Origin of the sequence: Bacillus sp. FSL R7-0672 (genome assembly GCF_038601465.1) — a bacterium.
GTDB classification, from domain to species: Bacteria; Bacillota; Bacilli; order Bacillales; family Bacillaceae; genus Bacillus; species Bacillus pumilus.
The window spans coordinates 634,055-691,725 of sequence record NZ_CP152010.1 but is presented as its reverse complement, the minus strand read 5'-3'; the positions used below and the strand labels follow the sequence as shown (position 1 = coordinate 691,725).

Sequence of the window (57,671 nt, the reverse complement as noted above, 5' to 3'; positions counted from 1 at the left end):
CGGTATACGTATCATTGAGTGAACCCACTTCAAACAGCTCTGACATGCTGCTATCAAGGGAAGCGGCAAAACGCTGAATCCATTGGAAGTTTGAAGTGGACCCAGTAAACAAACCGACCTTCCCCGTATAATCTTCTTGCACATACCCCGCATCTTCCAGCGCCTTATAGGCGTACTCATGCAGGAGGCGTATTTGAGGATCCATCATTTCTGCCTGACCTGGCGAATAACCGAAGAAGGATGCATCAAATAAATCAGGTCCATCAATGACACCCTTTGCCCTCACATAATCAGATCGCTCGAAGGTTTGACGGTCAATACCAGCTTCAAGCAGTTCTTCATCGGAAAAGAAGGAAATTGATTCTTCTCCATTCTTCAAATTTCGCCAAAATGCCTCAACATTTTTCGCACCTGGGAATTTACCAGCCATTCCAATAATGGCAATCGGCTCATTGGCTTTTCTTGTCTTTTGTTTCACAGGCTGCGCGCCTGCCGCTGCCTGCTCTGAATCGCCGCTTAAATATGCGGCAAGCTCTCTAATCGTTGGACGGCGGAACATTTCGACCATTGGAATGCTTTGATTCAATTGCTTAGCGAGCTGTTGATTGACGTGGATCAAATTGAGTGAATGCCCGCCAATATCAAAGAATTTGTCATGGACACTTACCTCTTCTAAGCCGAGGACCTTTTTCCAAATGTCTTGAATGACTTTCTCCGTATCAGAAAGATGGTCCGAGCCCGCCTGTTTTTTCGTTTGCTGCGCCTGTTTCAAAGCAGGTAAAGCTCGTTTATCTAGTTTGCCATTGGCAGTCAGCGGCATATCGTCCAATTGAACAAAGTGAGTTGGGATCATATAATCCGGCAGTTGATCAGCCAACGCTTGTTTTATTGCCTCTTGATCAAGTATGGCTGTCGTGACAACATATGCGGCCAAACATGGTGTACCAGAAACATCTGGCTTTACAACAACAGCTGCTGCTTTTATTCCTGGCTGTTCATTCAACCAAAATTCAATCTCACCAGTTTCAATCCGGTAGCCTCTCAGCTTCACTTGATCATCATTTCGACCTAAAAATTGAATGAGCCCATTAGGGAGAATGCGGGCTGCATCACCTGTTTTATAAATTTTTTCACCCGGCTGGAAAGGATGGTCGACAAACCTTTCTTCGGTCAGTTCTGGGCGATTCAAATAGCCTTTTGCGACACCTTTTCCGCCAATATATAATTCACCGACGGCTCCTTCCGGCATGAGATTCATATGTCTGTCAAACAGAAGAATATCTGTATGCTGTGCAGGCTTTCCAATCGGTACATACACGTCTTGATCAAGGTCCTGGTCATATCGATGAATCATGCAGCCAACGACCGTTTCAGTTGGTCCATATTCATTCACAATTTCAATTGGCTGCGGGAAGGACTGCTGAATGGATTTCGCTAAAGATGTTTCCAGCTGTTCTCCGCCTAAAATGAAACATTTCATTTGGCTGTCTGGGAAAGACAAATGCTTAATAAACTGTAAATGAGATGGTGTCAGTTTCATCACATGTACGCGATTGTCTTTTATGATGTCTTCGACAAGCAGCTGCCGGTTTTCATGGTGATAAATCATGATGGTATTTCCTGAAATGAGCGGCGTGAAAATAGAAGTAACCGTCAGGTCAAAGGACAGTGAAGTATACATAGCAAAATGCCTTGTTTCTCCTCGAACATATACTTGCTTTGCCCAATCAATATAGTTGGCTAAGCCAAGATGTTGAATGAGTACACCTTTAGGTCTTCCTGTCGTACCTGATGTATAAATGCAGTAGGCTGTTTGGTCTGAGGTGATGGCTTCTGCCAAGTTGTCTGATGGTCCGGTGTATAGATCCGGCTGTGTGATATCAATTTTTTCTCCATGATAGGCATAGGTGAGCCCTTTCATTGGATGGGTTAAGAGCCATTCTACTCCGCTGTCTTCTAATAGATATTCTATTCGTTCCTGCGGATATTCAGGATCAATCGGCACGTAAGCACCGCCAGCTTTTAAGATCGCTAAGCATGCTATCACCATTTCAATGGAATGCTCTGCTAAAATGCCGACACGCTGCTCCTGTTTGACCCCTTTGTTTTGTAAATAATGTGCGAGCTGGTTCACTCTCTTATTGAGTTGTTCATATGTAACCGTCGTATCGCCAAACTCAACTGCGGCTGCCGCTGGCGTTCGCTCTACTTGTTCTTCAAATAGGTCAATCACGGTTGGCTCATTGCTAGATGTTGCTCCGCCATATTGCTTGAAGACCGCTAACTGCTTTTCTTTCTCTTTTTCTGATAGCAGCTGTAGTTGAGCAGCAGGTTTGTGCGGATGTGCACATGCATCAGACAGGAGATGAAGAAAATGCTGACACCACTTTTCGATTTGTTCAGCTGAAAAGCTGACGGGGTTATACACCAATGAAAAGTGCAGCTGATCATCAAACGCCTGAACACTAAGCGTGAGATCGAATTCTGTCTGCTCAGTCATCTCAAATCCACGAATACGAATTGGCTGATCGTTTTTCGTGAGCATTTGATCTAGTGGATAGTTTTCAATGACGACGATTGAATCAAATAATGATTGCTCTGCAGTCATTCCCGCATATTTCTTTAAGTCAGATAGCGGGGTATGTTCATATTCATTTCTTACAGCGATCTCACGGCTCACTTCCTGCATCTGTTCAAGAATTGGCCGCTCTTGTTCGAATGAGACCCGCAGCGGTAATGTGTTAATGAACAATCCAGTCATCTTTTCAATATGAGGGACATCCGCATTTCTCCCTGATACTGTTGTCCCAAAGACAATATCATCTTGGTTCGCATACTTAGATAGCAAAACTCCCCACAGCGTATACATCACAGATGCCAGCGTCACGTCATATTGATTCGTGAATTTGCTCAAGCTCTCCGCAATGGAAGTATCCACTTGATGTTCATATTGATGAAACACTTCTGAATTTTCATGTGCGCCGCTTGACTTCGGAAGCAGTTCTGCATAACTCCAACCGTTGAAAACATTTTTCCAATAGGCGGCTTGTGCTTCTGTCTGTTGAAGGTTTTTCTGCTGCCATTTGACAAAGGATTGGTAGGACGGTCTTTGTTCCAAAAGAGGTTTGTCCCCATTCGATAAGCGCTCATATGCACTCATCCAATCGCTTAATACAATCCCAAGGCTCCATCCGTCTAATAAAATATGATGGAAGCTAATGAGAACCCAGCTGACTTCATCATTCACTTCACATAACGTCAGACGAAATGGGACTTCCTGCAGATCAAAGCATTCTTCTCGGTTCTGAGCCGTCACCTCCTCTTTCAGCACATGAAGAGGCTCCTTCGCTTTTGTCAAATCACGGTATCGAATGTCTGGCTGATGCTCCTTCAGCACAATTTGTACTGGTCTTGCGAGTTCCTGCCATCTGAACAATGTTCTAAGCATTTCATGCTGTTTGGTGACATTCGTCCATGATTGTTCAAAAATGTCTCGATCTATCGGTCCGTCTATTTCGATCAGCAGTTGTTCAAAATAAGCTGTTCCGTTCGGTTCCATTAAATGATGAAACAGCAGTCCCTCTTGGATCGTAGTGATAGCTAACATATTTTCAATGTTCTGTTTATCCAGCTTCTGCGGCTGTAAAGCCATGGGATCATCTCCTTTCTCTCTAAGAATGTTTCACGAAATAATGGCGTAAACCATAGTTAGCAATAACCTGCTGCTGAATTTGCGAAGTTCCTTCAATAATTTCAAGCACCTTCGCTTCACGATATAGTCTTGAAGCTGAGTTTTCCCGGCTAAATCCACTTCCGCCATGAATTTGGACATTTGTATTTGTAATGTCCACAGCGATTTTAGAGGTGAAATATTTTGCAATGGATGTTTCTGTGATTGCATCAGGATGATTCGCTTCTCTCATTTCCCCAGCCTTTAGGCATAAGGCTCTCGCTGCATGGAGCTGGGTCACCGCATCTCCGATCATGCCTTTGATCATTTGATGCTTGTACAATTTCTCATTAAATTGTGTTCTTTTACGTGAATACGTAACAAGAGAATCAACGGCTTCTTGTGCAATGGCAAGCCCTGCCCAAGCGACACTGTATCTTCCATGGTCTAATGCGAGTGACACCACGTGGTTAAATCCGCCCCCAACTGGTCCTAAGACACAGTCTTCATGCACCTGGACATGATCGAGGGTGATTTCCGCTAAATATGACGCTCGGTTGGCCATCATTCCTGTAATTCTCTCAATCTCTACACCCGGCTGATCTCGATCGACAAGGAATGCCGTGACTTGTTCACCGTCTCTTGCAATCACAATAAAGAAATCGGCAATCGCTCCAAAGGAAATCCACTTTTTCTTCCCATTTAATACATAGGATTGTCCTTCCTTTTGATAGCTTGTTTCAACATGATTGGCATCTGAACCAATATTCGGCTCTGACAAAGCAAAGGCACCGATTTTTTCTCCTTTAGCTAATTCAACGAGCCAGCCTTGTTTTTGATCTTCTGTTCCATAACGAAGAATGGCTTCTCCTACAAGTGAATTGACTGTCAATAATGTCCGTACATTACAGCAAGCTTTTCCCACTTGTTCCGTGAACTGTCCATATGCGATTGGATCAAGCCCCAGCCCTTGATAGGAAGACGGGATACCTGCTGCCAAGTAGCCTCGTTTCGCCATATCTCGAATCAACGACTCTGGCAAATGTTCCGTCTCATCGAATTCATTGGCAAACGGACGGATATGTTCATCGCAATACTGCCGTATTTCTTCAATGGCATTGATCGTTTGTTCAGCTGTTTTCATGAAGAGCCGCCCCCTGTTGCTTTCTCTCAATTAAGGCGACAATGCGATTGACGGTACTAAAATGAGCAATGTCGAGGTCTTCGTTATCTAATTGGAATTGAAAGTCATGTTCGATATAGTTCACTAGTTTCATCGCAAATAGAGAATTCACAAAGCCTTGTTCAAAAATATGATCATCATTTCCAAGCTCAATTTCCTCATCAAATACCACTAGGTTTTGCTCGATATAGGCTCTTACTTGTTCGTGTAGGTTCATGATTTAATCTCCTCGCTTTTCGCTTTTTTATTGTTTGGCCGGGTCTTTCTGATTTAATTCAATATTGACATCTACGTATTCTGGGAAAGGCTGAATCATGCTTAAATCATTCTCAAACAAGATATAGCCGTTCTCCCCCTTCTCGATTTCTTTGAAATTGGCAAACTTATATGTGATGTACATCATGCGGTTTCGGTCGGTTTGTTTAAAGTCAGCGACAAGCCGCTTTCCTCGCTTTTTCGCTTCTTGCAAAATCGTTGTAAGTAAGATGGTCCCGACACCACGAGACATGACGCGGCAAGACATCAGCAGCAGTTTGACATGCCATGTGTCACCTTTTTCTTCTATTAATGAGAGTCCAATTTTTCCATATGAACCGAATTTATCTTCAAGTTCACAGACAAGCAGTAAGTGAGAATCTGATTGACGGAAGAAATCAAGCTCTTCATAATCGTAGGTTTTCCCGCTCGCATTTAATTGATTGGTACGGACAGTCAATTCTTCAGCGCGCTGGAGGTCTTGTTCTCCTGCTTCTGATATCACGAATTTCATATGTAAAGACGCCAAGAATTTCTCAGGCGGCCCTTCATATTTCTCTTCTTCCTGCTGCCTTTTGTCCGCTTCTAAGTACATTCTTCTGCGTCGTCTAGCATCTTCTGTGATAAAGACTGGACGCAGGCGATCATCAGTGAGTAATGACAGATAATCCACTGCATCCCAGCACGTAATCTCTGGATGAACAGCCTTCACTTCTTCTCGTTCAAACGGCTGATCATCAATAAAGAGAATGGTATCTTTATGAATATTTAAGCGCTGACTGATTCTCTCTAATGAACTAGATTTGGCATTCCAATGAATCTCTGGATAGAGAAAGAAATGTTCGATTCCGAAGGCAGAAAGCTTTTCCTTCACGGCTGTTTCATCATTCCGGCTTGCTATAGAAAGAAGGATGCCGCGCTCATCTAACTCTGTTAGTACTTCCTTCATCGATGGTTTTAACGTCACTTCATCTGACTCAAGTAAAATTCCATCCCATAATGTATGATCTAAATCCCAGACAACACACTTGATTTGCTTAGCCATTGGTTATTCTCCTCTCACATGTCATATTGGAAAAAGCCCTTGCCTGATTTTTTGCCGTACTCGCCTGCATCAACCATTTTGACTAGCAGAGGACATGGACGGAACTTCGGATCTTTGTAGCTCTCGTATAAAACAAGCAATGAATTCAAAATCGTATCAAGCCCAATTAAGTCTCCCGTCGCAAGTGGTCCCATTTTATGACCGAAACCTCCGCGGAAAATTTTATCGACATCCGCTGGCGTGGCGACTTGATCTTGCACCGCCCAAATCGCTTCATTGATTGTCAGCATCAGCACACGGTTGGAAACAAATCCCGGAAAATCATGCACCACAACTGGTGTTTTATCAAACGATTTCAAGAAACCTTTTGCCGTTTCTACTGTGTCATCTGAAGTTGCTTTGCCTCTAATGACTTCAACTAACGCTTTGAGAGGAACAGGGTTCATAAAGTGCGCCCCAATGACATTCTCAGGGTGATGCATAAGGGACCCTACCTTTGTGATGGAGATACAGCTTGTGTTTACAAAATAGATGGTTTCTTTCGCACAAATACCTCGTAGCTCTTCATAAATAGGTTTTTTAATCTCCCAATCTTCCGTCACATTTTCAATGACGATATGCGCGTCATGTAATCCTTCAAGTGAAGTTGACAGTTGGATTTGAGACAATACATCTTCTAAAGACAATGAGATTTTCTTCTTTCTCACAAATTGAACCAATTGATAGGTCTTCTTAATTTTTTCTAGCGCTTCGTTTAACTTTTCTTCTGTGACATCAACTAATGTGACTTGATAGCCATTTGCTGAAAGGTCTAATGCCATATCAGCCCCCATGACACCTGCTCCAATCACGCCTACGTGCTTCGTGTTCATTTCTCCAACACTCCAATTCGCTTTAAAATGACATTGATTTTTTCTACAACTTCATTTGTGAATGAATGAATAAAAAAGTGATCTCCATCGAATTCGAAAAACGCACAATCTTCGCTTGTATATTGAACCCAATCGTCTAAATCGAACAGCACAGAAGGCAAATCACGTGTACCATAAAAAATAGAAATTGGACAAGCAGCCGGAACGACTTCATCACACAAATAGGTCTCCAAAAGCTGAAAGTCTGCTCTTAAAATCGGCAGAAAGAAATCAAGCACTGCATGGTTATCAGCAAGTTCCTCAGGAACGCCTCCCATCGCAATGATCGCTTCTTTTAATTTGGAATCTGACAGCTGATGATAGACTTTCTTTTCTGGAATATGTGGTGGAAAGCGCCCAGAATAAAAGACATGGACAGGCTCTCTGTTTAACCTTGTTTTCATTCTTTTTTGTAATTCATATGCAAGGACGGCTCCCATACTATGACCGAAAATGGCATAGGGCTCTCCTTCTTTTAAGGAGGAGGACGCCTGTACATAAAGATCATCTGCGACCTGCTGTAAATCGGTTAGTACAGGCTCTGTCATTCTTGTCCCGTGCCCAGGGAGTTCAAGGGCATGAATTTCTATCGACCGGTCTATATAAGATTTCCACGTACTGAATACGGTACTGGCTCCACCTGCGTACGGTAAACAAAATAACTTCACGACACGCCACACTCCCTTTTGCATTTGATTGCCAACACTTCCAGCCAATGTTTTTCATCATGGATGATTTGTTCTAAAGAGGCTGTGATATGGGCTTGGTACCTACTAGACATCTCACCTGAAAAAAGGAGTTTTGCTGCCTGATGCCTTGCTTTCTCCCATTCTGCTAAAATACGTTCCATCCATCCCACCAGCTCAGGTAGATCGCCTTTGATGAGATTCAGCCGATACAGCTCTATTTTCTTCGTATTGATGATCTGATTGAACGACGCCACGAGCTTCTCGATATCATCCCATTGCGAAAACTGCTCATAAAATGTTTCAAGAGCTGTGATTCCTTTTTCTATTACGTCAATCTGACCATGCATATTTCTCAGGAAATAAGTCGTTTTTTGATCAAATAACTCAGTCGAGAGTTTGTCTGGATCAAAGTAGAAGGCCGCATAGGAATGAAATTGATCATTCGGCTGAAAATGATCATGAAAGGTGTCATATCCTTTCTGTACATCTTTAAATGACAGCACTTGATGCTCATAAGACAAATTATCTAAATGCCGATTCTCTAATACTTGAAAGATTTGCTGATTTTCATCGAATCCAGTCATTAAAATGGAATGACGGCTATGGGTTGTCAAATACTCTTTTCTGCCTCGCTGAACGTAGGGGTCTACCCATACAATTACCGGGCGGTCACGTCTCACATCTTGTTTGACCTTTTCAATGAGGTTGGGACAATACGTCATTTTTTCCACTTGAATGCCTTGTAAATTCATAATCTTTTCTGGATCGTGTGCCGACATCCAGTCAATCTGTAGCAAGCCATTCTCTGTAAGCCCGTAGGCAAATTGATCATTTAATAAGTATGGAAAAACTTCTTGATCATGCAGCTTCACAATTGGAAAAAAGCAATTAAAAAAACAGCTACGATAAAACAAATCATTATAAGGATGAATGCCCGAAATCTGTTTGACGGTCATCTTTTTTTCCTCTCTTTCCAGCAGGAGATGTCACCATAAATCCTTTGATGAAACCAATCGTACAAAACCAAATGAAAAACAAATAATAAGAAATTGCTAATTCAATGAGAGAGGAAGGTCCCCATACAAAAGTCATTTTCCAAGGCAGCCCATTAAAGGCTAGCTGCGCAACAATGATTGGCAGGATCAATATCCCAATTAGCAGCAGCACCCAGCCGCTACTTTTCAGCCAGATGCCAAGTGACATGTCCCTGCGAACGAAAGCGCCGTTTTTTACACGCTTTTTCCACTTGATAAAACGAACGATAGACACTATTTGCAGCAATATGAAAAGACATGTGGCCCCAAGACTCAATTGATCGATGAGCTGAAAAGGATCCATTGATGACTCTGCTTCTTCATTTGCACCCGTGATCGTTTTGGCAATAAGACGTGCCGTTTGCTCTGTGTAGCTGCTATTCATATTCGCTAACACTCCGATCGCAATCTCTTCTTTTGGCTGGATCAGAAAAAATGATGAATAGTTTGGGTTAGAGCCTGCATGAAAAAGCGAGTCTACCTGCTCATGCGCCTTTTCTATATACCATCCGGCATTGTAATAGACATGCTTCCCTTCTTCTGGGACATTCACAGTTAAGTGATCAGGATTTTTTACAAAGCGAGACCAAGTTGAATCGGTCAATTGATATTGCAGCCAAGTCCCCACATCCTGACTATTCATCACAATATAGCCTGCAGGCGTATTGCCTCGATATTCTGGTGCTTCATAAGCATGCGGAGCAAGGAATTGCAGTTTAAACCCTTCTGAGACAGCACCGGATGTCATCCGTTTTAGCCCAGCCTCTGTTTGGTCAAGGTGATGCCTTTTAAACAGTTCCTTCATATAAGCCTCATACGATGTTCCTGTTACATTTTCAATGATGAGACCAAGGACATCATAGTTGATGGTCGCATATTCAAAGGAGCTGCCTGGCTTACGATTAAGCTCGATTGATTTCAGCTGATCAACTGTTTTTTTCAACGCATCCTTTGCAGTATCAGGCTGGATAAGCGCAATGGATTGAAAGGGAATGCCGCTTGTGTGATGCATTAATTGCTCCACAGTTAAACGCTGAGGCTTTCCATTGTATGTTGGAAAAAAACCTGGAATATAGCTGCTCACCGGATCTTTTAAATGAAGTTTTCCTTGCTTCTCTAACTCCACAATCGCAAGAGCGGTAAACGCCTTTGATGTAGATCCAATTTCAAAGAAAGTGCTGTCTGTCACTTGCTTCTTTTTCTTTCGATCCGCATAACCAAAGCCTTTTTGGTACACGACTTCGTCTTTTTTCACAACCACAGCAGACATGCCTGGAATGCGCCCAAGCTCCATCTGCTCCTCTATCACTTGATCAATAGCTTTAGATGAAATCACTGCTTTGGCATGTGTCCCCCCGGCAAAGCTGCTTATCCATAAGACTGCTAATAAAAATGAAATGTAGATAACATACTGATTTTTCCTCATGTAAATAATGAATCCATTTCTTCAAGAGACATATCCACTGTTTCAAAATCAGACGGTGTAAATTCGATTCCTTCCTTCTCTAAGCAATGCTGTACAAGACGCTCAATTTGCTGTTCTACCGCTTGTAATAGCTGCGTCATGTCTGTTTCACACAGCTGTTTTTCACTGAAAGAAAGATGGAAAATCAGTTGACCGCCCTTGATGGTAGCGACCATATCGATGACGGTTGTTAATGGATTATCCAATGACGAATCCATCCCCGATGTAAAGTAAGACATCTCATAATCAGATGATTGTTTCAGCACTTGATCAATTTCACCTAGATAGTTAAAGCGTAATTGCGGTGCTGAGTGAGGAGAAAGCTGCTTATTGATGAGTGACAACAGCCCATAGTCTGCACCTTTATTTGGCACTTCACGTATCGTTTCTTTGACAGCTCGTATGTGATCTGAAAGAGATTCAGACACATGAACATTCACAGGATACATGGTGGTGAACCAACCAAACGTTCTAGATACATCGATATCATCCTCTACTGCATCCCTGCCATGACCTTCTAATTCCAAAGAAATCCGCTCTTGATTCGTTTGCTCATAACAGGCTTGGGACAAGGCTGAAATTAACAGTTCATGCGGCTGCGTTTGATACGCTTGATTCGCTTGATTGAGCAATTGATTTGTGAGTTCCACTGATAATGCCTTGGTTAATTTGATTTCGTCTCTGACATATCCTTCATTTGAAGAAACTTGATACAGTGGCTGAATATCCTGCACCGCTTTTTGCCAATAGCTGAGCGACTCTTTTACACTCTCTGATACTGCATACTCGTTCACCCGCTCGGCAAATGTTTGATAGGAATGGGTTTTAGACGGAAGCACTTCTGCTGTAACCTTCTCTGCATGCAATAATTGAATCAAGTCCTCCACAAGAATTTGCCAAGACATACCATCAGCTATTAGATGATGGGCGGCAAAGATGAGATGTGATTGAGAATCAGTTTGACAAAGTGCTGCCTGAATCAATGGTCCTTGATAAAGATGAGTCCTTTGCTTGACCTGATATCCTACTTCTTGTAGCGCTTCTTCCACGTTCTCTTCTGACAATGTCGTGAAATCGTGTACCATCAGCGGAATATCTTGAATGTCTACATCATAATAGAGTGTGTTTGTTGCCTCATGTACTTTTAACCTTAGTCCATCGTGGTGAATGACGAGCTCTTTGAGAGCATCCTGCACGATGGTTTCATCCATCTTTTTCTTTGAATGAACAATGATGGATTGATGCCAGAAATGTTCATCTTTTAACCGCTGGGACCAGAACCATTCGATAATTGGAATCGATTTCACATCACCCACAGCTTGCTCTTGTGAGATATGTATGACAGGTTCCTGCTGAACGACTTGTGCCATTTCTCTAAAAATGGGGTAAGTAAAAAGATCCTTGGTTTTTAAATAGAGTCCTTTGTCTTTTAATTTCGCAATAAATTGAATCGCCTTAATGGAATCTCCGCCAAGCTGATAAAAATGATCAGCCGGTTCGATTGTTTCATGTCCTAAAATGTCTTTTGCTGTATCTACTAAGATCTCTTCAATGTCCGCTGTTTCCTTGGACCATTCAACGGCTGTTTCCACTTGGGACAGCATTGGATCAGGCAGTGCTGTCCGATTGATTTTTCCGTTTTGGGTAAGCGGGAGCTCATCTAGTACAACAAAATAGGCAGGTACCATATAAGCTGGAAGCTGATCTGATAATTTCTTTCTAAGTAAAAAGGACGTCATCTGTTTTTCTTTTAATTCAATATAGGCAGCCAGCTGTTTTTCTCCAGATTCATCGGTTAGATCAATAACCGCTGCTTTATCAACTTCTTCAAGTGCCATCAGTGCAAGTTCAATTTCACCGAGCTCAATCCGGTAGCCTCGCAGCTTGATTTGATGATCAATTCTGCCAATGTAATCAATCTTTCCATCATTTGCTCGTTTGGCGATATCACCTGTTCGATACATGCGGCGACCATTTACAAATGGATTGGGCAGAAAGCGTGATTCCTGCAAATCAGGTCTTTGCCAATACCCTCTGCCAACACCTGCACCTGAAATATAGATTTCTCCTACTGTCCCAGGCAGCACGGCTTGCTGATTCTCATCTAAAAGGTAAATCTCTGTATTTGGCATTGGTACACCAATTGACACAGATGTCCCCCCATCATCTTGATGGAATTGATGAATCATACAGCCAACGGTTGCTTCAGTTGGTCCATATTCATTAAAGATGGATATCCTTCCATCACTTGCCTCTGTGATTCTTTTGGCCAAAGCGGTCGATAATTGTTCTCCGCCCACAATCATCCGTTTCACAACTGATTGAGAAAGTGCAGCATCTGTTAACAGTGCCATATGAGCTGGTGTCAGCTTGATGACTTTTGCTTTTTGATCAAACAAAATATGTTCTAATAAAAAGCCTGGCTGATCCTCTTGACGATAGATCATCACGGTACTGCCAATGACCAATGGCGTATAAATAGATGTCACGGTTAAATCAAACGCAATGGATGAATACAAGGCAAAATGATCATCTGATGAATCAGTATAGTGTGTTTTGGCAGACATGATATAGTTCACTAAGCTTCGGTGCTCAATCATGACTCCCTTTGGCTGTCCTGTAGAGCCAGACGTATAAATCATATATGCGACGTCTTCAGCATTCCCAATGAATGGATGTTCCGCATTATACTGAGCCAACTGATCCCACACGTTGTAGATATTGTACGTATCGCCATTAAAATGGTATGCAGATGCGTCATCTGTGAAAAACAGCTTTGCCTGGCTGTCATCCAAAATAAACTGAATACGTTCCTCTGGATACTCAGGATCAATCGGCACATATGCGCCTCCAGCCTTTAAAATCCCCAGCAGCAGCACAATCAGTTCTGGTGAATGATTCATACATACGGCAACAAAGTCATGTCTTTGTAAGCCATGTGTTTGTAGAAAATGCGCCATTTGATTGGTTTTTCTCTCAAGTTCACCGTATGTCATGCTATGAGATCCGTCCTGAAGTGCAATTCGATCAGGAGAAGACGTTGACATGTCTGTAATCAATTCATGGATTTTTTGTTTCTGTGGAAACAGCACGCTTGTGTCGTTCCATTGATATAGCTCTCGATGTTTCTCGACTTCTGTCATGAGAAGTACGTCTTTTAACAGCTGCTTTGGCTGAGCGAGTATCGTTTCGACAAAGAGAAGCATTCTTTCGTGTAGAAAGTCGATATCTTCATTGCTGTAATCTGAGATCTTGTAGTCATATTGAAGCTCGATTTGCCCTTTTTCATCCCATTCTTTCACAGCAACTTGTAAGCCATATGGCTGGAAGCCATTGTAAAGCTCTATGTATTCAACTTTGTATCCTTCCATCTCCTGCACCATATTGGTGCTGTAGGAGTTGATATAGATTTGAAAAAGCTGATCATACCCTGCTTTTGCAAGCTCTAAATCTTTGACAAGTGCATCATAGGGATATCGCTGATGCAGGAAGTAAGCCTTATAGCTTTTTTGAACGTCTGTTAAACTTTCTAACAAAGATAGATGAGGATCGATCTTCATTCGATATGGCATTGTACTCACGGTCATACCGGACGTGGCTTTTTCCTTTTGTCCGGAACGATTGAGAACTGGCGTCCCAATAATAAAATCTTTTTGCTGGTATCTTTTATGCAAGTAGACGAAGAGTCCTAAAGTAAATAAAGAGTTGATTGAACAATGATGGACATCTATAAATTCATAGATTCGTTCTGAGAGTTGTCGATCAAGGTAATGGCTTTGCCGATGGCCTTTGATTTGGTCAGTTCCTTGTACCAAATAACTATCGGACACATCAGATAATGCTTCTTTCCAAAATTGCTGATCTTTTTTAAATCTTGGGGAGTTCATATATTTTGATTCTTTATCAATAAATACAGAATGATTGTCTGCTTCTTGTTCGATAGAGGAGCTTTGGGTAAGAGCAGTGTAAAGCTGGCTAATTTTATCGATGATTACTTTCATCGACCATCCATCTGCTACTGTATGATGGCATTTGATGAAATAACCAGATTGTTGTTCACTGATTTTTAGTACAGCAAATTCGGCGAGAGAGGTTTCTGTTAATTGAAATGGTGTTTTGAAGGCTTTTTCGGCCCATTCTAGCATGTCTTCATGTGTGGAAAACTCATAGGTAGGAATAGGGCTATCGGCGTTTGGATCAACGTATTGAAGCGTTTCACCATCTTTCTCTACTAGCTTGAGACGAAGAGATTCTGTCATCATGATACAAGATGCAATGGCCTGCTTCAGTTTATCGAGCTGCAATGGCCCATTGACGAAAATGATACCGCCAATATGATTGATCGGTGTTCCTGGATAAAATGTTTCCATGTTCATCACGCGTCGCTGCGGATGTGTTAATGGCCAATATGCTAAACTATTAGTCAATTACGCCACCTCTACTTTTCATATAGTTAACATTTCTACCAACATATTAAATCATATAATGGTATTTTTGTAAATAATTGAGATAAAATGTCTAAATTTGTTCATTTTTTAATCTAGACGCTAGGAAAGCCGACACAGTAAACAGGGCAACGTTTATAAAAAAGACGACTCTTGCCCCAAAGAGATCGGTCATGGTGCTCATAACGAGGATGGACATTCCGTATATAAAAGTTGATAGTGTATGTTGAGCTGATAGTATTTTGGGCAATTCAATTTCACTCAATGTATCTTGTACATAGGTTCGAATGGAAATACTGCGAAGCTGAAAGGCTGGCCCTAATAAAAAGACAAACAACAAACTCATCCATGCAGAATGATTCAATCCTAAGCAAAGGGTTAGCACAGCAACGATCACCGAACTGTAAAAAATGTGATCGAACAAACGCTGTTCCACATGCTTTGCGAACCGCAACACAAGCAGGCCGCCTAGAATGGTTCCGCCAAAATAGCTTGCGTTAATAAAGCCCCACCATGTTTCAGGCTGATGTAAGACTTCTGTGACATACACAAGGATAATGGCACCAGTCCAAATACTTCTACCGCTCATGGATAGCATTTCTAAAATCGTTAATGTTCGAATAGTTGGCTTTTCATACATGAGCTTCCACCCTGAAAAGACCCTTGTAGCAAATGAGTCAGACTGTTGCTCTTGTTTGGCTGCAGCCCCCGTATCAATGATAAAGAGCATAGATATGAGCGACAAACTGTATAAAACAAGTGTCGTCAATAGGAGAAACTGTGGTCCAAGAATGCCAATAAACAGCCCTCCTAAAAGCCAGCCTAGTAAAAGGACCATTTGATCAGAAGTTAAGATATAGCTATTTGCTTTTAGTAAAAAGTTCTTTTCTACTAGACGTGGGATCATCGAATTTCGAACTGGAATGGTTCCTCCATCTATCAAAGAAAGGAAAAATACAATGATAAAAAAGAGAGGAATAGTAAAAGTTGATAGTTGTAGAATATAAATGAAAATTAAGCAACCGAAGAAAGCAATTTGACACATTTGTAAATAGATAATGAGTCTTTTCAGCTTAAATTGATACATAAAGAAAGGAATGAGTACCGCTCCAAGTGCTTGTCCAACAAACTGTGAGACAGCCACCATTGAAGCAATCAGTGTAGAATTTGTTAATTGATATGTCAGGATGGTCAAAACGAGGACATATAGCGAATCCCCAAAATTAGCTAGGGATTGTCCCCCTAATAAAAAGTAAAATGATTTATTTTTCATAGTGATCTCCATTTTCTCTTCATTATCACCCATAATAATACATTATTTTCTACACTTCTACTTTTTATAGCAATATTTTCATAATTTGATACATTATGACTAATTTAAAAAACCGCCAAAAGGCGGTTTTTATTTAGTCATATATATGGATGGTTGGTTCTTTGTCTTCAGCATTTTTCGTGATCAAGGCTTCTTGCTGATCTGAAGATGTGATGTTAATTTCGATATTGGTACTCTTATAGTAATCCATGACTTCACCTGTTAAATATTGCGTGAAGGCTACGACTTCCGTTTTTCCGTAGAACTGCATTGGAATTTCGACTTTCATTTTTTGCAGGTTGCCGTCTTTGTAAAACCCTTTTCCTACGACACCAGTATAATTCGGGAAGTAGTCTTCGACTTTTGTTTTGAAGCGGTCAAATCGCTCGGAATCATCTTTGTAGTTGCCTTTCGCATTATCTGAAGGGAAGAAGACATTCTCCTCTTTGATCGTATCCCAATTGCCGATATCAGCTGAGCCTGCTTTCACATCCGTTTTGGCGATAAAGTTTCCTGGAACGATAGATGATTTTGGTGCTTGCTTATAAAGGGCAATCATGACAGGCACTTTTTGCAGCCCATCCATTTGACGAATTCGTTTGATCACTTGTTCAGCAATTTTTTCGCCTTCTGTCAAAAGTTTCTTTGAATTTTTCGAAGAATCGATCGTCACTTCTTGCTGCGGGTCACCGATATTTTCACGGTAATAATAAACAGAGTTCAGCGCAAGACCAATGACAACTCCGCCAAGCTGTAAGCTGTTTTTATCTTTTCGAATTAAGTAATTATGCTCTAGCATCGAAGCTAAGTAAATTGGACTATTTTCATTTTTAGACTTTGTTGAACCTGAGTTCGGAAGAGCAGGATTTAAGCCTAGATTCTTAAAGTCTTTATCTTCTTTTTCTGCCTTTTTCAAATCACTGCCTGTTTTTTTGCGCGCCAGCCAGCCTAGAACGGTGTCCTCATCTAAATGCTGTCCTTCTTGGAAAAGGTAGTCGTTTGTATTAAATGACTCTGTTGCGAGACGCATGAGTCCTGTTTCAAATTCATCGATGTCCAAGCGTGTGTTGAGACGCTCTGCTGTTAATCCTCTCGCAGCCCCTTGTTTAAACGGCAGCACCATTTTGTAATAGGAGTCAGAGATATTGTACATCGGGATGATGGCTGTTTCCTTCGTTTCATCCGTTTTTTGTGTGACCTCTTCCTCTTCCTTTCCCCCAAAAGGTGCACACGCTGACAATACCAGTGTGAGCATTGTCAGCAGCAATAACAACTTTTTCAATAGAAAACACTCCTCTTATTTCTTTAGCTCCTCGAGCATTTTAGCTTCGTCCCAAATTTCAATATTGAGTTCTTCTGCCTTTGTCAGCTTACTTCCCGCTGCTTCTCCGGCTATGACTAGATCTGTTTTTTTACTCACACTACCTGCCAGTTTACCGCCTAATGCTTCGATCGCTGCTTTTGCATCGTTTCGAGCCATTTCTTCTAATTTCCCTGTCAGCACAATGGTTTTACCTGCAAAATAGGAATCACTTTCTTCAACCTTCACCGGTTTTGGTCCTGTATAGGTCATATTGACCCCAAGCTCTTTTAGTTCATTTAGCAGATTGAGTATTTCTTCTTTCTCAAAGTACGTAACGACAGCATCAGCCATTTTTTCACCGATTTCATCGACTTCGAGTAATTGTTCTTTCGTCGCTTGCTTTAATTGATCGATATCGCCGAAATGCATCGCCAAGGTCTTCGCCGCTTTAGAGCCAATAAATCGTATACCGAGTCCAAATAGTAAACGCTCTAGAGAGTTTTCTTTCGATTGCTCAATCGAACGCAGTAAATTGTCGACAGATTTTTCGCCCATTCGCTCAAGCTGAATGAGCTCTTCTTTCGTTAATCGGTAAAGATCAGACACACGAGAGACAAGCTGTTCTTGGAAAAGCTGTGTAATGACCCGCTCGCCAAGCCCATCAATGTTCATTGCATTGCGGGAAACAAAGTGAATGAGTCCCTCACGTATTTGGGCAGGGCATTCTGGATTGATGCAACGCAAAGCCACTTCGCCTTCAATTCTCACCAGCTCACTATGACACTCCGGGCATTCAGTCGGCATGTGAAACGGCTTTTCTTCTCCTGTACGCTGATCGATCAGTACGCCTGCCACTTCCGGAATAATATCGCCCGCTTTTTTCACAATCACTTGATCAAAAAGGCGAATATCCTTTTCTTTGATCAAATCTTCATTATGAAGAGAAGCACGCTGCACTGTCGTTCCTGCTACTTTGACAGGCTCAAGGATCGCCGTTGGTGTGATGACACCTGTACGCCCGACACTTAGTTCAATATCAAGCAGCTTTGTCACGACCTCTTCAGCTGGAAACTTGTACGCAACAGCCCAGCGGGGACTTTTTGCTGTAAAGCCGAGCTCTTCTTGCTGAGCTAACGAATCGACTTTGATCACAATTCCATCGATTTCATATGAAAAATCGGCACGCTTCGTTTTCAGTGTTTCAATAAGCTCGATCACTTCTTCAATTGTTTGGCACATCCGTCTTTCTTTGTTCGTTTTAAAGCCAAGTTCGTCGAGAAGATCAAGTCCTTCGCTTTGCGATTCAACACCGATTTCATCAAGCTCCGCTATACTGTAGACGAAGATATCAAGGTTTCGTTTCGCCGCAATTTTCGTATCAAGCTGACGAAGCGAGCCTGCCGCCGCATTACGCGGGTTCGCAAACGGCTCTTCTTCGTTTTGTAATCTTTTTTCGTTTAATGCTTCAAAAGAAGGTTTTGGCATAAATGCCTCGCCTCTCACTTCAATTGACAAAGGGCGTTTGATTTTGAGCGGGATGGCACGAATGGTTTTGAGGTTTTCAGTAATATCCTCACCCGTTGTCCCATCTCCACGTGTGGCACCTCGGACAAACAGGCCATTTTCATAACGGAGAGAAACAGCGAGTCCGTCAATTTTCAACTCGACATTGTATGCGATATCGTCACCGACTGCTTGACGAACCCGGCGGTCAAAATCAAGAAGGTCCTGTTCATTAAACGCATTCCCAAGGCTGAGCATCGGTGTGCCGTGGCGCACTTTTTGGAAGGCGTCTAACACAGCGCCTCCTACTCTTTGTGAGGGGGAGTCCGCTGCTTTTAAATCAGGGTGCTCTTCCTCTAAAGAGATCAGCTCACGCATCCGCGCATCATATTCAGCGTCAGGAACACTTGGACGATCCAGTGTATGATATTCGTAGTTGTATTGGTTCAAAATCTGGTGCAGTTCCTCGATCCGGCGTTTCGCTGCTTCTTTATCCATCTGCTTCTTCCTTTCAATTCATCCGTTTTATAAGTCCTATCGGTTTATTGCTTCTCAATTGGCGCAAATGCTGCGAGAAGACGCTTAATGCCTGTAGGGCTTGGGAAGGCAATATCAAGCTCTGTGCTGTCTCCACTGCCTTTTACGCTCACAACTGTTCCAACGCCCCATTTTTTATGAGCCGCTTTATCGCCCACAGCCCAGCCAATACTTCCGCCGCCTGTGTTTTGAATGGTTTGAGTTTGTGGACGTGAGACAGGTCCCCGTCTTTGTGGTCTTTCTCTAGTTTGGCCAAATGGTGTTTTCGTTTCTTTTTTCTCATTTAGGTTGTCCAATAAATCGGCTGGTATTTCTCGAATGAATCTTGATTCAAGGTTCATGTTTGTCCGGCCGAAGAGTGTTCTCATCTTGGCACTTGATAAATAAAGCTCTTCTTCCGCCCGTGTGATGCCCACATAAGCAAGGCGGCGCTCTTCTTCCATCTCTGCATCTTCCATTAATGAGCGGCTGTGCGGGAAGACACCTTCCTCCATGCCCATTAAGAAGACAACCGGGAATTCTAGACCTTTTGCGGCGTGAAGCGTCATTAAAATGACCGCATCTTGATCTTCTTCCTCATTTTCATCCAGCTTATCAATGTCTGCGACAAGGGCGAGATCTGTCAGGAAGGTCACAAGGGACTTGTCTTCATTTTGTTCTTCAAAGTTCTTAGTCACAGAGAGAAACTCGTCAATATTTTCTAGACGGCTTTGTGCTTCAATCGTTTTTTCAACCTTCAGTGCTTCACGGTAGCCTGTTTTCTCTAGGATTTCTTCTGTTAATTCTGTGACAGATAAATACTCTTGCATATTTGTCATTTGATCAATGAGCTGTTTGAATTCATCAAGCGCATTGGCTGCCCTTGCACTGAGTCCAATGAAATCTACCTGACCAAGCGCTTCAAACATAGACAGGTCATTCATCTCCGCATATGCTGCGATTTTATCAACAGATGTAGCACCGATTCCGCGCTTTGGTACGTTAACAATTCGTGCAAAGCTAATGTCGTCATCTGGGTTAGCTACTAGGCGTAAGTACGCCAAAATGTCCTTGATCTCTTTTCTGTCATAGAACTTCGTGCCGCCGACAATGTTGTATTGAATGTTTGACTTCAATAATGTTTCCTCTATGACACGAGACTGCGCATTGGTCCGATAAAGAATCGCAAAATCGGATAATTTACGCTTACCGCTCTGATGAAGCTGATGAATCTTTCCAGCAACAAATTGACCCTCGCCGAATTCATTATCTGCACGGTAATAGGCAATCTTCGCCCCTTCATCATTTTCTGTCCAAAGATTTTTCGGCTTACGGTTTGAATTGTTTTGAATCACCGTGTTTGCGGCATTCAGAATACGTTTAGTCGATCTGTAATTTTGCTCAAGCAAAATCACTTCACTGGATGGATAATCTTTTTCAAAGGAGAGAATGTTTGTAATATCCGCTCCGCGCCAGCGGTAGATGGACTGATCCGAGTCACCGACCACACAAATATTTTGAAAACGTTGAGCGAGCAGTTTCACAAGCATGTACTGCGCTCTGTTTGTATCCTGATACTCATCGACATGAATGTATTGGAATTTTCGCTGATAGTGTTCTAATACTTCAGGGATCCGCTCAAACAGACGAATCGTCATCATAATAAGATCATCAAAATCGAGTGATTGGTTCTTGAGTAATCGCTTTTGGTAATCTGTGTAGACGTCGCTGACCACTTGATCATAGAAATCACCGGCTGTTTTGGCGTATTCCTCTGCGTCAATGAGTTCGTTTTTTGCACTGCTGATTGAACCTAAAATGCTACGTGGATCAAACTTTTTCGGATCAATATTTCGTTCTTTTAAAATATTTTTAATGACTGAAAGCTGATCAGATGTGTCTAATATAGAGAAGTTGCGATTCACACCAATACGGTCAATATCGCGTCGTAAAATGCGCACACACATGCTGTGGAACGTAGAGATCCAAATGTCATCCGCACCAGGCCCTAAAATGGCTTGGACACGCTCACGCATTTCACGTGCTGCTTTATTTGTAAACGTAATTGCTAAAATGTTCCACGGAGCCACATGCTTTTCTGCCATTAAGTAGGCAATTCGATGTGTCAGCACCCGTGTCTTTCCGCTTCCTGCTCCTGCCATCAAGAGTAGCGGACCGTCTGTTGCTTTGACCGCTTCTTTTTGCGCGTCATTCAGTCCTTCTAATAGATGATTCGATATTTCATTCATTCCATTCACCGCCATTTCGAACTTATGTTCTATTTTAACCCGTTTCGTCTTGTTTGACTATGATGACTTTTTGACTGCGCTCACTGTCTTTAATGCTTCTTTGAAATTGTCATAAATGACGTTTCCTACAACAACCACGTCCGCATGCTGCGCAAAATCTTCCGCCTGCTTTGCGTTTTCAATGCCCCCGCCATAAAAAAGAACCGTATCAGAAAGCACTGCTTTCGTTTCTTTCACAAGCTCTATATCTCCAAGCGTTCCGCTGTATTCTAGATAAAAAATGGGCAGCTTCATTAAATGCTCTGCCACTCTTGCATATGCCCTTACGTCATCGATGTCCAGTGCTGTATTTGCCTCTGTGAGCTTGGCCGCTTTACACTCTTCATTTAAAATAACATAGCCTTCAGGCACGATCTCTTCCATTGACATCAAATCACCGAATTCCTTCATCGCATCCTTGTGAAGCCCAACAATCCAATCAGGATGAGAGCTGTTTAAAACGGTCGGGATGAAATACAGATCGAAGCCCGGCACAATCATTTCATGTGTTGAGATTTCGAGCACACATGGCACAAGAAACCGGCGGACCTTTGACATTAATTGAAGCACGTTGTCCTCTGTCACATTGTCACTGCCGCCAATCAATATAGCATCCGTACCAGATTCGCAAATCGCCTCCAGCTGTTCATCGGATATTTCTTTATTTGGATCGAGTTTAAAGACATGCTTCCACTCGGTAACATCATACATGAAAAACGTTCCTCCATTCGTTTCATTCCATTTAAATATTATAACAAAATCAGTGACCGCAAAAAATGGGTAACCTTCTTCAGCTAAAAGTTTCATTCTTTTGAAAATGGTGTTCGTGACTTTAGGTTAGAATGCTGAAAACATATAGGAGCTGAGAGGGATGATCTTTGACCGTTCACTGATAGGAGAGCTTTGTATCACCACATGTTATTATACAATAAAGGGACATTTTACTATTGATCAAAAAACCATACATAAAGCAGGTGACTCATTTGAAAAGAACCATCACATATGATCAAACAATCGACATCGGATACATCTATCTCCTGCCTGTGGGAATCGGGACAATCAAAGAAACCATTGAATTAGATGTGAATGAATGTGTGAACGCAGATATCGACAAAGAGGGCCGAGTAGCTGGTCTGGAGTTATTTGCAGAAGAAGCCGAGGTTTTGAAGCATGCACCCGTTTATGAGGATGAGCTTTCGTTACGTTTTACAGATCAGGACGTTCTCTCAACCTATCATTTATCAGGCATTGAATTTCATTTCTCGACGCCTGATCACAAAGGGCTGATCGGTTTTACAATTGTCGATCCTCATCGATATCACGTCAAAAAAAAGACAAGAAAAAACCGTTTTGAATGGTCAAAACGGTTTTTCCAAGCTATTGTCTCACTTCATTGAAATAATGGACGGATGTCATGGCCCCTTCATCGACCATCTTGTTGTCTTGAATATCTAATGGATCAGGGTGTCCAGCTTTTTCAGGAATCTTTTCATCTGAGCGGAACATGCTTGCCCATTTTTTGAGATGCTGTTTATTTTTCACTACTAATAACACAGCACCACCAACCCCTAATCCTGCAAGTACATACGCATTCGGACGCTTATTCATGTATGTTCCCTCCCCTTATGATCTTATTTGTAAGTTACCCCGCCTTTTCATTTCTAAACGTCACAATATGGTGAAGTGGTTTCTCTTTCAATGAAAAGTGGAATAACAACAGCAATGATAGAGAAAAGAGGGGATCTTCGTGACAACAACTTTCATTGTCATTGGCACACTATTAGTGATTTGTTTCATCATACCAATCATTTTATTCATCTGGATTTGGGTGAGAGATGAAAAACAGGAAGAGCATTCTGTCCTGCGAAACTATCCGGTCATTGGAAAGCTACGGTTTATTTTTGAAAAAATAGGACCTGAGCTTCGCCAATATCTGTTTCTGAATGATCGCGAGGAGCTTCCTTTCTCAAGAAGAGAATACGAGCAAGCTGTTATGTCTGGGAAGTACAAAAGCCGGACGATGGGCTTTGGATCAAAACGTGATTTTGACAAGCCTGGTTACTACATTCGCAACGTCCTATTTCCAAAGCAGCGAGATGAGTTACGTATCGATCAATCTGAAAAAATCCAAACAAAAGTGTACCAGATTGATCAAGACAATTTACTGAGAAGAAGTGAACATACCAAAGAGGTCGAAGCAAAACCTTACTATCTCCATCAAGACGATGTACAAGTGATTGGCGAGCACACATGTCAAAAGCCATTCCGTGTAAAAGGCCTGATTGGGCAGTCTGCCATGAGCTACGGCTCTTTAGGCGACAGGGCCATTACAGCACTATCCTCGGGATTAAAAATGGCTGGCGGTACGTGGATGAACACAGGTGAAGGCGGGCTTTCTCCCTATCACCTCAAAGGCGGAGCCGATATCATATGCCAGATTGGGCCCGGTCTATTTGGCGTGAGAACAGAGGATGGCGCTTTTTCCTTTGAAGAATTTAAGAAAAAGAGCGAGCACGAGGAAGTCAAAGCCTTTGAGCTGAAGCTGGCACAAGGAGCTAAAACACGCGGCGGACATATTGACGGCGAAAAGGTCACCGAAGAAATTGCGAACATCCGTAAATTGCCACCCCACCAATCCATTGACAGTCCAAACCGATTTGAGATGTTCCACTCCATTCCCGATATGTTTGATTTCATTGAACAGCTGCGAAGTATAGGCGGAAAGCCTGTCGGCATCAAGCTTGTGGTCGGACATAAAGAAAACATTGAAGAGCTTGCAGCGTACATGAAAAAAAGCGGAAAGCATCCTGATTTCATTACAGTGGATGGCGGAGAAGGAGGCACTGGTGCATCCTTTCATGAATTGGCAGATTCCGCAGGGCTACCGATTTTCACGGCACTCCCAATGGTTCATCAAATATTGAAGGAATACGGTGTCAGAGATCAGGTGAAACTCTTTGCTTCTGGCAAACTTCTCTCACCAGATAAAATTGCGATTGCCCTTTCCATGGGTGCTGACTTTGTCAATATCGCACGGGGACTCATGTTTTCAGTCGGATGCATTCGCGCCCAAGTGTGCCACACGAATAAATGCCCAGTCGGGGTCGCCACAACTGATCCAATACTGCAAAAGGGTTTATCGATTGAAGAAAAGAAATACCGAGTCTGCAATTATATCCTTTCTCTAAGAGAAGGCTTGTTTAATTTATCCGCAGCCGCTGGTATTGAATCTCCCATTCATTTTAATGAAAAACATATTGTCTATAGACAAGAAAATGGTCAGACAAGTGAAGTACCTATTTTTACTGGGACACAGCCATCCGTCTAGTTTGAGAAAGGTGCGTTTTTGCACCTTTTTTCAATTGACATTTTGGCTCAATCGCGTATAAAGAACTTAGACAAATGACAGGAAATGGAGAGATGGAGGATGCGTGAGAAAAAGGTTCGCGGGATGAAACGGAAGACGAATGAGATGGTGACAAGAATTGAGGAAGGTACACAAGAGTTCCCGGCAGATATTGAACAAGGTTATTGACATCTCCCACTACCAGTTGCGTATGATTTTATTTGTTCAAGCAAAACACCTCAAAAAATCAAGCGATTGTCCATTCAAACACTGCTAAATAGAGCTGAACATCTCATTGATTTGAAGCCACTTGATGGAGAAGTATATCGTGTCGTGGTTGCAGTAGATGCCACTGAATGATGGGGATCACAAATCATTGTGTTTAATTGTGTTTAAAGGAGATTCCTATATTAAAGACTTTTTCAATAGACATGATGATGATCAGAGATGGCTGCCTCTTTCCGATGCGAGAAACATTCAAAGGGAATGGGGTTTATCTGTGCCAAAGGATAGGCAAACCATAGGTTTTAAAGACATCATCGCAGACGAATATGGCATCTCTGGTTTATAGGCGAGCTAAAATAAAAACAAGAGGGTTCGGGTTTGGCGAAATTAGTCAACTCCTTAAATTCCTTCCCGTTGGTCAGTCAGACATTTACCGTTGACTAATGCCAAACCTTTCCCTCGACCGATTACGAACAGTAACACAAATTTAAAAATAACCGTTGTCCTTTTCGGCAATAGTCAATTTTTTGTATCTGTTACTCATGTATCTCAAAATAAAAAAGAGTAGCCGCAGCCACTCTTAATTTTACTTATTCAACAATCGCGCCCTATTCAGGAAGAGACTTTCATGTTAACCTGCCATTTCTTGCGAGAACCTAAGTAAATATCCATCAGGATCTTGAACAAGAAATTCCTTTTGTATAAACGTAGTATCATTACTTTTATATTTGCTAACAGTTGGCTCTCTGAATAGTGGAATGTTTTGCTTTCTTAAACGGTCAATGACAGGCTGTACGTCTTCAATGTCTATTTGAAAATTGATTCCCCGTCCAAATGGGTATTTTAACTCCCCAGTGTCCCAATGGCCATTGATTTCTTCTAACATCATTTGTGTTTCCTCTTCCAACGAAACAAATATAAATTTATCGTCTTCACGCTCATATTCCAATTTAAAACCAAGCAATTCTATATAGAACCATTTAGACTTTTCGATGTTTGTTACAGATAACTCTGGTATCAAAGCATTGAATCTCATTTTTTCTTCTCCACAACCTTCTGATAAAGTTATTCGGTTAAATGACCCGTTTGTTGCTTCTTTCAAGCCAGTCCTTGCTTGCCTTTTCAGCGCTCTCCATAAAAAAACTGTAAACAACTCCATTCTTGTTGAAAAGGATTGTTTACAGTGAAAACTGCTTTATTTTGTTTTGTCATTTGCCTGCTGTTCTGCTACGCGGTCAAGTGCCATTGTATAGGCATCATTTCCGTAGTTCAAGCAGCGTTTGACTCGTGAGATGGTTGCAGTGCTCGCACCTGTCTCCGTCTCAATTTTATGATACGTGTTCCCCTCGCGAAGCATACGCGCTACTTCAAGACGCTGTGATAAAGATTGGATTTCATTGATGGTACACAAATCATCAAAGAATCGATAGCATTCTTCCAGGTCTTTAAGGGATAAGATGGAGTTGAATAACTGATCTAAACTTTTGCCCCTTAATTTATCAATTTGCATCTTTATACATCTTCTCCTTTACTATTGGCACCGCTTCGCACGACATTCTGCAGAGAAAGCGGTATCTTTCCTGACTATTTTTTTCAACCTCAGCAATGAGCTTTGAACGAATCATGACAGGTTTGGTTCTACGCTGGAAATGCCGTCAGTTCTTTCGTAAGCCGAAGCTTCTTTATCGTATACAAATTCGACAAGTTCTGTCATTTTCCTTGTTCGACAATCTGACAAACTTGTTTGCTTACGATATCAGAATTACTTCTGCTTCATTAGGTCTGCCCTAAAAATACAGGTTGTGCGGAAAGCTCGGCGAGACCACAAACATGCGCCCCGCCTCGCTCAATTATTCAAAATATGTTGGTCGGCCAGCGTAACCGACAGATTCATTTTTCAATCAGGCCATTTCACTCGTCATGTCAAAGCCCTCTGCTTCAACAACTCCACATAAGTATTTTCACTTACATGGCAGTGAAGAGATCCATTGCTCATGTCTGCCCTATAACAGTTGTCAGAAATGTGGCAAAGATGATACAGCTCCACTCTGTTATATTTTAACGCATTATAGACGGAAAGAGTACAGTTTTTTTCATGACATCAAATATTCCTCTTGGTGTCACTCGAATATACGGCAAATGGGTACTTTGGAAAAAGACAAGTGTATCAATTGGGCAATCAAATGGATAGCCTCGCTCAATGAGCAGCTCACGCAAGGTTTGTATTTGCTGAAGAACAGTCTCAAATGGTTCAGCAGAGGCACAGCCTGATAATTGCAGCGGGATTTCGTGCAAAATTTTCCCGTTCTCTGTGAGGACGATTCCCCCGCCAATTTCTTTCATTCGCTTATGCGCCAGCATCATATCCTCTTTATTTTTCCCGATCACTAAAATGTCACCCGTGAGCGAAAATGAGCTGACAAAACCTTGTACTTTATTTGCAAAACCTTTGAGCATCGTATTCACACGCCACTCGCCTTTTCTGTCAATCAGGCTAAAGAAACTTTGATCATGATCACATGACAGCTGGTTCACAGAGTTATCAATCTCCACTGTATAAGGCTCCATGATGACAGCATTTCTCATTTTGACGCCTAGCGGCATGGAAAATTGCAAATCACTCGTCGTCAGATCATAGCCTAAATCTAATGGAACAAGCCCGCCATTTTCCCATTTAGTTTCTTGAAATTGATGCTGGTTCTCTCCATCTAATTTGAGGATAACCCCTTTAGATATCACCGTTTCAGGATTGGGATTCATTGGATCATCTAACACATTCAATGAAGCCAGACGTCCTGGACCGACAACCCCTAATAGGTCATCAATTTGATAGTACTTCGCAATGTTAAAGGTCGCCATATTGTATGCATCGATGATAGGCACGCCTTCTTCAAGAGCAATTGAAATCAAACGATTAATCATACCCTCCTCATAAAAATGAGGCGCCGCTCCATCTGTTGTATAGAAGAAGTGATCATAGTGTCTAAAGTCACGCTCGTGCAGCTCTCTTAAAATGTTCACTAAATCTGGGCGGATGGAAGAATGACGAAGTGAGACATGGTAGCCAAGGGATAAGCGCTTTAGCACATCGTCTGCATTCATCGCTTCATGATCGCTGTCCGCGCCAAACAGCTTCATTTTTGTTAGCGTTTTCTCAGAAGCTCCGGGGAAATGCCCTTCAATTCGTTTCCTCTGCTTCTTCGTTTCTTGCATGCAATATAAAATGAGATCATCACCGTCCATCAATCTTGGCCAGCTTGTTAATTCGCCGCCTTGAAGGACATCAGGATGATCAATCCATTCCTTCCGGTAGTTGATAGGAAGCATCTCATCTTCATATCTGACTTCAGTTTGAAGATCATATCTAGACCACCAGAAATACTGAAATGGCTGCTGTTTTAATTCACATAGAGTGGAAAGCGCTTTCTTTTCATTGCTCTGCAAAAGAAGAAATAAGTTATCACTGACCATCGTTGTTGTGCCAAATTGAGACACATATTCTGCAAGTGATTGGGGATTATAAATATGGAACGGGTGCGCGTGAGGCTCTATATACCCAGGCACAATGTATTTCCCTTCACAATCAATCACACGTTTAGCTGATTTATTTTGAGGAAGCTCTGCTCCGACATAAACAATTCGATCATCATGTATCCAAATATTTGCCTTCACCCATTGTTTTAAAAACGGGTTTAGCACGAGTCCATTCGTTAAAAGGAGTGTTGGAACTATTTTTGAGTCGACTACATCGATTTGTGTGCGGATGTCATTGTTTCTCCAATTAAAAGTACGTTCGGACATTCACATACTCTCCTTCATTTGTATTAGCCCTATCGTAACATAACGAACCACGTTACGCATTAATGAAACGTTACAATTTCTTGAAATCACACTTAAAATATTTAAAAAAGGAGATTTACCTTCAATGAAACCTAATCTTGGCTTAATGGAAGCGCTCATTCGAATTGCCTGTGGAATGACAATATGTACTGTGGCTGGTTCTTTATATGCTAGAAAACCATGGAGTAAAATGCTGCTTTTCAGCATCATGTGCGGCGGGATGAAACTGGCATCTGGCATTCTTCGTTTTTGTCCAGTGACATATATGTGTGAGCAGCAGGACACACATGAAGAGAAGGCTGAGTGAACAGCCTTCTTTTTTTATGATTTCCACCTCTGTCATCACTCCGCGGCTTCACACCATTCTACCATCGTACCTGCGATAATTTCCGCGGCTTCAATGACATGCTCAATGTCGATGGATTCATTCGGAAAATGGGCAAGCTCCGTTGTTCCAGGTCCGAAGACGATGATCGGGATACCCGCCGCCTGTGACAGTAATCCTCCGTCTGTTCCCCAAGGAGCGGCTTCGATCTTTGGCGGCTCCTTCTTGACCGCTTCATATTGTTCCTTCAATAGACCTAAAAGTGGATGGTCCGTATCGATTGAGCCTGGAAGCCATCTTGCACCAAACCATTCGACCTCAACAGGATGCTCTTTGAACCATTCATCCTTTTCCCCAAGTCCCATCATCCAATTTTCTAATTCCTTCTCTGCCTGCTCAACCGTTTCACCTGGCATCACACCAAGTCTGCCCTCCATTGTGAGCAAATCCGCTACAGAGGACGGCCAATCACCGCCTTGAATTTTCCCTATGTTGATAGGGATTGGAATCGGGATATGCTGAAATAACGGCTCTGTGATGCGCTGATTTCGTTCTTCTTCAAGTGCTGCTATATGCGAAAGAACGATCATACTTTTTTCAATAGCGGAAACGCCGTGATATCTTGTTCCGCCATGAGCTGCCCTTCCTTTGATATGCAGTCTGAACCACTTAGATCCCTGCTGAATCGGAAAGATTTTCATATGACTTGGTTCTGGAATGATGGCCGCATCTGCTGTATACCCTCTCAGTATGGCTGCAAGGGTGCCGGCGCCGCCGCTCTCTTCTTCGACGACACTATGAAACACGACATCTCCTTTCAGCGGAATCTGAAGCGCATGCAGTGCCTCTAGTGCAAAGAGTAAAGAAACATTTCCGCCTTTCATATCTGTTGCCCCGCGTCCATAAAGTCTCCCGTTTATGATATGCCCGCTGTAGGGCGGATATGTCCATTGTTTCGTATCTCCTGCTGGCACAACATCGACGTGCCCGTTTAATAAAATAGATTTGCCGTCCCCTTTTCCCTTCAATCGTCCGGCGACATTGGGACTTCCTTTAAAGGAACGTCTCGGGGAATAGAAATACGCGTGTTCTAGCAAGTCTTTTCCGCCAATGTCCCATACATCTACATCAAAACCAATGGCAGACAGCTTATTTGCTACGATTTGCTGCACACCTTGTTCATTCCCTTGGGTGCTCTCACATTGCACCATTTGCTGAAGAAGCGCAATCGCTTCATCTTGGTGCTCTCTCATCCAGCTTCTGATACGTGTGATTGGCTGCAAGTCATTCATCCTTTCTACACAACAGATTTGACATCAGGCGCTAAAATTAAAGGTGCCTCTGTCGCCCTTATGACATCTTCCGGCTGATACGGCGGCATGACTTCACGTAAAATGAGCAGCTGCGATTTGACCTCAATGACTGCCATATCCGTTATAATCAGATCCACACAAGACTTAGCAGTTAAGGGCAGTGTGCAAGCAGATTTCACCTTTGACTCACCGTGTTTATCAAGGTGGCTCATCACCACCACAACCTTTTTCGCCTTTTGAGCAAGCTCAATCGCTCCGCCCATCCCAGGCACTCGTTTACCTGGCACAATCCAATTCGCAAGATCACCCTGACTGCTTACTTCAAGTGCACCTAAAATCGTCATATCCAGCATGCCTTTTCGAATGATGCCAAAAGCGGTCGTGCTGTCCATGTATGAGCCGCCTTTTGTTAACGTAATAGGAAAACCACCGGCATTGCACAAATTCGGATCTTCTTCCCCTTGTGCTGGTGAGAAGCCTGCCCCCATAATGCCGTTTTCTGCATGAAGCCATACGTTGTAATGCGCTGGAATGTAATCAGCCGCAAGGGTTGGGATGCCGATCCCAAGATTGACGATCATGCCATCTTCAATTTCCTGCGCCGCCCGTTTGGCTATGCGATGTCTTAAATTGATGTCTCCCATGCCCATGTCCAGTTCACTCCTTTTGATTGCACGATCTGGTTCACAAATACGCCTGGTGTCACGATTTCCTCTGGATGAAGACTGCCCACAGGCACGATCTCTTCCACTTCCGCAATGGTCCAGTCTCCTGCCATCGCCACAATCGGGTTTGTATTCCGTGCACTTTTATCAAATATCAGATTTCCTGCTTCATCTGCTTTGAAGGCATTCACAATGGCAATATCCGCTGTCAGCGCAGGCTCAAGGATATATGTCTTTCCGTTTAGCGGCACGAGCTGCTTCTCATCGAGATTGAGGCTATCCATGCCGACATCTGTCACAATGCCTGCCAAGCCCATCCCGCCAGCTCGTATTTTTTCTGCTAGAATGCCCTGCGGGTAAAAATGAACGTCTAGTGTTCCTGCCTGCATTTTCTGTCCGGCTATTGGATTTGAGCCAATATGAGAAGCAATGATCTTCTTGACTCTTCCTTCTGTGATCAGCCGGCCAACACCTATTTGCGGGAAGCCTGCATCGTTTCCGATCAATGTCAGATCTTTGATATTCGCTTCTAGAATGGCGTCGATCAATGATGGCGGCGACCCTACGCCGCCAAACCCGCCAAACATGATGGTCATGCCGTCCCTAAAATGCGTGATCACTTCATCTACATTCACTGTTTTGTCCATCATCTTTCCTCCCTACATCGCAGATGGGAAAAACCCTCGGTTGATGACTTCTTGTTCGACCTGCGTGATTGTCTGCTCAAATAATTGAATGAGTTCATCCATCTCCTGCTGCGTGATAGAAAGCGGCGGTGCGATCATGACCGCTGCACCTCCCAATCCATCCTCGCCGGCGCTTGCTGGGTATACGAGCAAGCCATTTTGCTTTGCCGTCTCAACGACTAGATTGGTCATCTGTGCATGTGCAGGAAATGGTGTTTTTGATAAGCGGTCTGCGACAAACTCAATGCCAATGAGCAGTCCCTTTCCTCTCACATCTCCTATGATGAAATGGTTTGTTTGCATATCCTTTAAAGCATTCATTAAATAGCGGCCAGACAGATCCGCTCGGTCAGGAAGCTGATGTTTTTTCATATATCGAATGACAGCCAGTGAGACGGCTGCTGAAAGCGGATTGCCGCTATAGGTATGACCTGCCATCACAGATCCGGAACCGCTCAGAATTGGCGCGATGACATGATCCGCTGAGACGGCTGCCGCAATCGGTGAATAGCCAGCACTCATCCCTTTGCCGAGAACCATAATATCTGGTACGACGCCCCAATGCTCCATCGCAAACATTTTCCCAGTTCGTCCAAAGCCTGTCATGACTTCGTCTGCAATCATTAAAATATCGTTTTCCTCACAGACACGCTTCATTGCTTCAAAATATCCGTCTGGCGGCACTAGAGCCGCTCCCGATGCTCCGACAATCGGCTCTGCAATAAAAGCGGCAATCCTCTCTTTTCCTATACGCTGAATGACGGTTTTAAATTCCTGGACATACCATTCAACCTGCTTGCCCTCTTCCTTTGGCAGCCATGAACGATAGCTGTACGGCGGAGACAGCACTGGGTTCTTTTCGAGCAATGGTTCAAAGCGCTCTCTCCTTGCAATATGTCCGGACATCGACAGCGCACCGAGGGTGATGCCGTGATAACTCATCCATCGAGAAATAATGTGATTCTTCTCAGCCTTTCCCTGCTCCTGCCAATGCTGAATAGCAATTTTCATAGCCGTTTCCGTTGCCTCTGATCCGCTTCCGACAAAAAAAGACCAGTTCAGGTTACCTGGACAAAGCGTACTCAATTCATAGGCAAGTTCTTCTGCTGGTTCATTTGTGAATTGTGATCTGTACGTAAAGCTCACTTTTTCCGCTTGCTCGGTCATGGCATCAATGATTTCACGTATGCTATGTCCAATACTTGCCGTGACAGCCCCCGATGAGCCATCTATATATTTTTTTCCGTCCCGATCATATAAATAAATTCCCTCTCCTTTCACAGCCACAGGATAATGCTGATTCAACATCGGTTTGATTAAGTAATCCCGGGTCTCCACTTTGCCATTCCTCCCTCTCTCGTCAGCAGCTGCCTCTTTCTTTTTCATGAATCGCAAGAAAATTTTGTATACTTGTTATAAGATTAGCTTAATCAAGAGGGCAGTCATCCTCCATTCGCCACATGCCCGAATTTCAGACGCATTTTTTATACATCGTGTATAAGAGTGTTCAAAAGGAGGTCATGAGTCTATGGCGATTCTCGTCAAAGATGCACTCTCGCTCGATATCATGAAGGGAACAAAGCTGCTTGCTGGAGAAAATGGACTGGATCGCCTCATTCAGTGGGTGACCATCGTGGAAATCATCGAGGACACGTCGAGGCTTTCCGAAGGGGAATTACTCGTCACAACCGGATTTGGGCTTGCAGAAAATAAGGAAAGACGCATACGGCTTGAGGAATTGATTCAATCTCAAAGGCTATCAGCTATCGCCATTTATAAAGGTGTGTACTTAAGCGACATTCCAACATCACTCATTCAAGCGGCGAAAAATAGCGGCATTCCGCTCATCGAGATTCCGCCACACATCAATTTCTCAGATATTACAAAAGCCGTGTTAGAACAAATCGTGAGTAGCCAGCTTCATCAGCTTAAATATTCATCCGCGATTCATCAAAGACTGACCCAATTAAATGTAAGGAATAAAAATGTGACGCAAATTACAGAGGAACTGGCACATCTCACTGCAGCGAACATTGTCGTTCTTGATGTCTTTTTACATCAAACAGCGGCTCATCTCATAAAAGATGAAGTGACGTACTCTCCTGTTTTTGGCTTTCTGACAGATCATGAACCAATTGAAACCATGCCCCTTCTCAAGCAGGCAGAGGAAAAAGGGCGGCTCGTCTATGACACGTGCGGAGCATTTGTCCTCGCCGCATGTCCGGTGATTGCGATGGGTGATATTTTCGGGTTTATTGTGTCTTTAAAGAAAAAGGATACGTGGCATCATCTCGACGCGATTGCGATCGAGCATGCCGGGGCAGTGTATGCGATTGAATGGCTGAAGCAAAAAGCCATTCAAGATACAGAAAACCAAATGCAGGGACATTTGTTAGATGATATTTTGCAGCAGCAATATACAGAAGAAAGCTACGTGGTCGAACAAGCAACAAAACTGCAATATGATATGAGCGAGGAGCAGGTGGTGATCTACTTTCAATTCCAGCATCAGCACACACAGCTCGATCACCAAATGATGCAGCGCCTCTCTCAATTACTCACGTCGATCTTTGAACGCAGACATATTCCTTTTTTACTAAAGACGAGACTCGATTCCATTTTTGTCCTAACACCCGCAGGAAAAAAAGCGTTTCAAGAAGCGGAATGGTATCGCGCAGCAGAGGAATGCCGGAGCACTTGGTCTTATTTTTTCCCCGTCCATCCGATTGTCATTGGTATTGGGAGAGCCTATGACCAGATCAGTCTATTTTCTAAAAGCGCGAAGGAAGCGCAGTATGCAGCAAGGCTTCTTCCGCTTTTAAAGACAGACGACAGCATCATTCATTATCAAAAGCTCGGCTTATATGGGATGCTTCTTGAAATGAATGAAGCGGGTATGAATTTGCATGATTTTTACGTGGAGCTGTTAAGTCCTTTGCTATATACGAAAAAACAAGGGGCTGACCTGATTCATACACTCGAAGTGTATTTGGCGCACAATGAAAATATTCAAAAATCTGCGGGAGAATTGTTTATTCATAGACATACATTAAGCTACCGGCTGAAACAAATTGAAACGAGAACAGGCTGCAGCCTCAAATCCACTGATGATCGGATGAAGCTGCAGCTCAGTATCATGGCTTATCGCCTTTCTGGTTTGCTTGATCAGATGAGAACCATTTCATGATTCATTTGGCGTTTTGACCCATAGATTCATATCTTCAATTTTGTCAAAAATATAGCAGTTGTTTTGGAAGCGCCCGGTATATGTATAACCAAGCTGATAAAACACTTGATTCATTCCATAGGACAGTGCACGGGCAAGTGAATAAAAGACATAGATATGCATCGACTGGAGTTCCTTTTCAAGTGCTAGAATCAAATGATGCATGAATCCTAGTTTTCTATATGAAGGAAGGGTCGCACAGTCTGTTAATTCTGCATGACCATACGGCGCATTGATTTCAGCGGATGCTGCACTCACAATGTGTCCGTCATGTTCAACAACATAAAAAATTGTCCCTTCCTCCATTACCTTTTGAATATAATCTGGCTCGTTCATTGGCGTAGGATACGTTTCAAAGACCGTATCATAGAGCTTTGCCAGCTTGTGCACATCCTTCAGATCGGCTTTCCTCATCACATACTCATCCTGCCATGCGATTTGATCTTTTTTCACTTGCTTCTCTTGAATAGACGCAACCATTTCATCTTCCTTCAGCCAATAGGGGCTGTTCATCCGATCTTCGGTCAGAAAAAGCGACATGCCGTACGCATCACTTCCCAGAAAATAATGAGAAAACACCCCTTCAAGCCGAAAGCCTTTTTCTAAAAAAAGCGGCACATGCTCACGTCTTACTTTCACAATGACCTTAGAAGCCTTACAGGCCGCCGCTTCCTGAAGAACGGATTGAATGACATCCTGTACCCTCCCGCTATAATCATCTAATCGGATTCGCTCATTAAATGAATCAATACAGATCAAGGCAGAAAAACGCTCGTTTGCAAGTTTCTTCAATTGTACCATACACTCATTCCTCTCTTAGCTAATGAAAAACTTCCAAATTAAAAATGCAGAAATAGCGATGCCAGAAAAAATCGAAATGATCATATAGCTAATGGCTAAGCTTTTTTTCAATTTATTTTGCTTACTGGCAATCAACATGATGTTATTTATAGTTATTAGAAATAACATAAGTATGACGATTGCAAAGATAATAAATGCTTTGATTTCCATGTTTCCTCCCTAATTCTATGCGTGATCCCATACTACTTCTTCATTTTCAATCGGCATCCCTTCTCATGAACAAAAAACACCTTTCCATCTCATCAGATAGAAAGGTGTTTTGATTAAACGGATTTCCCCGCAGCCTTCAGCGCACGGGCACCAATGTCACGGCGATAAAATAGACCTGGCTGAATGATTTCTTCAACCGCTTCATACACTCTTGATCTTGCCGCTTCAAATGTGTCGTCAAATGCCGTCACATTTGCTACACGGCCGCCATTTGTGACGAATTGATCGTTTTCTTTTTTTGTTCCTGCGTGGAAGGTCACGACATCAGAAACAGTTGTTTGCAAAGCACCGATCGGTGTGCCTTTTGCGTAGTCCTCCGGGTATCCTTCTGAAGCAAGAACCACACTGACAGCCGCAGTGTCTTTCCACCGCAAGTCCACATCTTTTCCGTCCAGAATGTCGAGGAAGACTTGAACTAGATCTGATTCAAGACGAGGGAGAACAACCTGCGTTTCGGGATCGCCAAAGCGTGCATTGAATTCAATGACCTTTGAGCCTTCTGGTGTCAGCATTAAGCCTGCATATAAAATGCCTGTAAACGGACGCTCTTCCTGCACCATTGCGCGAGCCGCCGGTTTGACGACATCTTCCACCGCTTTTTGGACGACTTCATCTGAAAATTGCGGAACTGGTGAATAAGCGCCCATTCCGCCGGTATTCGGTCCTTTGTCATCTTCAAATGCCCGTTTGTGATCTTGCGCGATCACCATTGGGTACACCTTTTCTCCATTAACAAAGGCCATCAGTGAAAATTCCTCGCCTGTTAAAAATTCCTCGATGACGACAGAAGCACTTGCATCGCCAAACTTTTCATCCTCTAAAAAGTCGTGCAGACAGTCGATCGCCTCTTCAAGTGTCATCGCAACGGTCACGCCTTTTCCTGCTGCGAGACCATCTGCTTTAATGACAATCGGCGCACCCTTTTCTTCCACATATGCTTTCGCTTCTTCAAACGATGTAAAAGTGGCATAAGCGGCGGTAGGGATATCGTAGTTTTTCATTAAGTCTTTTGCAAATTCTTTTGAGCCTTCAATAACCGCAGCTTTTGCATTTGGTCCAAATACCTTTAGACCTGCCTCTTCAAATGCATCGACGACACCTGCAATTAAAGGAACCTCTGGACCGACAATCGTTAAGCCGATTTTATTGTCTTTTGCAAAACGAATTAACGCCTCATGATCACCTTCGTCGATTGGGACAAGTTTCGCAGCATCTGTCATTCCATCATTGCCGGGTGCGACAAATACTTGGCTGACAAGTTCACTTTGGTTCACTTTCCATGCGATGGTATGCTCTCTTCCGCCTCTGCCGATAATTAATACGTTCACACTGTCATCCCCTTAATGTTTGAAATGTCTAACGCCAGTGAAGACCATGGCGATGCCGTATTCATCTGCTTTTTGAATTGATTCTTCATCACGAATGGAACCACCTGGCTGGATGATCGCTGTAACGCCTGCCTTCGCAGCAGCTTCCACTGTATCGCCCATTGGGAAGAACGCATCAGAGCCTAGAGCGCTTCCTTTCGCCTTTTCGCCTGCTTGCTCAATTGCAATGTTTGCTGAGCCGACACGGTTCATTTGACCAGCACCGATACCTGCTGTCATTTGATCCTTCGCAAGGACAATCGCATTTGATTTCACATGCTTGACGACTTTCCATGCAAGCTTTAAATCTTTCCATTCGTCTTCTGTTGGTTCTCTTTTCGTCGGAATGGAGATCGTTGCTTCGTCTAAGCCGTAGGTATCGATATCCTGAACGAGTAGTCCACCATGTACACTAGTTAGCTGCTTTTCTTTCTTTTCGAGATCAGCTTCGACATCTAGTGTTAAGAGACGAAGGTTCTTTTTCGCTGTTAACACGTCTAGTGCTTCTTGGCTAAACGATGGAGCGATGACGATTTCTAAGAAAATCGTATGGAGCACCTCGGCCGTTTGCTTGTCTACTTCACGGTTAAGTGCCACAATGCCGCCAAAAATAGACGTTTCATCTGCTTTGAATGCACGGTCAAAGGCTTCTGCAATCGTTTCTCCAGTACCAACGCCGCATGGGTTCATATGTTTTACAGCCACAGCCGCTGGCTCCGTAAATTCACGTACGATTTGAAGAGCTGCATCTGCATCTTTGATGTTGTTGTAGGAAAGCTCTTTTCCGTGTAATTGCGTTGCAGTAGCTAAAGAGCCTTTGCTTGGTAGAGCATTTTCATAGAAAGTCGCCGCTTGGTGCGGGTTTTCTCCATAACGAAGGGATTGTTTTTTCTCAAACGTGACGGTGAACTGCTCTGGCTCTGTTTCGCCAACAAAGTTCGTTAAATAATCTGCAATGAGGGCATCGTAAGCAGCTGTATGACGGAATACCTTCGCCGCAAACTCACGTTTTTTCTCAAGTGACACGCCGCCTTCTTTGATTTGCTGAACGACTGTATCATAATCACGAGGATCGACAATCACTGTGACGTCTTGGTGGTTTTTCGATGCCGCACGAAGCATTCCCGGTCCGCCAATATCAATGTTTTCAATTGCTTCTTCATACGTTACATCGTCTTTTGAGATCGTCTCTTTGAATGGATAGAGATTCACGACAACAAGATCAATCGGCTGAATGCCATGCTTTTCAATCTGTGCCATATGCTCATCGTTTTCTCTCACTGCCAATAATCCACCATGAATGTTCGGGTGAAGCGTTTTGAGTCGTCCGTCCATGATTTCAGGGAATCCAGTGACTTCAGAAATCCCAATGACATCAATGCCATTCTCTTGAAGAAGCTTATGAGTACCTCCAGTTGAAATGACTTCAACACCAAGTTCTGTTAATTCTTTCACAAAAGGTACAAGATTTGTTTTATCAGAAACACTGATTAATGCGCGTTTGATCGTCATGCCTTCGTCACCTCATTAAGATAATTCTAAAAGTGATTTGATCACTTTTGGATATAGTGTGTGTTCTAGTTCATGCATTCTTTTTTCAATCGATTCAAGCTCTTCGCCTTGTTCAATATAAATCGCGGCTTGGTCAATAATCGGACCTGTATCCATCCCTTCATCGACAAAATGGACGGTGATGCCTGCCACTTTGACGCCTGCTTGATAGGCTTGTCCGATGGCATCAAGACCTGGGAATGCTGGCAGCAAGGATGGGTGGATATTCACGATTTTCCCTTTGTATGCTTCAAGTAATGTCGGACCGATCAGTCTCATATACCCCGCAAGGAAAACCCATTCTACTTCATGAAGCCTCAGTTGTTCGATGATCGTTTGTTCAAAAGCGGCTTTATTCGGAAAAGCCTTCGGGGTAAAAGCAAAGGAGGGAATGCCCTCTTTCTCAGCACGCTCCAGCACCTTTGCACCCGGTTTATCACAAATCACAATGGCGGCCTCTGCCTGCCACTTTTCTTCTTTTAACGTATCAATAATGGCTTGAAAGTTCGTCCCGCTTCCAGAGGCGAAGATCGCAAACTTCTTCATGAGAGGCTTCCACCGCCGAATGTGACACCTTCTCCTTTTTGAACACGTCCGATGAGAAAGGCTTTTTCTCCATCTTGTTCAAGCTCACTAATCACATCCACAAGATCGTCCTCTTTTACAGCTAGGACAAAGCCAATGCCCATATTAAACACGTTGAACATCTCTTCTGCCTTCAACTGACCCTTTTCTTGGATAAAGGAGAAAATGGGTGGTACTGGCCATGAGCCGTTATCAATCTCAACGCCAAGACCTTCAGGCAGCATACGTGGTAAATTCTCAATAAAACCGCCGCCTGTCACATGTGCCATCCCATCTACTTTGCCGGCTTTTACTTGTTTGAGTACGGGCTTCACATAAATTTTTGTCGGTTCAAGAAGCTCTTCACCGAGCGGTCTTGTAAAAGGTTCATACGTTTGATGCAGGTCAAGACCAGCGTCTTCCAGCAAGACTTTACGAACGAGAGAGTATCCATTGCTATGAATTCCACTTGAGCTGAGTCCAATGAGCAAATGTCCCTCTTTGATGCTGTCTCCTGTCACGATTTCGTCCTTTTCAACGACACCTACCGAAAAACCAGCAATATCATATTCTTCTTCTGTGTAAAGACCTGGCATTTCGGCTGTCTCACCGCCGACAAGTGCTGAACCAGACTGCTCACATCCGTCAGCCACACCTTTGACAATGGATTCAATTTTTACCGGATCTGCTTTTCCAACGGCTAAGTAATCTAAGAAAAAGAGCGGTTCTGCCCCTTGTGCAAGCACATCGTTGACACACATGGCCACGGCATCGACGCCGATCGTATCGTGTTTATCCATTAAAAAGGCAAGCTTTAATTTCGTTCCGACACCATCTGTTCCTGAAACAAGAACGGGCTTTTTGTATGGCAGCTCAGATAGATCAAACATACCGCCAAATCCACCTAGAGCGCCCATGACACCTGCTCGTTTTGTACGTTCTACGTGTGTTTTCATTCGTTTGACGGCTTCGTACCCTGCTTCGATGTCGACACCGGCGTTTTTATATGCTTCTGACATCCCATTCACTCCTTTTAGCTGCTGCTTTCCATGTATTTTCGGCAGAATGAAAGAGCAGCATATCAACTCATCTTGACTGCTGCTCCTTTATTCGATTATTTCGTCAGGACTGTTTCCTTCACATGCGGAAGAACTGTATCTTCATATATTTCAGTCGGGTATTTCCCAGTAAAGCATGCTAAACACTGACCGCGTTGCGGATCATCATACTTCCTGCCAATCCCGTCCATTAAACCGTCTACAGATAAAAATGCAATGGAGTCTGCACCGATTTCCTGTCTAATTTCTTCCACTGAATGAGAAGAAGCAATCAGCTCTTCGTGTGTGGATGTATCAATTCCATAAAAACATGGGTGTGCGATTGGCGGTGAACTAATGCGTACATGGACTTCCGTCGCACCCGCTTCTCTTAGCATCGTGACAATTCTGCGGCTCGTTGTCCCGCGTACGATGGAATCATCCACCATCACGACACGCTTTCCTTCGACTACACCGCGTACAGCAGACAGCTTCATCCGTACGCCCTGCTCACGCAATGCTTGAGACGGCTGGATAAACGTCCGGCCAACATAACGGTTTTTAATCAAACCGAGCTCATACGGAATACCTGTTGCTTCGGCATATCCAATCGCTGCAGAAATACTGGAATCTGGTACACCTGTCACAACATCTGCTTCGACATGCGCTTCCTCAGCAAGCTTTTTGCCAAGACTCTTTCTCGCACTATGCACATTGATGCCGTTGATATTGCTGTCAGGTCTTGAGAAATAAATGTATTCCATGCTGCACATGCTGCGGTTAATGTTCATCGAGAAGCGCTCAGATTTGAGGCCTTCGTCATTAATGATCAGCATTTCGCCAGGTTCCACATCACGTAAATACGTGGCACCGACGACATCAAATGCACATGTTTCAGAAGCGACAACATAAGCATCCCCAAGCATACCAAGTGAAAGCGGGCGTAAGCCGTTCGGATCAAGCGCCACGATCATTTCTGTTTCCGTCATGATTAAGAAAGCATATGCTCCCTTAAGCATGGACAGTGCATTTTTGATCTGCTCCTTTAATTCCATATGCCCGCTGCGCTTAATTAAATGAGCCAGCACTTCGGTATCAGAAGAGGTCTGAAAAATACTCCCTTGGTTCTCTAGCTGCTGCTTTAACTGCGTTGCATTCACTAAGTTCCCATTATGAGCAAGGGCAAGGCTGCCATTGTTTTGCGAACGGAAGAAGAGGGGCTGCACATTTTCAAAGCCGCCTCCACCTGCTGTCGCATACCGAACATGTCCGATCGCACCTTTTCCTTTCAAATCCTTTAGCTCACCGTTTTGAAAGACTTCCGTAATCAGTCCAAGGCCTTTGTGTGACGTCAGGTTCTCACCATCTGTTGCAATGATTCCCGCACCTTCTTGTCCTCGGTGCTGAAGGCTATGCAATCCGTAATATGTGATTTGCGGGGCTTCTTCGTGTCCCCAAACCCCAAAGACACCACACTCTTCATTTAAGCCTCTGATTTCAGCAAGCATGGGATCGCTCCTTTCCATGCACGTTCAAGCTCGTTGACCGCTGCATGAATCCATTGTTGTCCTTCTTGATTTTTGACAGTAAATACACCATCATTTGTAACCGTTCCGACTTCTTTCGCATCTTTGACCGCCGCAGCAAACGCTTCGCGGTGCTCCGGTTTAACTGTGACGACAAAACGTGACTGTGTTTCACTGAATAATGAAGCTTCACTGTTTAAATCGATTTGGATATCTGCACCAAGCCCGTCAGTTCCAAATGTACTTTCAGCAAGTGCTACACCAAGTCCGCCTTCAGACACATCGTGTGCTGATTGAACGAGACCATTTTGAATCGCGGCTAGCAGAGCTTCTTGACGCGAAAGCTCTACGTTCAAATCAATTTCTGGTGCTTTTCCGTAAATACGGCCTTCTGTCATCTTTTGAAGCTCACTGCCTGCAAATTCTTCCTTCGTCTCACCAATGACGAAAATCAAATCGCCAGCCTGCTGGAACGATTGCGTCGTAATATGAGCAGTATCTTCAACCAAACCAACCATCCCAATGACTGGTGTTGGATAAATCGCTGTTCCATTTGATTCATTATATAAAGAGACGTTCCCACCGATAACTGGTGTGCTTAGCGTGCGGCATGCTTCGCTAATCCCGTCAGCAGATTTTTCAATTTGCCAGAAAATTTCTGGTTTCTCCGGGTTACCGAAGTTTAGGTTATCTGTCACTGCAAGTGGACGAGCGCCTGAGCAGACAATGTTACGTGCTGCTTCTGCGACGGCGATTTTCCCGCCGACCTCTGGATCAAGGTAGAGATAGCGTGCGTTACAATCTGTTGTCATCGCTAGGGCTTTTTTCGTTCCGCGGATTCTTAGTACGCCCGCATCAGAGCCCGGTGCAACGACGGTATTTGTCCGAACCATGTAGTCATACTGATCATAGACCCATTCTTTACTTGCAATCGTTGGCTGCTGAAGGAGCTGCTTTAATGTCTGAGCCGCATCTGTGATCGCTGGAGCTTCCACTTTCGTTTCTAAGAACTCACGATAGTATGCAGGCTCACTTGACGGCTTATGATAAACCGGTGCTTCTTCTGCAAGAGCGTCAACAGGAAGCTCACAAACCATTTCGCCTTGATGGAGTAAACGAAGCATTTTATCGTCTGTCACATGACCGACTGATACTGCTTCAAGATCGTATTTTTCGAAAATATCAATGATTTCTTGCTCACGGCCTTTTTCAATGACCAGAAGCATTCTCTCTTGCGATTCAGACAGCATCATTTCGTATGCGGACATGCCTGTTTCACGCTGCGGAATGAGGTCTAGATTCATCTCAATACCAGAACCTGCTTTACTCGCCATTTCCGCACTTGAGCTTGTTAAGCCAGCCGCACCCATATCTTGAATCCCAACGAGCGCATCGTTTTTGATGACTTCAAGGCACGCTTCAAGCAGCAGTTTTTCCATGAATGGATCGCCGACTTGAACCGCTGAACGTTTTTCTTCTGATTCATCGGAAAATTCTTCAGACGCAAATGTTGCACCGTGAATACCGTCACGTCCCGTTTTAGCACCAACGTACATCACCGTGTTGCCGACACCTTTTGCCTGCCCTTTTTTGATGTCCTCATGGTTGATTAACCCAACACACATCGCATTCACAAGCGGATTGCCTTCATAGCTTTGATCAAAATGAACTTCTCCGCCGACTGTAGGAATTCCGATACAGTTTCCATAGCCTGCGATCCCTGCCACTACTTCTTCAAACAAGTACTTCACGCGCGGTGAAGTCAGTTCACCAAAACGAAGAGAGTTTAGTACAGCAATTGGACGCGCACCCATGGAGAATACATCACGGATAATTCCGCCGACACCTGTTGCCGCTCCTTGATACGGTTCAATCGCAGATGGATGGTTATGTGATTCGATTTTAAATACAACCGCTTGGTTGTCTCCAATATCAACGATTCCAGCGCCTTCCCCAGGACCTTGAAGAACATGCTCTCCTTTTGTCGGGAATTTGCTTAAAACAGGCTTTGAGTTTTTATAACTGCAATGCTCTGACCACATGACAGAAAAAATACCCGTTTCTGTGTAGTTTGGCAGCCTGCCAATAATGGATTCGATTAAAGCGAATTCTTCATCACTCAATCCCATTTGCTGATACAATTTCTCTTCTTTAATTTGCTTGTGACTTGGTTCAAGCAGTAGTGACATGAGTGTCCCTCCAATTTTTCACGATAGATTGAAACAATTTAAGTCCGTCTGCGCTGCCTAGTAATGTATCCACCGCGCGCTCAGGGTGCGGCATCATGCCGAGTACATTGCCCTCTTCATTCGTAATACCTGCAATTCGATTGACACTGCCGTTAATATCGTCTCCGTAAGTGAAAGCGATTTGGTTATTTTCAATAAGCTTTGCTAAAGTGTCTTCATCACAGTAGAAGTTGCCTTCACCGTGCGCTACAGGAACCGAAATGGATTCGCCTTTTTGATAGCCGCTTGTAAATTGCGTTTCGTTGTTCTCTACAATGAGTTCAACTGGACGACAGATAAATTTCAAGTCTTTATTTCGTCTCATCGCACCCGGAAGAATGCCAAGCTCCTGAAGAATTTGGAACCCGTTACAAACACCGAGAACAGGTTTTCCTTCCGCAGCTGCTTTTTTCACCGCCGGCATAATGTTTGAAAAGCGAGCAATCGCACCACATCTTAAGTAATCCCCATAAGAGAAACCGCCTGGTACGAGTACACCGTCAAATCGGTCTAGACTCGTTTCGTCGTGCCATACATATTCAACTTGTTCACCTAACTCATCTTGAATCGCATGGTACATATCGATATCACAGTTAGAGCCAGGCAAGACGATCACTGCAAACTTCACTGTGCGACAACCTCCTCCACCTCATAGCGGTAATCTTCAATCACCGTATTGGCCAGTAATTTTTCACACATTTCTTTGACGACTGTGTCTAAATCACGATCTGATTTTTCAATGACAAGCTCCATGTATTTCCCGATACGGACATCCTTTACTTCCTGATAAGACATGCTGTGCAAGGCGTGCTGCACGGCACTTCCTTGTGGATCAAGAACGCTCTCTTTTAAGCTGACAAAAATTTTCACTTTATACATGTTTATGGCCTCCAAGTCTTTTGAAAATTTCTTCGTATGCATTTGTTAAGCCGCCCAGGTTTCGTCTGAACACGTCTTTATCAAGCTTTTCGTTTGTATCTTTGTCCCAAAGCCTGCACGTATCAGGTGAAATCTCATCAGCTAGCAAAATACGATTCTCGTGATCTATTCCGAATTCAAGTTTGAAATCAATTAAATTCACATGGCAGTCTGAGAAGATTTGCTTTAACTCTTCATTTACTTGTCTTGTGATCTGCTTCATTTCCTCGACCTGCTCTGGTGTCGCTGCATCTAAAATGCGAATATGATCTTCTGTAATGAGCGGATCGCCGAGTGCATCATCTTTGTAGTAAAACTCGATCAATGGTGTATCCAGTTTTGTTCCCTCTGGAATGCCAAGGCGCTTTGACATACTGCCTGCCACCACATTTCGTACAACGACTTCAAGCGGCACAATCTGCACCTTTTGAATGAGCTGCTTTGTTTCAGAAAGGCGTTTCACAAAGTGATTGTTGATCCCTTTCTCATGCAGCATTTGAAAGATTAAGCTTGAAATTTCGTTATTCAGTCTGCCCTTGCCTTCGATTTCAGCTTTCTTTTCGCCGTTAAATGCTGTCGCTGAGTCTTTATATTCGACATATAGAATATGCTCGTCATCGGTCTGATAGATTTTTTTCGCTTTGCCTTCGTAGAGAAGTTCTTGTTTCACAGTCATTCAGGTTGGCCTCCTAATTTGAATGTTGGCAATTTTCAGGATTGGGCACCTGACGAGCAGGCGACCCATTTCTTACGCAAGACCTAGACGTTCGAAAATCATATCGACATTTTTCAAGTGATAGTTGTAATCGAAGCAGTCAGCGATTTGTTCAGGTGTTAAGCGTGATGTGATTTTTTCTTCCGCTTCTACTAATGAACGGAAATGCACTTGCTTTTCCCACGCTTCCATTGCCTTCGGCTGAACCGTATCATATGCCTCTTCACGTGCCATGCCTGTATCGATTAATGCAAGAAGAACGCGCTGTGAGTAAATCAAGCCAAGTGTGCGGTCCATGTTGCGTTTCATGTTCTCAGGGAAGACCGTCAAGTTTTTCACAATGTTTGAGAAACGGTTTAGCATGTAGTTCAGTGCAATCGTTGCATCTGGTAAAATGATGCGTTCAGCAGACGAATGAGAAATATCACGCTCATGCCAAAGTGGTACATTTTCATAAGCTGTCAGCATATATCCACGGATGACGCGGGCAATTCCCGTCATATTTTCAGAGCCGATTGGGTTGCGTTTATGCGGCATTGCTGATGATCCTTTTTGTCCTTTTGCAAAGAACTCTTCTACTTCACGTGTTTCACTCTTTTGAAGTCCACGAATTTCAACAGCAAATTTCTCAATGCTTGTTGCGACGAGTGCAAGAGTTGCCATGTAATCGGCATGACGATCACGCTGCAAGGTTTGGGTTGAGATTGGTGCAGCTTTGATGCCAAGCTTCTCACATACATATTGCTCAACAAACGGGTCGATGTTCGCATATGTGCCAACAGCTCCAGAAATTTTGCCGAATTCAATGCCAGCTTTTGCTTGTTTAAAACGTTCTAGGTTACGCTTCATTTCTTCGTACCAAAGACCAAGCTTCAGGCCAAATGTTGTCGGTTCAGCGTGTACACCGTGTGTACGGCCCATCATGACGGTATATTTGTGCTCTTTTGCTTTTTCTTTTAGGATGTCAACAAATCTCTCAATGTCCTTGAGCAAGATATCGTTCGCCTGTTTTAATAGATATGAAAGCGCCGTATCCACTACGTCTGTAGAGGTTAACCCGTAATGAACCCACTTTCTTTCTTCTCCTAGAGATTCAGATACAGCACGCGTAAAGGCAACCACGTCATGGCGCGTGTCTTGTTCAATCTCTAGAATACGATCAATATCAAAGCTTGCATTCTTGCGCATGGTCACAACGTCTTCTTTTGGAATAACGCCGAGCTCTGCCCAAGCTTCACAAGCGAGAATTTCTACTTCAAGCCATGCATTAAATTTGTTTTCCTCTGTCCAGATTGCTGACATTTCTGGTCGTGCGTAACGTTCGATCATTTCCCGTTTCCTCCATCTCTTTCAGTCCATATCTTTGTGATGTTTGTCATCCATTCATCATCAAGCTGTTTCATAAATGTCATATGCCCCATTTTGCGGCCGGCTTTTACTTCATGCTTTCCATATAGATAAAGCTTCGCTTCTTTGAGAAGCTCTGGATGCTCTTTTGGGATGTCTACTTCATCGCCTAATAAGTTCACCATCATGCCCTCTGATAAAAGGGCTGTACCGCCAAGCGGCAAACCGCATATCGCGCGAACGTGCTGTTCAAACTGACTCGTCTCACATAAATCGAGCGTATAATGACCAGAATTATGCGGGCGAGGCGCCAGTTCATTGACGAGCAGTTCTCCTTCGTTTGTCAGGAACAGTTCTACAGCAAGTGTACCCACTAGCCCCAGCTTTTCAGCCAGTGTCGTTGCCAGCACTTTTGCCTTTTCCTGAATGCTTTCATCAACTCTTGCAGGCACAATGCTTTGGAACAAAATGTTGTGCTTATGAATGTTCTCAGCGACAGGGAATACCGCAATCTCCCCATGAATAGAACGAGTGACGATGACCGAGAGCTCCATTTGAAATGGGACCCAGCTTTCTAAAACACAAGTTCCATGTGTGAGCAATGCAGTTGCTTCATGAAGCTGTCCTATTTCCTTGATCACATACTGTCCTTTTCCATCGTAGCCGCCTCTGCATGTTTTCAGAACGGCTGGCAAACCAACTACGGTTACTGCGTCTTCCAGCTCTTTTTCATCATGAATGATACGATAAGGCGCGACTTCACAGCCTGCATCTACAATCCCTTTTTTCTCCGTTTCACGATTTTGAGTTAAAAGAAGAAGTTCACTTCCTTGCGGTAAATTGGCTTCTTCCTTCAATTGATTAAGTGCATCATAATCAATATTTTCAAATTCATATGTCACGACATCGCTGATTTCTGCGAGCTGTCTGATTCCATCCAGGTCACTATATGCAGCTGTGATTTCTGTATCAGCAACCTGTCCACAAGGAGATTGTGCGACTGGGTCTAAGACAGCTGCCCGGTACCCCATTTGCTTTGCGCTGACGGCCATATATCTGCCAAGCTGTCCTCCGCCGATAATACCGATGGTTGCGTTTGGAAAAATGGTCTGCTTAGCCAAGCTGATCACTGCTTTCTAGTACAGTCTGTTTTGTTTGCTCTCTTCTTTCTTCAAGGCGAGCAGCGATTGTTTCATCAAATGCTGAAATCATTTGTGCAGCTAGAAGCCCTGCATTTGTTGCACCGGCTTTGCCAATCGCCACTGTCGCAACTGGTACACCGCCTGGCATTTGAACGATGGATAATAAGGAATCCAGTCCATTTAGTGCTTTTGATTGTACGGGCACACCAATGACCGGCAGTGTCGTTTTCGCTGCGACCATCCCCGGTAAATGTGCTGCGCCTCCAGCACCGGCAATGATGACTTTTAGTCCTTTACCTCTTGCTTCTGTCGCATATTCAAACATCAAGTCAGGTGTCCGGTGTGCGGATACTACCTGTTTTTCATACGGAATGTCTAATTCCTCTAAGATATCGCACGCATGTTTCATTGTTTTCCAATCAGATGTACTTCCCATGATGACACCTACAAGCGGCTTCATTTTGTCCCCACCTTTAAGCTGATATTCGATTTTGTATCGTTTGACACGCTTCCCAAACCTAAGCAGCTTGTCAAACGCCGAACAAAAAAGCCCGATTTGCATTGCATTGTTAGGAAGCAACACAAACCGGGCCATGGTAAGCGCTGTTCGCTTTTGAAACGCCATGTCAGTTTTGTTCACTATCCTGCATAGTCCAGTCATTTACGGTAACTGGGTAGAAACTTATGGGCCATATTCCCAAGATTATATGAGGTTCGTGTTTTGAATTCATGTTTATCTTAACAACGGATGTTCATGATGTCAACGGATTTATCGAACAATCTATGAAGTCGTCGTTTTAATGTTCGGATTTAGACTATTTTTCCTTCGAATACGATTTTTTTCCCAACCGGAATGATCTGAATCGACCCATTTTCCTTCTTTTCTTGAAAAACCGGCTCCTCCATTCGTCGGACAGGCGAGTAGCCTTCCGCTGCCATCTGGGACAACACTTGATCGATCGACATGTTGTCTTCCACATAGAATTTTTTCTTCTTTGGTTTTGCGGTCATTCTTTAATTCTCCTTTTCTTCACAGCCTTCACCCAGAAGCCGCCGTGAATTGATTTGGGCTCATAAGAAATGATAAACGCCTTTGAATCAAGCGTTTTAATCGTTTCATATAATTGCAATTCATATTTTCTCGGTGTTAAAATTTGCATTGCTGACCGGTCTCCTTCAAGACCGCCTGCTGCCCAGGTGGTGACACCATATCCTTTTTCTCTCAATTGTCTTGGGAGATCGACATCTAATTCTTTTGTGATCACGTTAACAGTTGTGTAGCCAAGTGCCAGCTTCTCTTCAATTTTCATCCCGACAATGATCCCCATCCCATAACCTAGCGCATACGCAATGACATTTTGGATTTGATCTAAGTTATCAAGTACGATACTTAATCCAATCACATAAATAAGCATTTCAATCGTACCAGCAAATGCAGCTGCGTACCGTCTTCCTTTCATTGTTAAAATCAAACGCATGGTGGAAAAAGAGACATAGACAATATTAATGACTAAAATGATCAAAACCATGGTGAACGCATTGGATAAAAGTTGTTGAAGCACGATTCGAACCCCCTGCACTAAAAAATCAAATAAAGCACCCCATATTCTACTAGAGAACATACCTTGATACAATCAAATTTGCGCGAGAAAAACACATATATCTTTCGACAAGAAAGGTGGTCTTTGTTACCAAGAGTTTACCCGTTTTTTCCTCTTCTCAACATGAAAACCTCCTTTTTCAAAAAAGGAGGTTTTCAGTGTGTGTATTATCCAAATCGAACAGGCACAAGTGATGGAATCAAATACTCTCCGACAATGCCCCAGAGCAGTGCAATGATGACAAGCTCCACCAATAAAAAGATCCAGCCGGCATACATCAAATCACCGCGCACCGCTTCATGCTCCGATTGAATCGAGCGAAACAGTACGACCGCAATCAACTGGAGACCAAAAAACATCATCACAGATAAAATGACCGTCACATATGGAATATTCAGCATGGCAAATACAAGCCAAAGGATGGATAAAACCAAAACCGGTACAAGTGCGGCACCAAACTTCATGATCACTTCTTTCAGTGATATGTTTCCTTTTAGCATGTACTTACCGAGTAACCAGACGGTCAGCATCATCAATGTGAGCAGAATGAGTGTAAAGACCGCTACCCTCAAAAAGGCGTCACCAAAAGAGTAATGAATGCCAAAGCCTAATAAACGAGTCTTTGACGCCTTTAATTGAACATAGTTGCCTAAAGCAAAAAACACGCTGAATAACACAATCGAGATCCAGGCGTACTTCATGCGTAATGTTTCCGCTTGATTAATGGACCGACTCGGTGATTTTAACATCGCAAGTCCATATGAGCCATAGCGCTTAAACGCGCCTCCTACACCTTGTAGCATACGCTGAATGGCAGAACGCTCATCATCCGCTGCTGCTTTTACTTTCGACGTTCTTCCACGTTTTGCGGCGCTTCTGCTAAGGCGGGATTGCCTCGTTTCTTGATCTATTGATGGCTCTTCATTTTTTAAGTCTGATGTACTTTGCTCTTGATCCTTTTCTAACATCTCATATCAACTCCTATCCAGCACAATCCTTATAGGCTCATACGAATGACCTATTCGGATGACTCCTCTTAAAGTAGCGGAGTCTCTCTGTTCAGTCAAGATTCCTTGACGTTCATACGAATAGACGGATAAAAGGCAGCAGAGGTTTTAAAATGCCAAGAAAATAAGACAAAACAAAAAAACAGCAGCTTCCATGAGCTGCTGTTTCAGCGTGTCGACAAACCCTCGCATTCTTTGTCAGTCCTGCGCGCTGGTGCTCACGAATATCAAATTCACTCCGCGCCCCTAGACTTCAAAGGTTTTTTATCACGCTGAAAGAAAACAAAGGGCTAAAATAAAGATCATTTTAACCCTTTGTCAACAATTAATGATTTAAGAAAGCAAAGTAGAGAATAAAGATCACAAACAATCCGTACATAATCGGATGTACTTCTTTGGCTTTCCCTTTAAAGATCATCGTAATCGGGTAGAAAATAAAGCCAACCGCAATCCCTGTTGCAATACTGTATGTGAGTGGCATCATAATCATCGTTAAGAACGCTGGTACGGCAATTTCAAAACGATCCCATGCAATCTTCGCAAGCGGAGCGACCATCAGTGCACCCACAATAATCAAAGCAGGTGCTGTCACATTCGATGTAACGATGGATAAAAGCGGCGAGAAGAACATCGCAAGCAAGAAGAAAATACCTGTCACGACAGCTGCAAAACCAGAACGAGCACCAGCCGCAACACCTGAGCTAGATTCAACATAAGATGTTGTTGTCGATGTTCCAAGGACAGAACCTACAACGATTGAAGATGAATCCGCTAGAAGTGCTCTTCCTGCACGCGGCAGCTCATTATTTTTCATTAAACCAGCTTGGGTTGCAACAGCCACAAGCGTTCCTGCTGTATCAAAGAACCCAACGAATAAAAACGTTAAAATCACGACAAGCATTTGAATCGAGAAAATGTCTGGCAAGTGAATCAAGGCTTGTCCAAAGGTTGGAGATAAGCTTGGAATACTTCCCACAATTTGCGTCGGAACTGGGATAAGACCAACAATCATTCCTGCAATAGCTGTCACAAGCATCCCAATGAAGACACCTGCATTTACTCGCAGAACCATTAAAATGACAGTCACCACGATACCAAACACCGTTAATAAGACAGGACCACTATGAATGTTTCCAATCGAAACGAGCGTATTATCATTATTGGCAATAATGCCAGAGCCTTGCAGACCGACAAACGTAATGAATAGGCCAATACCTGCACCAACCGCCAGTTTCAGCTCAGCCGGAATGGCATTGATGATTTTTTCACGGAAACCTGTTAAAGAAAGGGCAACGAAAATCAATCCTGAAACAAATACACCAGAAAGTGCTGCTTCCCATGTGATGCCCATGCCAAGAACAACCGAGAAGGCGAAAAAGGCATTCAAGCCCATACCTGGTGCAATCGCAATCGGATACCTGGCAATTAGCCCCATCAGAATACACCCTGCGGCAGAGGCTAACGCCGTCGCTGTAAAGACAGCACCCTGATCAATTCGTAATTTATCTGGAAAATCCGGTACTGCTACTAAAGCAAGTGTGATCGGATTGACAAACAGAATGTAAGCCATCGACAAAAATGTGGTTAAACCACCGATGATTTCTCTGCGGTAATTCGTTCCTAACTCATCAAACTGAAAAAACTGTTTCAAGCCAACTGACTCCCTTCATGTCCTTTTGCTTTAGTCTGCCCCATTCACAAGTCAAATAAAAAACGTCCCAACAGTTTTGGGACGCTTGACTACATATGTGAATTCAGACGGTGACATAAAACAAGAACAATGCATGATTTATATCAAACGAGTGTGAATTGACGTAGTCAAGCTATTTACGGTAGCTTGGTAGAAACTTGCGGGCCATATCCCCGCTATTATACGACTTCTATCTATTTGATTTCTGTGTCTATTGTACCAACTTCATTTTTAAAACACAATACGAAAAGCGAACATTTTTCAAAGAAATGTCCGCTTCATTCGTCTTATTACACGAATTTGGAAAATCACATCTAGTTCTTTATACATCCTTCTCCAAATCCTTCTCTTTTGCAAAAACTGCTGCGGCTACATGGAAAAACTCTTTCACTGCCGGAGAAGCTTGGGAGAGAGACGGACAGGCAAGTGCAACCTCACGGTGATGAGAGACATTCAACTTTCGAATGTGCACAAGCTGCTGCGTTTTTAAAAACAGCTCAGGACCTATCGTGACACCAAGTCCTTCTCCGACCATACGAGCAATGGTCGTACAATCGTGTACTTCAAATAAAGTAGCTGGCTTCAATTGAGCATCAGAAAATATATCCTCTACATGTGATTGATACATGCCAGTCGGCATAATAAATGGTTCATCCGCCAAACCTGTGATGTCTACAATGGACTGCCGGTGAAATCGATGATTTGGATGATAGGCGACCACCATCTCATCTTTGATCAGCGGCAACAAGTCAAAGGCTTCATCCGCATAGCCTTTCACAACAAATCCAACATCAATGATGCCAGAGTCCAGCCACTCCAATATTTCTTCATACGTCCCCTCATAAAATTTAAATTCGATTTTCGGATGCTTTTTCTGATAGCTCACAAGCAGCTTAGGTAATAAACAAGCAGATGCACTGGCAAATGTACCGATACGAATCAAGCCCGTTTCGATATTTTTCGTTAACGCAATCTCCTGCTGGATCTTCTCCACCCTATTTAACACTTCTCTAATATGCGGGAGAAGCGTTTGACCGATGTCTGTCAGCATGATGCCCTTTTTTCGATCACGAATGAATAAGGACACATCCCACTCCGTTTCTAAACTCGCCACCGCATGACTGACCGCGGACTGCGTCATATTTAATGCTTCAGCTGCTGCGGTAAAGCTGCCAAGCTCGACCACTTTTGCAATAATATCAAAGCGAACAAAGCTCATGAGTATTCACTCATCTCCTTCATGAAAAACATCAATTTTACTTATGTTAGCACGGAATTTAAACTAAATACAACGTATCAAATTGAAGGAAGGGTTCAAAAATGAAAAACACATCACATCAGTTATTGATTATTCTTTTAGCTGTCGGTTCATTCGTCACAGGCACTTCAGAATTCGTCGTGTCAGGCATTCTAGATATGATTTCTGTTGATTTAAATATCTCCATTCCTGCTGCCGGGCAGCTTATCACCGTTTACTCTCTCTTTTATGCAGTAGGTGCTCTCTTTTTAGTGATGGCAACATCGAAATTGAACCGAAAAAAGGTTCTGTTATCGGCTATTTTTGTGTTTATTTTAGGCAATGTGGTCGCCTTTCTTAGCCATCACTTTATGCTACTCCTGCTATCCCGAGTCATCACGGCCATGAGTGGCGGCTTATATATTGTCGTCGCCACGAATTATGCAGCGCAGATCGCCCCTCCAGAAAAAAAGGGAAGTGCAATGGCGACGGTCATTACTGGTTTTACCGTTTCACTCGTACTTGGTGTCCCTATTGGCACATTTCTATCAGGTCATGTGGATTGGCACTACATTTTTCTCATCATTGCACTAGGTACTGCTTGTCTTTTACTACTGCTTTATCAATTACTGCCACGCATGGAGGGACATTCACATCTGCCATTGAAGCAGCAATTACATCTCCTTCAAGATAGCAGGGTGATCAGCGGCTTAGCCACGACCGTCTTTTGGATCTTAGGCTACACAATGGTGTTCACTTATATCTCACCTTTATTACGACAGACCGCTGGCCTCTCTCTTGAAATGACAAGTATCGCCTTACTCATTTTAGGAATCGCTGCTTTTATAGGCTCACGATTTGGCGGCTTCGCCGTTGATCAATGGGGACCAAACCGAACCATCTCGATCAGCATCATGATCCAGATGCTCGCTCTATTCACCCTATTTTTTACACAATTTTCCACAATTAGCATCTTGATCACATTAGCCATATGGGGCATCGCAACATGGACAACAACGCCAGCGAAGCAGTTTTACCTCATCTCTCTAAAACCCCATGCATCAGAAACCGTACTGAGCTTTAATACAGCGATTATGAATATCGGCATGATGCTCGGATCGTCAATGGGCGGTGTGATTATACAATATACAAATGTCACGAACTTAAGCTGGATTGGCGGTTTAGCCAGTTTTGTTGCGTTCATGTTGATTCGATACTCGTTCCATCGTAATCGACTGGTCCAAAAGCAGACAAAAAGCGAACATGGATAACCATGTTCGCTCTCTTATTTTATTGACTAGCCTTTGATGTTTCTTTTTTGACTGGAATGGTTACCGTTATCGCTTTCTGTGGTGCCAACATATTCAGTTCTGACAAATCAAGGTAAAGCCCATATTCTTTAAAAGAAAAATGGTTTAATGATAAAGTCTCTAAATTCTTATCATCAAATTCAAAGGTGGATTGCATGGAAGCTGTCTTTAAATTCGTCATCTTCGCATGGTTCCCCTTCAAGTAATATCCGCTTTCATAGTCTGCTTGTGGATCGGGCCATGATTTCATCTTTTCAACATCGCCTAATCCAATGAATTCACCTATATTCTCCATCACATCCTGATCTAATTCTTTTTGATCTACTCCAGTAAATTGATAATCAACCATCACAGATCGGTCTTTTTGCTCTATCTTATTGATTTTGATTCCGATGCCATGATGCTTTGTTTTGAACTGAACAGGCAGCTTTGTCTGAAGAGGAATAATGTGGCTGTATTCTCGTTCGTTTCTCACATCCGTGTAAAATGTCAATTCAGTCGCCTTTGGATTAATCGGTTGATTCAAAATCGTCAAATGATCTTTTCTAGTTTTGTCAGAAGTCAGTTGTTTTTTTCTTAAAACGGTTCCAATCTCAAGCTCATACTCATTCCCTAAATTATCCTTCATTCCATCTATACTGACTTTATCATCTTTGGCAAAACCATTGTAATCAATGGCATATTGAATAGCAGAGCCATTCACTCCATTTTCTACCTTTACGTTTCTTATTTGATAACGTCCATTTAAAATAGACACGTCTTTTTGTCCCGCTAATAAAGTGGTTTTTTGCTTGACCACAGGTAACTTGAAGCGCCAATTTCCTACAATATCCCCAATCTTCGAAATAACAAGCGGGACTTGTTGACCTTGTTTGATCGTTTGTCCATTTGTATAGACTTCCGTCTGCCCAACATAGCGGCCATCTTTTAATTTTTTTAACTCTGTTTTATCAAAATTCAGTTGAAAGTTTCCATCGATTTTTTCTGGATTCACTCTGAACGATACAAAATCTTCTTTTGTATGGAAATTCTCCACAGTAAACGTATAAACAAGCCGCCCGGCATCATAGTACACACTGTTTACTTTCACAGTAACCCCTCTTGATTCAGCCCCCTCATTGACATGCTTTACCAAATCACTCTGAAAAAGAGACATTCCTACTTTATCGTGAAACATCATATAAAACTGTCCAATAATCGGGACACGTGCCATCGCTGTATTAAGAGAAGGGAAAAGGAAGCCTGATGAAAAATAAAGAACGATTAGTATGATGACAGAGTATATTGGCGTTCTCCAATTCCATGTGAACCAACGTCTTTTCTTTTCCGCTTTCACATCTCCTATTGCTTGGCGAACCGCAGAGGTTACTTCCACAATTGGTACTTCAATCTCATCATAAAGCTTTTTCATTTGTTTTCGTTCCATCGACACTCTCCTCCTCTTCCAACGTTTGCTTTAATAACTTTCTTGCGCGATACAAATGAGTTTTGACCGTTCCTTCAGGCATACCCATCTGCTGAGAAATCATCGAAATCGAATAATCTTGAAAATAAAATAGCTGAATCACAATCTGGTATTGCTCATCTAACACATCAAGAGCATGTTTTAAATCTAATTTGTCTTCCAAAAAATCATTCCGCTCAACGCTTTCGTGCTGCTGTTCAAACGGCACAACATCTTGCTGCTTTTTCTTCATTGCAAAAATCGTATGAATCAAAATCCGCGTCAGCCAGCTAGAAAAATAAGCTGGTTCTTTTAAGCCAGATAGATGCTTAAACGCTTTAAATACCGTCTCCTGAACAGCATCTAACGAATCCTCTTTATTTCTTGTGTAGAGAAAAGCCGTTTTATATAAACGCTCCTGATACATCAGCATTAATTTCTCAAATGCCGGGACATTCCCTTTTTGTGCTTTTTTAATTAGACGCACTTGCTTCATCTCACTCAACCTCCTACACCTGTTAGAGCAAGCTTTCTCTCAAACGGTTTCAACAAACGGACATTTCTTTTACTTAGCATATGTCGGATAAAAATAGAGAAAGTGAAGAATAGGCCGCAAAGATCGTATTGAACTTTTGTTATAATGGAAGAAATATCTACAAAAAGGAGTATGT

At 43.0% G+C, this 57,671-nt stretch carries 47 protein-coding genes, 1 pseudogene and 2 riboswitches (1 of these 50 cut by a window edge); of the genes and pseudogenes, 6 read left to right on the top strand and 42 right to left on the bottom strand.

Features of this window, described 5'->3' with window-relative positions:
- From MKY18_RS03395 to MKY18_RS03330, 14 genes are all read right to left on the bottom strand, one after another.
- On the bottom strand, positions 1-3,652 hold the 5' end (the start) of the coding sequence (locus MKY18_RS03395) for an amino acid adenylation domain-containing protein (RefSeq protein WP_342497730.1). It extends 5,438 nt beyond the left edge of the window; 3,652 of the gene's 9,090 nt are visible here — the first part of the coding sequence; it begins with the start codon at positions 3,650-3,652; the stop codon falls past the left edge of the window.
- A 19-nt stretch (positions 3,653-3,671) separates the two neighbouring features.
- Complete coding sequence (locus tag MKY18_RS03390) at positions 3,672-4,814, bottom strand: acyl-CoA dehydrogenase family protein (protein ID WP_003214249.1); 1,143 nt, start codon at positions 4,812-4,814, stop codon at positions 3,672-3,674.
- Entirely contained in the window at positions 4,801-5,070 is a 270-nt protein-coding gene (locus MKY18_RS03385) for an acyl carrier protein (protein WP_003214412.1), read from the bottom strand. Before MKY18_RS03385 ends, MKY18_RS03390 begins: the two co-directional genes overlap by 14 nt.
- Before the next feature lie 27 nt (positions 5,071-5,097).
- Complete coding sequence (locus MKY18_RS03380; protein WP_126741174.1) at positions 5,098-6,153, bottom strand: HAD-IIIC family phosphatase; 1,056 nt, start codon at positions 6,151-6,153, stop codon at positions 5,098-5,100.
- A gap of 14 nt (positions 6,154-6,167) precedes the next feature.
- Positions 6,168-7,025: a 3-hydroxyacyl-CoA dehydrogenase family protein gene (locus MKY18_RS03375; RefSeq protein ID WP_044141548.1), complete on the bottom strand. Its 858-nt coding sequence runs from the start codon at positions 7,023-7,025 to the stop codon at positions 6,168-6,170.
- On the bottom strand, positions 7,022-7,732 hold the full coding sequence (locus tag MKY18_RS03370; RefSeq protein WP_340909293.1) for an alpha/beta fold hydrolase: 711 nt from the start codon (positions 7,730-7,732) through the stop codon (positions 7,022-7,024). Before MKY18_RS03370 ends, MKY18_RS03375 begins: the two co-directional genes overlap by 4 nt.
- Complete coding sequence (locus MKY18_RS03365; RefSeq protein WP_185107493.1) at positions 7,729-8,709, bottom strand: C39 family peptidase; 981 nt, start codon at positions 8,707-8,709, stop codon at positions 7,729-7,731. Before MKY18_RS03365 ends, MKY18_RS03370 begins: the two co-directional genes overlap by 4 nt.
- Positions 8,672-10,213 carry a serine hydrolase domain-containing protein gene (locus MKY18_RS03360; RefSeq protein WP_217012796.1) on the bottom strand — a complete coding sequence of 514 codons (1,542 nt, stop codon included), beginning with the start codon at positions 10,211-10,213 and terminating at the stop codon, positions 8,672-8,674. Before MKY18_RS03360 ends, MKY18_RS03365 begins: the two co-directional genes overlap by 38 nt.
- Complete coding sequence (locus MKY18_RS03355; protein WP_217012795.1) at positions 10,210-14,679, bottom strand: non-ribosomal peptide synthetase; 4,470 nt, start codon at positions 14,677-14,679, stop codon at positions 10,210-10,212. The genes MKY18_RS03360 and MKY18_RS03355 overlap by 4 nt, the downstream gene beginning before the upstream one ends.
- A gap of 91 nt (positions 14,680-14,770) precedes the next feature.
- A complete protein-coding gene (locus MKY18_RS03350) occupies positions 14,771-15,970 on the bottom strand; it encodes an MFS transporter (protein ID WP_044141542.1) in 1,200 nt (399 codons plus the stop codon).
- 133 nt (positions 15,971-16,103) lie between these two features.
- A complete protein-coding gene (locus tag MKY18_RS03345) occupies positions 16,104-17,264 on the bottom strand; it encodes a CamS family sex pheromone protein (RefSeq protein ID WP_223252862.1) in 1,161 nt (386 codons plus the stop codon).
- Positions 17,265-17,306: 42 nt separating this feature from the next.
- Complete coding sequence (gene ligA / locus MKY18_RS03340; protein WP_044141539.1) at positions 17,307-19,313, bottom strand: NAD-dependent DNA ligase LigA; 2,007 nt, start codon at positions 19,311-19,313, stop codon at positions 17,307-17,309.
- Between the two features lie 44 nt (positions 19,314-19,357).
- Entirely contained in the window at positions 19,358-21,580 is a 2,223-nt protein-coding gene (gene pcrA / locus MKY18_RS03335) for a DNA helicase PcrA (protein ID WP_113768226.1), read from the bottom strand.
- Between the two features lie 57 nt (positions 21,581-21,637).
- On the bottom strand, positions 21,638-22,330 hold the full coding sequence (locus MKY18_RS03330; RefSeq protein ID WP_041816135.1) for a heptaprenylglyceryl phosphate synthase: 693 nt from the start codon (positions 22,328-22,330) through the stop codon (positions 21,638-21,640).
- A gap of 272 nt (positions 22,331-22,602) precedes the next feature.
- Between MKY18_RS03330 and MKY18_RS03325 the strand changes: the two genes are divergently transcribed.
- Entirely contained in the window at positions 22,603-23,016 is a 414-nt protein-coding gene (locus MKY18_RS03325) for a DUF2283 domain-containing protein (RefSeq protein WP_113768329.1), read from the top strand.
- Here MKY18_RS03325 and MKY18_RS03320 read toward each other — a convergent pair.
- Positions 22,997-23,227 (bottom strand): hypothetical protein, encoded by a 231-nt coding sequence (locus MKY18_RS03320; protein WP_106072537.1) that lies wholly within the window; start codon positions 23,225-23,227, stop codon positions 22,997-22,999. The genes MKY18_RS03325 and MKY18_RS03320 overlap by 20 nt on opposite strands.
- Before the next feature lie 139 nt (positions 23,228-23,366).
- Between MKY18_RS03320 and MKY18_RS03315 the strand changes: the two genes are divergently transcribed.
- Positions 23,367-24,947 (top strand): FMN-binding glutamate synthase family protein, encoded by a 1,581-nt coding sequence (locus MKY18_RS03315; RefSeq protein ID WP_340909276.1) that lies wholly within the window; start codon positions 23,367-23,369, stop codon positions 24,945-24,947.
- A gap of 99 nt (positions 24,948-25,046) precedes the next feature.
- Positions 25,047-25,550: pseudogene (locus MKY18_RS03310) on the top strand (DUF3916 domain-containing protein).
- Between the two features lie 271 nt (positions 25,551-25,821).
- Here MKY18_RS03310 and MKY18_RS03305 read toward each other — a convergent pair.
- The 3 genes from MKY18_RS03305 to MKY18_RS03295 form a co-directional block, all read right to left on the bottom strand.
- On the bottom strand, positions 25,822-26,226 hold the full coding sequence (locus tag MKY18_RS03305; protein WP_340913770.1) for a VOC family protein: 405 nt from the start codon (positions 26,224-26,226) through the stop codon (positions 25,822-25,824).
- 159 nt (positions 26,227-26,385) lie between these two features.
- On the bottom strand, positions 26,386-26,700 hold the full coding sequence (locus MKY18_RS03300) for a YerC/YecD family TrpR-related protein (RefSeq protein WP_342497729.1): 315 nt from the start codon (positions 26,698-26,700) through the stop codon (positions 26,386-26,388).
- 548 nt (positions 26,701-27,248) lie between these two features.
- A complete protein-coding gene (locus tag MKY18_RS03295) occupies positions 27,249-28,991 on the bottom strand; it encodes an adenine deaminase C-terminal domain-containing protein (protein WP_003214450.1) in 1,743 nt (580 codons plus the stop codon).
- Positions 28,992-29,115: 124 nt separating this feature from the next.
- Between MKY18_RS03295 and MKY18_RS03290 the strand changes: the two genes are divergently transcribed.
- The gene (locus MKY18_RS03290; RefSeq protein WP_044141533.1) at positions 29,116-29,337 is read left to right on the top strand and encodes a DUF2892 domain-containing protein; all 222 of its coding nucleotides are present in this window, start codon (positions 29,116-29,118) and stop codon (positions 29,335-29,337) included.
- 35 nt (positions 29,338-29,372) lie between these two features.
- Here the strand turns inward: MKY18_RS03290 and MKY18_RS03285 are convergent, their stop codons facing one another.
- The 4 genes from MKY18_RS03285 to MKY18_RS03270 are packed head-to-tail and all read right to left on the bottom strand — an operon-like array spanning position 29,373 to position 33,357.
- Positions 29,373-30,638 carry a peptidase gene (locus tag MKY18_RS03285; protein WP_185107487.1) on the bottom strand — a complete coding sequence of 422 codons (1,266 nt, stop codon included), beginning with the start codon at positions 30,636-30,638 and terminating at the stop codon, positions 29,373-29,375.
- 14 nt (positions 30,639-30,652) lie between these two features.
- Positions 30,653-31,318, bottom strand: coding sequence for a 3-oxoacid CoA-transferase subunit B (locus MKY18_RS03280; protein WP_126741180.1), 666 nt, complete (start codon positions 31,316-31,318; stop codon positions 30,653-30,655).
- Complete coding sequence (locus tag MKY18_RS03275; RefSeq protein ID WP_185107485.1) at positions 31,294-31,980, bottom strand: CoA transferase subunit A; 687 nt, start codon at positions 31,978-31,980, stop codon at positions 31,294-31,296. Before MKY18_RS03275 ends, MKY18_RS03280 begins: the two co-directional genes overlap by 25 nt.
- Positions 31,981-31,992: 12 nt before the next feature.
- A complete protein-coding gene (locus tag MKY18_RS03270; RefSeq protein ID WP_065099155.1) occupies positions 31,993-33,357 on the bottom strand; it encodes an aspartate aminotransferase family protein in 1,365 nt (454 codons plus the stop codon).
- A gap of 190 nt (positions 33,358-33,547) precedes the next feature.
- Here MKY18_RS03270 and MKY18_RS03265 point away from each other — a divergent pair, with 190 nt between their 5' ends.
- Positions 33,548-35,206, top strand: a complete 1,659-nt coding sequence (locus MKY18_RS03265; RefSeq protein ID WP_342497728.1) for a PucR family transcriptional regulator ligand-binding domain-containing protein — start codon at positions 33,548-33,550, stop codon at positions 35,204-35,206.
- On the opposite strand, the gene ablB is transcribed toward MKY18_RS03265, so the two are convergent.
- The 18 genes from ablB to MKY18_RS03175 form a co-directional block, all read right to left on the bottom strand.
- A complete protein-coding gene (gene ablB / locus MKY18_RS03260) occupies positions 35,201-36,046 on the bottom strand; it encodes a putative beta-lysine N-acetyltransferase (RefSeq protein WP_342497727.1) in 846 nt (281 codons plus the stop codon). The genes MKY18_RS03265 and ablB overlap by 6 nt on opposite strands.
- A 323-nt stretch (positions 36,047-36,369) precedes the next feature.
- On the bottom strand, positions 36,370-37,644 hold the full coding sequence (purD, locus tag MKY18_RS03255; protein ID WP_342497726.1) for a phosphoribosylamine--glycine ligase: 1,275 nt from the start codon (positions 37,642-37,644) through the stop codon (positions 36,370-36,372).
- Positions 37,645-37,656: 12 nt separating this feature from the next.
- A complete protein-coding gene (gene purH / locus MKY18_RS03250; RefSeq protein ID WP_342497725.1) occupies positions 37,657-39,195 on the bottom strand; it encodes a bifunctional phosphoribosylaminoimidazolecarboxamide formyltransferase/IMP cyclohydrolase in 1,539 nt (512 codons plus the stop codon).
- A 15-nt stretch (positions 39,196-39,210) separates the two neighbouring features.
- The gene (purN, locus tag MKY18_RS03245) at positions 39,211-39,780 is read right to left on the bottom strand and encodes a phosphoribosylglycinamide formyltransferase (protein ID WP_044141522.1); all 570 of its coding nucleotides are present in this window, start codon (positions 39,778-39,780) and stop codon (positions 39,211-39,213) included.
- Entirely contained in the window at positions 39,777-40,817 is a 1,041-nt protein-coding gene (gene purM / locus MKY18_RS03240; RefSeq protein WP_065099149.1) for a phosphoribosylformylglycinamidine cyclo-ligase, read from the bottom strand. Before purM ends, purN begins: the two co-directional genes overlap by 4 nt.
- Before the next feature lie 95 nt (positions 40,818-40,912).
- Positions 40,913-42,343: an amidophosphoribosyltransferase gene (gene purF / locus MKY18_RS03235; RefSeq protein WP_012009144.1), complete on the bottom strand. Its 1,431-nt coding sequence runs from the start codon at positions 42,341-42,343 to the stop codon at positions 40,913-40,915.
- The gene (gene purL, locus MKY18_RS03230) at positions 42,319-44,550 is read right to left on the bottom strand and encodes a phosphoribosylformylglycinamidine synthase subunit PurL (RefSeq protein ID WP_342497724.1); all 2,232 of its coding nucleotides are present in this window, start codon (positions 44,548-44,550) and stop codon (positions 42,319-42,321) included. Before purL ends, purF begins: the two co-directional genes overlap by 25 nt.
- Entirely contained in the window at positions 44,534-45,217 is a 684-nt protein-coding gene (gene purQ, locus MKY18_RS03225) for a phosphoribosylformylglycinamidine synthase subunit PurQ (RefSeq protein ID WP_044141518.1), read from the bottom strand. The genes purL and purQ overlap by 17 nt, the downstream gene beginning before the upstream one ends.
- On the bottom strand, positions 45,214-45,468 hold the full coding sequence (purS, locus tag MKY18_RS03220; RefSeq protein WP_003214349.1) for a phosphoribosylformylglycinamidine synthase subunit PurS: 255 nt from the start codon (positions 45,466-45,468) through the stop codon (positions 45,214-45,216). Before purS ends, purQ begins: the two co-directional genes overlap by 4 nt.
- Positions 45,461-46,183, bottom strand: coding sequence for a phosphoribosylaminoimidazolesuccinocarboxamide synthase (gene purC / locus MKY18_RS03215; RefSeq protein ID WP_044141517.1), 723 nt, complete (start codon positions 46,181-46,183; stop codon positions 45,461-45,463). Before purC ends, purS begins: the two co-directional genes overlap by 8 nt.
- Before the next feature lie 72 nt (positions 46,184-46,255).
- A complete protein-coding gene (purB, locus tag MKY18_RS03210) occupies positions 46,256-47,551 on the bottom strand; it encodes an adenylosuccinate lyase (RefSeq protein ID WP_044141516.1) in 1,296 nt (431 codons plus the stop codon).
- Positions 47,548-48,690, bottom strand: coding sequence for a 5-(carboxyamino)imidazole ribonucleotide synthase (gene purK, locus MKY18_RS03205; protein WP_126741184.1), 1,143 nt, complete (start codon positions 48,688-48,690; stop codon positions 47,548-47,550). The genes purB and purK overlap by 4 nt, the downstream gene beginning before the upstream one ends.
- Positions 48,683-49,171: a 5-(carboxyamino)imidazole ribonucleotide mutase gene (gene purE, locus MKY18_RS03200; protein WP_268507778.1), complete on the bottom strand. Its 489-nt coding sequence runs from the start codon at positions 49,169-49,171 to the stop codon at positions 48,683-48,685. Before purE ends, purK begins: the two co-directional genes overlap by 8 nt.
- Positions 49,172-49,340: 169 nt before the next feature.
- Positions 49,341-49,442: riboswitch (purine riboswitch) on the bottom strand.
- A 79-nt stretch (positions 49,443-49,521) separates the two neighbouring features.
- Positions 49,522-49,722, bottom strand: coding sequence for an NETI motif-containing protein (locus tag MKY18_RS03195; protein WP_044141514.1), 201 nt, complete (start codon positions 49,720-49,722; stop codon positions 49,522-49,524).
- Positions 49,719-50,273, bottom strand: a complete 555-nt coding sequence (locus MKY18_RS03190) for a DUF2179 domain-containing protein (protein WP_003214176.1) — start codon at positions 50,271-50,273, stop codon at positions 49,719-49,721. Before MKY18_RS03190 ends, MKY18_RS03195 begins: the two co-directional genes overlap by 4 nt.
- Before the next feature lie 206 nt (positions 50,274-50,479).
- On the bottom strand, positions 50,480-51,280 hold the full coding sequence (locus tag MKY18_RS03185; RefSeq protein WP_342488142.1) for a hypothetical protein: 801 nt from the start codon (positions 51,278-51,280) through the stop codon (positions 50,480-50,482).
- Positions 51,281-51,644: 364 nt separating this feature from the next.
- Entirely contained in the window at positions 51,645-52,970 is a 1,326-nt protein-coding gene (locus MKY18_RS03180; protein WP_185107473.1) for an NCS2 family permease, read from the bottom strand.
- Positions 52,971-53,114: 144 nt separating this feature from the next.
- Positions 53,115-53,216: riboswitch (purine riboswitch) on the bottom strand.
- Positions 53,217-53,331: 115 nt separating this feature from the next.
- Entirely contained in the window at positions 53,332-54,228 is an 897-nt protein-coding gene (locus MKY18_RS03175; RefSeq protein WP_342497723.1) for a LysR family transcriptional regulator, read from the bottom strand.
- A gap of 101 nt (positions 54,229-54,329) precedes the next feature.
- Here MKY18_RS03175 and MKY18_RS03170 point away from each other — a divergent pair, with 101 nt between their 5' ends.
- Complete coding sequence (locus MKY18_RS03170) at positions 54,330-55,517, top strand: MFS transporter (RefSeq protein ID WP_065099143.1); 1,188 nt, start codon at positions 54,330-54,332, stop codon at positions 55,515-55,517.
- 19 nt (positions 55,518-55,536) lie between these two features.
- On the opposite strand, the gene MKY18_RS03165 is transcribed toward MKY18_RS03170, so the two are convergent.
- Complete coding sequence (locus MKY18_RS03165) at positions 55,537-56,982, bottom strand: DUF4179 domain-containing protein (RefSeq protein ID WP_065099142.1); 1,446 nt, start codon at positions 56,980-56,982, stop codon at positions 55,537-55,539.
- On the bottom strand, positions 56,951-57,496 hold the full coding sequence (locus tag MKY18_RS03160; RefSeq protein ID WP_265208817.1) for an RNA polymerase sigma factor: 546 nt from the start codon (positions 57,494-57,496) through the stop codon (positions 56,951-56,953). Before MKY18_RS03160 ends, MKY18_RS03165 begins: the two co-directional genes overlap by 32 nt.
- Positions 57,497-57,671 lie beyond the last annotated feature (175 nt).

Bases quoted from the DNA above. Each gene is read 5' to 3' on its own strand.
- MKY18_RS03390 (WP_003214249.1), bottom strand. From the start codon at position 4,814: ATGAAAACAGCTGAACAAACGATCAATGCCATTGAAGAAATACGGCAG.
- MKY18_RS03385 (WP_003214412.1), bottom strand. From the start codon at position 5,070: ATGAACCTACACGAACAAGTAAGAGCCTATATCGAGCAAAACCTAGTG.
- MKY18_RS03380 (WP_126741174.1), bottom strand. From the start codon at position 6,153: ATGGCTAAGCAAATCAAGTGTGTTGTCTGGGATTTAGATCATACATTA.
- MKY18_RS03375 (WP_044141548.1), bottom strand. From the start codon at position 7,025: ATGAACACGAAGCACGTAGGCGTGATTGGAGCAGGTGTCATGGGGGCT.
- MKY18_RS03365 (WP_185107493.1), bottom strand. From the start codon at position 8,709: ATGACCGTCAAACAGATTTCGGGCATTCATCCTTATAATGATTTGTTT.
- MKY18_RS03360 (WP_217012796.1), bottom strand. From the start codon at position 10,213: ATGAGGAAAAATCAGTATGTTATCTACATTTCATTTTTATTAGCAGTC.
- MKY18_RS03350 (WP_044141542.1), bottom strand. From the start codon at position 15,970: ATGAAAAATAAATCATTTTACTTTTTATTAGGGGGACAATCCCTAGCT.
- MKY18_RS03345 (WP_223252862.1), bottom strand. From the start codon at position 17,264: ATGCTCACACTGGTATTGTCAGCGTGTGCACCTTTTGGGGGAAAGGAA.
- ligA (WP_044141539.1), bottom strand. From the start codon at position 19,313: ATGGATAAAGAAGCAGCGAAACGCCGGATCGAGGAACTGCACCAGATT.
- pcrA (WP_113768226.1), bottom strand. From the start codon at position 21,580: ATGAATGAAATATCGAATCATCTATTAGAAGGACTGAATGACGCGCAA.
- MKY18_RS03330 (WP_041816135.1), bottom strand. From the start codon at position 22,330: ATGTATGATGTTACCGAGTGGAAGCATGTCTTTAAACTCGATCCAAAT.
- MKY18_RS03320 (WP_106072537.1), bottom strand. From the start codon at position 23,227: ATGAATAAGCGTCCGAATGCGTATGTACTTGCAGGATTAGGGGTTGGT.
- MKY18_RS03305 (WP_340913770.1), bottom strand. From the start codon at position 26,226: ATGAGATTCAATGCTTTGATACCAGAGTTATCTGTAACAAACATCGAA.
- MKY18_RS03300 (WP_342497729.1), bottom strand. From the start codon at position 26,700: ATGCAAATTGATAAATTAAGGGGCAAAAGTTTAGATCAGTTATTCAAC.
- MKY18_RS03295 (WP_003214450.1), bottom strand. From the start codon at position 28,991: ATGTCCGAACGTACTTTTAATTGGAGAAACAATGACATCCGCACACAA.
- MKY18_RS03290 (WP_044141533.1), top strand. From the start codon at position 29,116: ATGAAACCTAATCTTGGCTTAATGGAAGCGCTCATTCGAATTGCCTGT.
- MKY18_RS03280 (WP_126741180.1), bottom strand. From the start codon at position 31,318: ATGGGCATGGGAGACATCAATTTAAGACATCGCATAGCCAAACGGGCG.
- MKY18_RS03275 (WP_185107485.1), bottom strand. From the start codon at position 31,980: ATGGACAAAACAGTGAATGTAGATGAAGTGATCACGCATTTTAGGGAC.
- MKY18_RS03265 (WP_342497728.1), top strand. From the start codon at position 33,548: ATGGCGATTCTCGTCAAAGATGCACTCTCGCTCGATATCATGAAGGGA.
- ablB (WP_342497727.1), bottom strand. From the start codon at position 36,046: ATGGTACAATTGAAGAAACTTGCAAACGAGCGTTTTTCTGCCTTGATC.
- purH (WP_342497725.1), bottom strand. From the start codon at position 39,195: ATGACGATCAAACGCGCATTAATCAGTGTTTCTGATAAAACAAATCTT.
- purN (WP_044141522.1), bottom strand. From the start codon at position 39,780: ATGAAGAAGTTTGCGATCTTCGCCTCTGGAAGCGGGACGAACTTTCAA.
- purM (WP_065099149.1), bottom strand. From the start codon at position 40,817: ATGTCAGAAGCATATAAAAACGCCGGTGTCGACATCGAAGCAGGGTAC.
- purF (WP_012009144.1), bottom strand. From the start codon at position 42,343: ATGCTTGCTGAAATCAGAGGCTTAAATGAAGAGTGTGGTGTCTTTGGG.
- purL (WP_342497724.1), bottom strand. From the start codon at position 44,550: ATGTCACTACTGCTTGAACCAAGTCACAAGCAAATTAAAGAAGAGAAA.
- purS (WP_003214349.1), bottom strand. From the start codon at position 45,468: ATGTATAAAGTGAAAATTTTTGTCAGCTTAAAAGAGAGCGTTCTTGAT.
- purC (WP_044141517.1), bottom strand. From the start codon at position 46,183: ATGACTGTGAAACAAGAACTTCTCTACGAAGGCAAAGCGAAAAAAATC.
- purB (WP_044141516.1), bottom strand. From the start codon at position 47,551: ATGATCGAACGTTACGCACGACCAGAAATGTCAGCAATCTGGACAGAG.
- purE (WP_268507778.1), bottom strand. From the start codon at position 49,171: ATGAAGCCGCTTGTAGGTGTCATCATGGGAAGTACATCTGATTGGAAA.
- MKY18_RS03195 (WP_044141514.1), bottom strand. From the start codon at position 49,722: ATGACCGCAAAACCAAAGAAGAAAAAATTCTATGTGGAAGACAACATG.
- MKY18_RS03185 (WP_342488142.1), bottom strand. From the start codon at position 51,280: ATGTTAGAAAAGGATCAAGAGCAAAGTACATCAGACTTAAAAAATGAA.
- MKY18_RS03175 (WP_342497723.1), bottom strand. From the start codon at position 54,228: ATGAGCTTTGTTCGCTTTGATATTATTGCAAAAGTGGTCGAGCTTGGC.
- MKY18_RS03170 (WP_065099143.1), top strand. From the start codon at position 54,330: ATGAAAAACACATCACATCAGTTATTGATTATTCTTTTAGCTGTCGGT.
- MKY18_RS03165 (WP_065099142.1), bottom strand. From the start codon at position 56,982: ATGGAACGAAAACAAATGAAAAAGCTTTATGATGAGATTGAAGTACCA.
- MKY18_RS03160 (WP_265208817.1), bottom strand. From the start codon at position 57,496: ATGAAGCAAGTGCGTCTAATTAAAAAAGCACAAAAAGGGAATGTCCCG.